Origin of the sequence: Oerskovia flava (genome assembly GCF_026163685.1) — a bacterium.
Lineage (GTDB): Bacteria > Actinomycetota > Actinomycetes > Actinomycetales > Cellulomonadaceae > Oerskovia_A > Oerskovia_A flava.
This window is the reverse complement of record NZ_JAOXSR010000002.1, coordinates 406,295-463,965: the sequence shown is the minus strand read 5'-3', so window position 1 is coordinate 463,965 and position 57,671 is coordinate 406,295. Positions and strand designations below refer to the sequence as shown.

General features: G+C 72.3%; 49 protein-coding genes (1 of these 49 cut by a window edge). 34 read left to right on the top strand and 15 right to left on the bottom strand.

The genetic code is table 11. From position 1 onward, the window contains the following. Positions 1-1,250, top strand: the 3' portion of a protein-coding gene (locus OHL10_RS06800) for an RNA polymerase sigma factor (protein ID WP_265521411.1). Its footprint begins 286 nt before the window's first position; only the last 1,250 of its 1,536 coding nucleotides appear in the window; the start codon falls outside the window, past its left edge; it ends in the stop codon at positions 1,248-1,250. A gap of 95 nt (positions 1,251-1,345) precedes the next feature. Here OHL10_RS06800 and OHL10_RS06795 read toward each other — a convergent pair whose 3' ends face one another. Continuing rightward, the gene (locus OHL10_RS06795) at positions 1,346-1,549 is read right to left on the bottom strand and encodes a DUF7455 domain-containing protein (protein ID WP_265521410.1); all 204 of its coding nucleotides are present in this window, start codon (positions 1,547-1,549) and stop codon (positions 1,346-1,348) included. A gap of 130 nt (positions 1,550-1,679) precedes the next feature. Here OHL10_RS06795 and OHL10_RS06790 point away from each other — a divergent pair, with 130 nt between their 5' ends. The 4 genes from OHL10_RS06790 to OHL10_RS06775 all read left to right on the top strand — a co-directional run bounded on the left by OHL10_RS06790 (position 1,680) and on the right by OHL10_RS06775 (position 5,289). Continuing rightward, the gene (locus OHL10_RS06790; RefSeq protein ID WP_265521409.1) at positions 1,680-3,809 is read left to right on the top strand and encodes a DNA gyrase/topoisomerase IV subunit B; all 2,130 of its coding nucleotides are present in this window, start codon (positions 1,680-1,682) and stop codon (positions 3,807-3,809) included. Positions 3,810-3,876: 67 nt separating this feature from the next. Beyond that, positions 3,877-4,341 carry a DUF4430 domain-containing protein gene (locus tag OHL10_RS06785; protein ID WP_265521408.1) on the top strand — a complete coding sequence of 155 codons (465 nt, stop codon included), beginning with the start codon at positions 3,877-3,879 and terminating at the stop codon, positions 4,339-4,341. Beyond that, the gene (locus tag OHL10_RS06780; protein ID WP_265521407.1) at positions 4,314-4,898 is read left to right on the top strand and encodes a DUF6580 family putative transport protein; all 585 of its coding nucleotides are present in this window, start codon (positions 4,314-4,316) and stop codon (positions 4,896-4,898) included. The genes OHL10_RS06785 and OHL10_RS06780 overlap by 28 nt, the downstream gene beginning before the upstream one ends. 22 nt (positions 4,899-4,920) lie before the next feature. Then, the gene (locus OHL10_RS06775) at positions 4,921-5,289 is read left to right on the top strand and encodes a DUF2200 domain-containing protein (RefSeq protein WP_265521406.1); all 369 of its coding nucleotides are present in this window, start codon (positions 4,921-4,923) and stop codon (positions 5,287-5,289) included. A 36-nt stretch (positions 5,290-5,325) separates the two neighbouring features. Here OHL10_RS06775 and OHL10_RS06770 read toward each other — a convergent pair whose 3' ends face one another. After that, on the bottom strand, positions 5,326-5,769 hold the full coding sequence (locus OHL10_RS06770; protein ID WP_265521405.1) for a VOC family protein: 444 nt from the start codon (positions 5,767-5,769) through the stop codon (positions 5,326-5,328). A gap of 12 nt (positions 5,770-5,781) precedes the next feature. Further along, complete coding sequence (locus OHL10_RS06765) at positions 5,782-6,435, bottom strand: dihydrofolate reductase family protein (RefSeq protein ID WP_265521404.1); 654 nt, start codon at positions 6,433-6,435, stop codon at positions 5,782-5,784. Positions 6,436-6,810: 375 nt separating this feature from the next. On the opposite strand from OHL10_RS06765, the gene OHL10_RS06760 reads away from it, so the two are divergent. Further along, positions 6,811-8,976 carry a DEAD/DEAH box helicase gene (locus tag OHL10_RS06760; RefSeq protein WP_265521403.1) on the top strand — a complete coding sequence of 722 codons (2,166 nt, stop codon included), beginning with the start codon at positions 6,811-6,813 and terminating at the stop codon, positions 8,974-8,976. A 33-nt stretch (positions 8,977-9,009) separates the two neighbouring features. On the opposite strand, the gene metH is transcribed toward OHL10_RS06760, so the two are convergent. Further along, a complete protein-coding gene (metH, locus tag OHL10_RS06755) occupies positions 9,010-12,594 on the bottom strand; it encodes a methionine synthase (RefSeq protein ID WP_265521402.1) in 3,585 nt (1,194 codons plus the stop codon). 102 nt (positions 12,595-12,696) lie between these two features. Here metH and OHL10_RS06750 point away from each other — a divergent pair, with 102 nt between their 5' ends. Further along, on the top strand, positions 12,697-13,872 hold the full coding sequence (locus OHL10_RS06750) for a GNAT family N-acetyltransferase (protein ID WP_265521401.1): 1,176 nt from the start codon (positions 12,697-12,699) through the stop codon (positions 13,870-13,872). A gap of 80 nt (positions 13,873-13,952) precedes the next feature. Here the strand turns inward: OHL10_RS06750 and OHL10_RS06745 are convergent, their stop codons facing one another. Beyond that, on the bottom strand, positions 13,953-16,415 hold the full coding sequence (locus tag OHL10_RS06745; protein WP_265521400.1) for a DNA gyrase/topoisomerase IV subunit A: 2,463 nt from the start codon (positions 16,413-16,415) through the stop codon (positions 13,953-13,955). A 167-nt stretch (positions 16,416-16,582) separates the two neighbouring features. On the opposite strand from OHL10_RS06745, the gene OHL10_RS06740 reads away from it, so the two are divergent. The 4 genes from OHL10_RS06740 (at position 16,583) to OHL10_RS06725 (ending at position 21,913) form a co-directional block, all read left to right on the top strand. Continuing rightward, positions 16,583-19,390, top strand: a complete 2,808-nt coding sequence (locus OHL10_RS06740) for a bifunctional acetate--CoA ligase family protein/GNAT family N-acetyltransferase (protein ID WP_265521399.1) — start codon at positions 16,583-16,585, stop codon at positions 19,388-19,390. Positions 19,391-19,451: 61 nt separating this feature from the next. Further along, positions 19,452-20,054, top strand: coding sequence for a DUF5998 family protein (locus OHL10_RS06735; protein ID WP_265521398.1), 603 nt, complete (start codon positions 19,452-19,454; stop codon positions 20,052-20,054). Continuing rightward, positions 20,054-21,229 carry an alkaline phosphatase family protein gene (locus OHL10_RS06730; RefSeq protein ID WP_265521397.1) on the top strand — a complete coding sequence of 392 codons (1,176 nt, stop codon included), beginning with the start codon at positions 20,054-20,056 and terminating at the stop codon, positions 21,227-21,229. The genes OHL10_RS06735 and OHL10_RS06730 overlap by 1 nt, the downstream gene beginning before the upstream one ends. Before the next feature lie 30 nt (positions 21,230-21,259). Continuing rightward, the gene (locus OHL10_RS06725) at positions 21,260-21,913 is read left to right on the top strand and encodes a thymidine kinase (RefSeq protein ID WP_265521396.1); all 654 of its coding nucleotides are present in this window, start codon (positions 21,260-21,262) and stop codon (positions 21,911-21,913) included. Between the two features lie 25 nt (positions 21,914-21,938). Here OHL10_RS06725 and sepH read toward each other — a convergent pair whose 3' ends face one another. After that, positions 21,939-23,192 (bottom strand): septation protein SepH, encoded by a 1,254-nt coding sequence (gene sepH, locus OHL10_RS06720; RefSeq protein ID WP_265521395.1) that lies wholly within the window; start codon positions 23,190-23,192, stop codon positions 21,939-21,941. 168 nt (positions 23,193-23,360) lie between these two features. On the opposite strand from sepH, the gene OHL10_RS06715 reads away from it, so the two are divergent. From OHL10_RS06715 to OHL10_RS06705, 3 genes are all read left to right on the top strand, one after another. Continuing rightward, positions 23,361-24,014, top strand: a complete 654-nt coding sequence (locus OHL10_RS06715; protein ID WP_265521394.1) for a trimeric intracellular cation channel family protein — start codon at positions 23,361-23,363, stop codon at positions 24,012-24,014. A 3-nt stretch (positions 24,015-24,017) separates the two neighbouring features. Next, a complete protein-coding gene (locus OHL10_RS06710) occupies positions 24,018-24,869 on the top strand; it encodes an inositol monophosphatase family protein (protein WP_265521393.1) in 852 nt (283 codons plus the stop codon). A 205-nt stretch (positions 24,870-25,074) separates the two neighbouring features. Then, complete coding sequence (locus OHL10_RS06705; protein ID WP_265521392.1) at positions 25,075-25,374, top strand: DUF4193 domain-containing protein; 300 nt, start codon at positions 25,075-25,077, stop codon at positions 25,372-25,374. 92 nt (positions 25,375-25,466) lie between these two features. Here OHL10_RS06705 and OHL10_RS06700 read toward each other — a convergent pair whose 3' ends face one another. Then, the gene (locus OHL10_RS06700; RefSeq protein ID WP_265521391.1) at positions 25,467-25,919 is read right to left on the bottom strand and encodes a DUF3093 domain-containing protein; all 453 of its coding nucleotides are present in this window, start codon (positions 25,917-25,919) and stop codon (positions 25,467-25,469) included. A 110-nt stretch (positions 25,920-26,029) separates the two neighbouring features. Between OHL10_RS06700 and dut the strand changes: the two genes are divergently transcribed. The 4 genes from dut (at position 26,030) to OHL10_RS06680 (ending at position 28,653) form a co-directional block, all read left to right on the top strand. Continuing rightward, a complete protein-coding gene (gene dut, locus OHL10_RS06695; protein ID WP_265521465.1) occupies positions 26,030-26,512 on the top strand; it encodes a dUTP diphosphatase in 483 nt (160 codons plus the stop codon). Positions 26,513-26,634: 122 nt separating this feature from the next. Further along, on the top strand, positions 26,635-27,357 hold the full coding sequence (locus OHL10_RS06690) for a DUF3710 domain-containing protein (RefSeq protein WP_265521390.1): 723 nt from the start codon (positions 26,635-26,637) through the stop codon (positions 27,355-27,357). Positions 27,358-27,359: 2 nt separating this feature from the next. Further along, positions 27,360-27,731, top strand: coding sequence for an OB-fold nucleic acid binding domain-containing protein (locus OHL10_RS06685; RefSeq protein ID WP_265521464.1), 372 nt, complete (start codon positions 27,360-27,362; stop codon positions 27,729-27,731). 67 nt (positions 27,732-27,798) lie between these two features. Next, positions 27,799-28,653, top strand: coding sequence for a DUF3159 domain-containing protein (locus OHL10_RS06680; protein WP_265521389.1), 855 nt, complete (start codon positions 27,799-27,801; stop codon positions 28,651-28,653). Positions 28,654-28,707: 54 nt separating this feature from the next. On the opposite strand, the gene OHL10_RS06675 is transcribed toward OHL10_RS06680, so the two are convergent. Both OHL10_RS06675 and OHL10_RS06670 read right to left on the bottom strand, forming a co-directional pair. Next, entirely contained in the window at positions 28,708-29,373 is a 666-nt protein-coding gene (locus OHL10_RS06675) for a potassium channel family protein (RefSeq protein ID WP_265521388.1), read from the bottom strand. Continuing rightward, a complete protein-coding gene (locus OHL10_RS06670; RefSeq protein WP_265521463.1) occupies positions 29,373-30,026 on the bottom strand; it encodes a potassium channel family protein in 654 nt (217 codons plus the stop codon). The genes OHL10_RS06675 and OHL10_RS06670 overlap by 1 nt, the downstream gene beginning before the upstream one ends. A gap of 88 nt (positions 30,027-30,114) precedes the next feature. Between OHL10_RS06670 and OHL10_RS06665 the strand changes: the two genes are divergently transcribed. Then, positions 30,115-32,118: an APC family permease gene (locus OHL10_RS06665; protein WP_265521387.1), complete on the top strand. Its 2,004-nt coding sequence runs from the start codon at positions 30,115-30,117 to the stop codon at positions 32,116-32,118. 132 nt (positions 32,119-32,250) lie between these two features. Next, positions 32,251-33,528, top strand: coding sequence for a class I SAM-dependent RNA methyltransferase (locus OHL10_RS06660; protein ID WP_265521462.1), 1,278 nt, complete (start codon positions 32,251-32,253; stop codon positions 33,526-33,528). A gap of 18 nt (positions 33,529-33,546) precedes the next feature. On the opposite strand, the gene OHL10_RS06655 is transcribed toward OHL10_RS06660, so the two are convergent. Then, positions 33,547-34,062, bottom strand: a complete 516-nt coding sequence (locus OHL10_RS06655; RefSeq protein WP_265521386.1) for a DUF6328 family protein — start codon at positions 34,060-34,062, stop codon at positions 33,547-33,549. Positions 34,063-34,210: 148 nt separating this feature from the next. Between OHL10_RS06655 and OHL10_RS06650 the strand changes: the two genes are divergently transcribed. Then, positions 34,211-34,399 carry a hypothetical protein gene (locus OHL10_RS06650; protein WP_265521385.1) on the top strand — a complete coding sequence of 63 codons (189 nt, stop codon included), beginning with the start codon at positions 34,211-34,213 and terminating at the stop codon, positions 34,397-34,399. Positions 34,400-34,637: 238 nt separating this feature from the next. Continuing rightward, positions 34,638-37,406, top strand: coding sequence for an aconitate hydratase AcnA (gene acnA / locus OHL10_RS06645; RefSeq protein ID WP_322645524.1), 2,769 nt, complete (start codon positions 34,638-34,640; stop codon positions 37,404-37,406). A 146-nt stretch (positions 37,407-37,552) separates the two neighbouring features. Here the strand turns inward: acnA and OHL10_RS06640 are convergent, their stop codons facing one another. Further along, the gene (locus OHL10_RS06640; protein WP_265521384.1) at positions 37,553-38,386 is read right to left on the bottom strand and encodes a DeoR/GlpR family DNA-binding transcription regulator; all 834 of its coding nucleotides are present in this window, start codon (positions 38,384-38,386) and stop codon (positions 37,553-37,555) included. Between the two features lie 248 nt (positions 38,387-38,634). Between OHL10_RS06640 and OHL10_RS06635 the strand changes: the two genes are divergently transcribed. The 5 genes from OHL10_RS06635 to OHL10_RS06615 all read left to right on the top strand — a co-directional run bounded on the left by OHL10_RS06635 (position 38,635) and on the right by OHL10_RS06615 (position 44,052). Then, a complete protein-coding gene (locus tag OHL10_RS06635) occupies positions 38,635-39,918 on the top strand; it encodes an ABC transporter substrate-binding protein (protein WP_265521383.1) in 1,284 nt (427 codons plus the stop codon). Between the two features lie 103 nt (positions 39,919-40,021). Then, complete coding sequence (locus OHL10_RS06630; RefSeq protein ID WP_265521382.1) at positions 40,022-40,969, top strand: carbohydrate ABC transporter permease; 948 nt, start codon at positions 40,022-40,024, stop codon at positions 40,967-40,969. 1 nt (position 40,970) lies between these two features. Next, entirely contained in the window at positions 40,971-41,834 is an 864-nt protein-coding gene (locus OHL10_RS06625) for a carbohydrate ABC transporter permease (RefSeq protein WP_265521381.1), read from the top strand. Positions 41,835-41,905: 71 nt separating this feature from the next. Further along, a complete protein-coding gene (locus OHL10_RS06620) occupies positions 41,906-42,766 on the top strand; it encodes a ketose-bisphosphate aldolase (protein ID WP_265521380.1) in 861 nt (286 codons plus the stop codon). A 59-nt stretch (positions 42,767-42,825) separates the two neighbouring features. Further along, the gene (locus OHL10_RS06615; protein ID WP_265521379.1) at positions 42,826-44,052 is read left to right on the top strand and encodes an ADP-dependent glucokinase/phosphofructokinase; all 1,227 of its coding nucleotides are present in this window, start codon (positions 42,826-42,828) and stop codon (positions 44,050-44,052) included. A 33-nt stretch (positions 44,053-44,085) separates the two neighbouring features. Here OHL10_RS06615 and OHL10_RS06610 read toward each other — a convergent pair whose 3' ends face one another. The 3 genes from OHL10_RS06610 to guaB1 are packed head-to-tail and all read right to left on the bottom strand — an operon-like array spanning position 44,086 to position 47,167. Further along, on the bottom strand, positions 44,086-44,982 hold the full coding sequence (locus tag OHL10_RS06610) for an aminoglycoside phosphotransferase family protein (RefSeq protein ID WP_265521378.1): 897 nt from the start codon (positions 44,980-44,982) through the stop codon (positions 44,086-44,088). After that, positions 44,979-45,692, bottom strand: a complete 714-nt coding sequence (locus OHL10_RS06605; protein ID WP_265521377.1) for an NUDIX hydrolase — start codon at positions 45,690-45,692, stop codon at positions 44,979-44,981. The genes OHL10_RS06610 and OHL10_RS06605 overlap by 4 nt, the downstream gene beginning before the upstream one ends. A 20-nt stretch (positions 45,693-45,712) precedes the next feature. Beyond that, complete coding sequence (gene guaB1 / locus OHL10_RS06600) at positions 45,713-47,167, bottom strand: GMP reductase (protein ID WP_265521376.1); 1,455 nt, start codon at positions 47,165-47,167, stop codon at positions 45,713-45,715. 108 nt (positions 47,168-47,275) lie between these two features. Here guaB1 and dxs point away from each other — a divergent pair, with 108 nt between their 5' ends. Then, positions 47,276-49,186, top strand: coding sequence for a 1-deoxy-D-xylulose-5-phosphate synthase (gene dxs, locus OHL10_RS06595; protein ID WP_265521375.1), 1,911 nt, complete (start codon positions 47,276-47,278; stop codon positions 49,184-49,186). Positions 49,187-49,210: 24 nt separating this feature from the next. Here dxs and OHL10_RS06590 read toward each other — a convergent pair whose 3' ends face one another. Further along, positions 49,211-50,308: a carboxylate-amine ligase gene (locus tag OHL10_RS06590; RefSeq protein WP_265521374.1), complete on the bottom strand. Its 1,098-nt coding sequence runs from the start codon at positions 50,306-50,308 to the stop codon at positions 49,211-49,213. Between the two features lie 325 nt (positions 50,309-50,633). Here OHL10_RS06590 and pflB point away from each other — a divergent pair, with 325 nt between their 5' ends. The 6 genes from pflB to OHL10_RS06560 all read left to right on the top strand — a co-directional run bounded on the left by pflB (position 50,634) and on the right by OHL10_RS06560 (position 57,590). Further along, positions 50,634-52,916 carry a formate C-acetyltransferase gene (gene pflB, locus OHL10_RS06585; RefSeq protein ID WP_265521373.1) on the top strand — a complete coding sequence of 761 codons (2,283 nt, stop codon included), beginning with the start codon at positions 50,634-50,636 and terminating at the stop codon, positions 52,914-52,916. Between the two features lie 90 nt (positions 52,917-53,006). Next, positions 53,007-53,903: a pyruvate formate-lyase-activating protein gene (gene pflA, locus OHL10_RS06580; RefSeq protein WP_265521460.1), complete on the top strand. Its 897-nt coding sequence runs from the start codon at positions 53,007-53,009 to the stop codon at positions 53,901-53,903. Between the two features lie 68 nt (positions 53,904-53,971). Next, on the top strand, positions 53,972-54,175 hold the full coding sequence (locus OHL10_RS06575; protein ID WP_265521372.1) for a ribbon-helix-helix protein, CopG family: 204 nt from the start codon (positions 53,972-53,974) through the stop codon (positions 54,173-54,175). Continuing rightward, complete coding sequence (locus tag OHL10_RS06570) at positions 54,141-54,557, top strand: type II toxin-antitoxin system death-on-curing family toxin (RefSeq protein WP_265521371.1); 417 nt, start codon at positions 54,141-54,143, stop codon at positions 54,555-54,557. Before OHL10_RS06575 ends, OHL10_RS06570 begins: the two co-directional genes overlap by 35 nt. 88 nt (positions 54,558-54,645) lie before the next feature. Beyond that, complete coding sequence (locus OHL10_RS06565; RefSeq protein ID WP_265521370.1) at positions 54,646-56,850, top strand: DEAD/DEAH box helicase; 2,205 nt, start codon at positions 54,646-54,648, stop codon at positions 56,848-56,850. Beyond that, positions 56,847-57,590 (top strand): PIG-L deacetylase family protein, encoded by a 744-nt coding sequence (locus tag OHL10_RS06560; protein WP_265521369.1) that lies wholly within the window; start codon positions 56,847-56,849, stop codon positions 57,588-57,590. The genes OHL10_RS06565 and OHL10_RS06560 overlap by 4 nt, the downstream gene beginning before the upstream one ends. Positions 57,591-57,671: the final 81 nt, after the last annotated feature.

Sequence of the window (57,671 nt, the reverse complement as noted above, 5' to 3'; positions counted from 1 at the left end):
CGAAGCCCGCCGCCGCGACCTCCACCGAGGCCCCGGCCGCGGCAGGTGACGAGGCGGACGCCGAGGCGCCCGCGGCGGCACCTGCGAAGACCGCCGCCCCCCGCAAGCGGGCGGCGGCCAAGGCCGCACCCAAGACCGCTGCCCGCACGCCGCGCAAGCGCGCCGGCGCGGCCGACGTCCCGACGGGCGATGCGGACGCTCCTGAGGCGGACGACGAGACGCCCGAGGACGGCGCCCCCGCCGTTGCCGGCAAGGGTGAGGAGCCCGACGAGAGCCGCGGCTTCGTCGTCTCCGACGCCGACGACGACGACGCACCCGTCCAGCAGGTCGTGACCGCGGGCGCCACCGCGGACCCGGTCAAGGACTACCTCAAGCAGATCGGCAAGGTCGCGCTGCTGAACGCCGAGCAGGAGGTCGAGCTCGCCAAGCGGATCGAGGCCGGCCTGTTCGCCGAGGAGCGGCTGAGCTCGGGCGAGGAGTTCGCCCCGAAGCTGCGCCGTGAGCTGCAGTGGATCGCCGGCGACGGCAAGCGGGCGAAGAACCACCTGCTCGAGGCGAACCTGCGTCTGGTCGTCTCGCTCGCCAAGCGGTACACCGGCCGCGGCATGCTGTTCCTGGACCTGATCCAGGAGGGCAACCTCGGTCTGATCCGTGCGGTCGAGAAGTTCGACTACACCAAGGGCTACAAGTTCTCGACGTACGCGACGTGGTGGATCCGGCAGGCGATCACCCGCGCGATGGCGGACCAGGCCCGCACCATCCGTATCCCGGTGCACATGGTCGAGGTCATCAACAAGCTCGCCCGCGTCCAGCGGCAGATGCTCCAGGACCTGGGCCGCGAGCCCACCCCGGAAGAGCTCGCCAAGGAGCTCGACATGACCCCCGAGAAGGTCGTCGAGGTCCAGAAGTACGGGCGTGAGCCGATCTCGCTGCACACCCCGCTCGGCGAGGACGGCGACAGCGAGTTCGGTGACCTCATCGAGGACTCCGAGGCCGTCGTCCCCGCGGACGCCGTGAGCTTCACGCTCCTGCAGGAGCAGCTGCACCAGGTCCTCGACACGCTCTCCGAGCGCGAGGCCGGTGTGGTCTCCATGCGGTTCGGCCTGTCCGACGGCCAGCCGAAGACGCTCGACGAGATCGGCAAGGTCTACGGCGTGACGCGCGAGCGCATCCGTCAGATCGAGTCCAAGACGATGTCGAAGCTGCGCCACCCGAGCCGGTCGCAGGTCCTGCGCGACTACCTGGACTGAGCGCACCGCACGGCTCCGTGCGCGTGCCGCACGACGACGAGGCCCCGCCCGGTTCTACCGGGCGGGGCCTCGTGCTGTTCGGGGGAGGGGGCGCCTCAGTTGGAGCCCGCGCCGTGCTCCGCGTGGAGACGGTCGGTCTCGTCCTGGACGTGCGTCGCCACGTCGGCGTACGCGGGCGAGTGGGCACGGGAGTGGTGGCCGCAGAAGAGCAGCTCTCCCGTGGGCAGGACCACGCGGACGTACGCCTGGGCCCCGCAACGGTCACACCTGTCGGCAGCGGTCAGCGGTTCTGTCGTCATAGCAGTCACGAGACCATGTAACCACCTCGTGCCGTTCTTCACGTGCTCCGGAGGCCCGGGTTCGCTCCGCGCGTAGAGCGACGGCGGGCCGCGCACGGTTTGTGGGCAGCCTCGTCTAGGCTGATGCACCGTGACGACCACCTCTGCCGAGTCCAGCTACACCGCCCGACACCTCTCGGTGCTCGAGGGGCTCGAGGCGGTCCGCAAGCGCCCCGGGATGTACATCGGGTCGACCGACTCCCGCGGCCTCATGCACTGCCTCTGGGAGATCATCGACAACTCGGTCGACGAGGCGCTCGCGGGCAACTGCGACCAGATCGAGATCGTGCTGCACGCCGACACCTCGGTCACGGTCAAGGACAACGGCCGCGGCATCCCCGTCGACGTGGAGCCCAAGACGGGACTGTCAGGGGTCGAGGTCGTCTTCACCAAGCTGCACGCCGGCGGCAAGTTCGGCGGTGGCTCCTACACGGCGTCGGGCGGCCTGCACGGTGTCGGTGCGTCCGTGGTCAACGCACTGTCGGCGCGCCTCGACGTCGAGGTTGACCGCGGTTCGAAGACGCACCGGATGACCTTCCACCGCGGAGAGCCCGGCCTCTTTGCCGACGGCGCGGCCGGGCCGTCGCCCGAGTCGCCCTTCACCCCCTTCGTCGACCACTCCGAGCTCACGGTCGTGGGCAAGGCTCCGCGCGGGCGCACCGGGACGCGAGTGCGTTACTGGGCGGACCGGCAGGTCTTCCCCAAGAGCGCGGTCTTCTCCTACGACGAGCTCGTGACCCGGATCCGCCAGACGACGTTCCTCGTCCCGGGTCTGGCCATCACCCTGCGCGACGAGCGCGGGCTGCCGGGCACACCCGGCCAGGACGGCCCGCACGAGGAGCGCTTCCTCGCCACGGGCGGCACCGTCGACTTCGCCGACTTCCTCGCCCCGGACACGGCCGTCACCTCGACCTGGCACCTGACCGGCACCGGGTCGTTCAAGGAGACCGTTCCCGTCCTCGACGACCGCGGCCACCTGAGCCCGCAGGAGGTCACGAGGGAGTGCGAGGTCGACGTCGCGCTGCGATGGGGCACGGGCTACGAGACCGAGGTCCGGACGTTCGTCAACATCATCGCGACACCGAAGGGCGGCTCCCACCTGCGCGGCTTCGAGGCAGGACTGCTGAAGGTCGTCAGCAAGGCCGTCGAGTCGAACGCACGCCGGCTGAAGGTCTCCACGAAGGACGGCGCGGAGAAGATCGAGAAGGACGACGTCCTGGCCGGCCTCACCGCAGTGCTCACGGTGCGCCTCGCGGAACCGCAGTTCGAGGGGCAGACCAAGGAGGTCCTCGGGACGGCGCCGGTCCGGGCGATCGTGGCGCGCGTCGTCGAGCAGCAGCTGGGCGCCGTCCTGACGTCCAGCAAGCGTGACGACAAGGCGCAGGCCTCGCTCCTGCTCGACAAGGTCGTCGCCGAGATGCGGGCGCGCATCACCGCGCGCAAGCAGAAGGAGATCTCGCGGCGCAAGAACGCCCTCGAGTCGTCCTCCCTGCCGTCGAAGCTCGCCGACTGCCGCAGCGACGACGTCGCCCGCAGCGAGCTGTTCATCGTCGAGGGCGACAGCGCGCTCGGCACGGCCAAGCTCGCCCGCAGCTCGGACTTCCAGGCCCTGCTGCCGATCCGCGGCAAGATCCTCAACGTCCAGAAGGCCTCCGTCAGCGACATGCTCCGCAACGCGGAGTGCGCGGCGATCATCCAGGTGATCGGCGCCGGCTCGGGTCGGTCCTTCGACCTCGAGGCCGCGCGCTACGGCAAGATCGTCCTCATGACCGACGCCGACGTCGACGGCGCGCACATCCGGACCCTGCTCCTCACGCTCTTCTTCCGCTACATGCGACCGCTCGTGGACGCCGGGCGAGTCTTCGCGGCCGTCCCGCCGCTGCACCGGATCGAGGTCATCGGCTCGGGCAAGCGCAAGAACGAGTACGTCTACACCTACTCCGAAGCCGAGCTCGTGTCGACGATGAAGAAGCTCGACCGCGCCGGCAAGCGCTACAAGGAGGACATCCAGCGCTACAAGGGCCTCGGTGAGATGGATGCCGACCAGCTGGCCGAGACCACCATGGACCCGCGCCACCGCACCCTGCGTCGTGTGACGGCCGAGCACGCCGAGGCCGCCGAGCGGGTGTTCGAGCTGCTCATGGGCTCGGACGTCGCCCCCCGCAAGGACTTCATCATCGCTGGGGCGGCCGAGCTGGACCGCGCCCGCATCGACGCCTGACCACGCGTCGCGTCCGCCTGTCGGTCGACCGGGACGCGACGTCGTCGGCGCTCCGTAGGCTGTGCGCGTGACTCTCCGAACCTTCCGCGAGGCGCCCGCGCGCTCGTTCACCGTCCTGACCTCCCTCCTGCTCGCCGCAGGCCTGCTCGTGGGCTGCTCCGCGTCGGGGAACGACGAGGCGTCCGCCTCCCCGACGGTCTCGGAGAGCACGGCGAGCGAGGAGACGTCCGAGGCTCCGCAGGACGACGCCGACGAGCAGGACGAGCCGACCGGGGAGGCCCCGGAGCTCTCCTACGAGGGCCGGGAGGGGAGCACCGCGCTCGAGCTTCTCCTCGAGGCCGACCCGTCGGCCGAGGTGTCGGGCGAGGGGGAGAACGCGTTCGTCACGGGGATCGACGGCGTGTCCGCCGACCCGGACGGCGAGTTCTGGGCGCTGTACGTCAACGGCGAGATGGCTACCGTGGGAGCCGGCTCGCTCGACACCGAGGACGGGGACGAGATCACGTGGAAGCTCGAGACGTTCACCTCCTGACGCGCTGGTGGCGACCTGCGCTGGTCGTCGCCTTCGCGGTGCTCGCCGTCGTGTGGCGGCTCGTGCGCGCGGACCTCGGCGCGCCGCCGAACCTCGAGCTCGTCACGGCCGCGACGTTCATCGCGACCGTCCTGCTGCGCTCGCGCTGGGCGTTCGTCGTGCCCCTGGCTGTCACGGTCGTCTCGGACGTCGTGCTGGGCAACACCGCCATCGCGCTCTTCACCTGGAGCGCGTGGCTCGTCGTCGGGCTGGGCTCGCTGCTCGTCGGTGACCGGCAGGGCTGGCGCCGGGTCGGCGCGGGCGCGGTGTTCGGCGTCGGTGCGTCGCTGTGGTTCTTCGCCTGGACGAACTTCGGGGTCTGGCTCCAGAGCCGCGGCACCTGGTACCCGGCGGGCGTCGAAGGGCTCGTCGCGAGCTATGTCGCCGGGCTGCCCTTCCTGCGGACGATGCTGATCGGTAACCTCGTGCTGCTGCCGCTCGCCGCCGGTGTGACACTGCTCGTCGAACGTCTGGAGACCGCCCACGGACTCGCTGCCGTCGCGGTCCGCCACGCCTGAGGCGGGCACGGAGGAGGCACTGATGACACGCCCGCGAATCTTCGGGATGAGCTTCGCCAGCATCTACCCGCTCTACGTGACCAAGGTGGAGCGCAAGGGCAGGTCCCGAGCCGATGTCGACACGGTCATCACCTGGCTCACCGGCTACGACGCCGCCGGGCTCGAGAAGGTGATCTCCGACGAGGTCGATCTCGAGACGTTCTTCGACCAGGCGCCGGCGATGAACCCGAACGTGTCGCTCATCACGGGCGTGATCTGCGGCCATCGTGTCGAGGACATCGACGACCCGCTCCTGCAGAAGATCCGTTTGATGGACAAGCTGGTCGACGAGGTCGCACGCGGCAAGAAGATGTCCTCGGTCCTGCGTGGCGAACCGTCCGTCGCCCCGTAGCGCGGCTCGCGGCCCCGACGACCGGAGAGGGTAGGGTCAGGGCCCGATCTGCTCGGCCAGCGCGACGATGATCCCGCCCGGGCCGCGCAGGTAGCAGAGCCGGAACGCGTCCTCGAACCGGGTGATCTCCCCGACGAGCTCGGCCCCGTGGCCGCGGAGGCGTTCGACCGTGTCGTCGATGTCGTCGACGGCGAACATCACGCGGTGCAGGCCCAGCGTGTGGGGCGGCGCGTCCCGCAGGCCGGCCTCGACCGGCGGCGGGGAGTCGTACCGGACCAGCTCGAGCCGGCCCGGACCGTCGGGCACGCGCATCATCGCGATCTCGGAGCGCATCCCGTCGAGACCGACGACGCGACCCGCCCACTCCGCCTCGATCGGTGTCCTGCCCTCGAGCTCCATCCCGAGCTCGAGGAAGAACGCCACCGCCGCGTCGAGGTCGTCGACGACGACGCCGACGTTGTCCATCCGCTGGATCGCCATGTCGTGCCCCTCTCAGGCGTCGTGCTCGGCACTCGCGACGCCCCGGGCGGGTGCGCTCATGTCACCCGTCCCGGGCGTGCCCTCCGCCAGACCGTAGCGCAGGAGCACGGTGCCCTGGGGGCTGGCCGTGGGCGGTTCGAGGAGGGTGAGGTTGGTGGGCACCGCGCCGCCGTCGAACAGCGTCTTGCCGACGCCGAGCACGATCGGGTGCACCCACAGGTCGAGACGGTCGAAGAGCTTGTCGCGCAGGAGCGTCTGCACCAGGTTCAGGCTGCCGACGACCTTTACGTGCTCGTGCCGGTCGCGGACCTCGCGCACGGCGCCCGCCAGGTCGGGCCCGAGACGGGTCGACCCTGCCCAGGGAAGGTCCGGCGTCCCGCGGGAGGCGACGTACTTGGGGACGCGGTTGAAGAGCGTCGCGATGTCGTCGTCGTCCCCACCCTCCTGGTGGGGCCAGTACGCGGCGAAGATGTCGTACGTGCGCCGGCCCAGCAGGAGCGCGTCCGTGCCCGCATACGCGGCGGCCACCTGCGCCCCGGCGACGTCGTCGAGCAAGGGTGCCTGCCAGCCGCCGAACGGGAACCCCTCAGGGTCCTCGTCCGGGCCGCCGGGCGCCTGCCCGACGAGGTCGAGGGTCGTGAACAGCTCGATCTCGATGGATCCCATGGTCCGCTCCGGTTCGCTCGTCGTCTCTGGTCCCAGGGGTAGACCCGATCGCGCCGGTGAACTCATCGGGTTGCCTCGTCAGACCCGTGCGCGGCGGTAGACTCCAGGTTCTCCGGCGATCGAGCGTCGCCACGTCCGTGGCGCGCGGTGGTCCCCGGAGACTCCCGGCTACGTGTCGCCATCGGCGCGAGCACGGGTCCGCGGGGCCGGCGCAGGCGGGGACGCTGCGCGGTGACCCGGCGGCCGATCGGAGCGCCCTGGCCCGGGCTTCCTGCCTCACGGGCCGGTGTCCGGCGTCCGACCGGTCCTGGGCGCGCGGGCGCGGCACGGCGCATCGCGCCGCGGTCGCGGGAGGGTTGCAGCGAAGGAGGAGATGTGGCACGACCAGGCCAACGCCGGTCCGGCCGCGCGCGGACGGGGTCCGGCGCCCCGGGCCGCCGCGCCCCGCGGCCCGCGGAGCAAGGGATCATCCCGGTGCTCGCGGACATCGCCCGCGAGGTCGACGGCGCCGTGCAGCGACCGCCGACGCGCCCGGTGGTCCGCACGAAGTTCCAGGTCGTCGCGCTCCTCGTGCGGGAGGAGCGGGCCCGGGTACGGGCCGACGCCGCCCTGACCGAGTCCCAGCGGGTCCAGCAGCTCAAGCGTCTCGACGGGGTGGCGACGCTGCTGGCGAAGATCGCTGCCCGGGACACCTCGCTGCTCGAGCTGCTCGCCGAGGACGCCCGGGTCTCCGAGGGGGCACGCACCTTCATGGCGACCGTGATGCGCGCCGGCGGGCTGGAGCCGCCCGAGGAGCCCCCGCCGGCCGCGCCGCCCGCGCCGGTGCCCGGTGCGGAGAAGCGGGTGGTGCCCCTCTCGGTGATCTCGCGCCAGCGGGCGAACCCGTTCCTCGCCCCCGACTTCGAGGCTGCGGCCGAGCGGCGGGCCCCGCGGGCCCGCCGACTGGCAGGCTGGGAGCTGCTCGAGCCGCTCTTCCGGTCCTTCGAGTACGCCGACCCCGGCGCACCGGCCTGCATGCCGCTTCCTGTGCCACGCTCGGTGTCCGCTCCGCAGGGCCGGACGCTGATGCCGCACCAGGCACAGGTCGTCGAGGCCGCGGCTCGCGGCCACCGCACCTTCCTGCTCGCCGACGAGCCCGGGCTCGGCAAGACCGCCCAGGCGCTGCTCGCCGCCCAGGCGGCCGACGCCTACCCGCTGCTGGTCGTGGCGCCCAACGTGGTGAAGACGAACTGGGCGCACGAGGTCGGGATGTGGTCGCCGCAGCGTCGCTCGACCGTTGTCCATGGCGACGGCGAGCGGGTCGACGGGTTCGCGGACGTCGTGATCGTGAACTACGAGCTCCTGGACCGGCACGTCGGCTGGCTCGGCGACCTCGGTTTCCGCGGCATGGTCGTCGACGAGGCGCACTACATCAAGAACAAGGGTTCTCAGCGCTCCCAGCACGTGCTCGCCGTCTCCGAGCGGATCCGGGAACGGACCGCCCGGCCGCTCCTCATGGCGCTCACCGGCACCCCGCTGATCAACGATATCGAGGACTTCCGGGCTATCTGGCAGTTCCTCGGGTGGATCGACGACAAGAAGCCGCTCGCCGCGCTGCTGACCGCGCTCGAGGAGACCGGGCTCACCCCGGCCGACATGGGGTTCTACTCCGCCGCCCGGGCCGCCGTGATCGACCTGGGCATCGTGCGGCGTCGCAAGTCCGAGGTGGTCGCCGACATCCCCGCCCGGCGGGTGGCGGACCTGCCGGTCGAGCTCGACGGCGCCGTGGGACGATCGATCCGGGCCGCCGAGACCGCGCTCGCCCGCCGACTGATCGGCCGCTACCGGTCCGCCGTGGAGGCGCGTGTCGTCGACGCCGTCGACGACCACGACGCCGCCGCCGACGGGGTCGACCTCGCCCTCGCACGCAGGGTGGCGGCGTCGGAGCTCAAGGACTCGAGCTCGCGGGCCGGTGGCGAGAACGTGTTCACGATGGTCCGCCGGATCGGTCAGGCCAAGGCCGGACTGGCGGCCGACTACGCCGCGCAGCTCGCCCGCAACGTCGGCAAGGTGGTGTTCTTCGCCAAGCATGTCGACGTGATGGACCACGCCGAGCAGGTCTTCGCGGACCGCGGCATCGGCTACGCCTCCATCCGCGGTGACCAGTCGACCACGGTGCGCGAGAAGAACATCGCCGCGTTCACGCAAGACCCCGACGTGTCGATCGTGGTGTGCTCCCTGACGGCCGCCGGAGTGGGGCTGAACCTCCAGGTGGCCTCCAACATGGTGCTCGCCGAGCTGTCGTGGACGCACGCCGAGCAGACCCAGGCCATCGACCGGATCCACCGGATCGGCCAGGCCGAGCCGGTCACCGCGTGGCGGATCATCGCGGCCCAGACCATCGACTCGACGATCGCCGAGCTCATCGACAGCAAGTCCGGGCTGGCCGCACGGGCACTGGACGGGGCGGGCGACGACGACGTCTCGTCGTCCACCGACGTCCAGCTCGACGCCCTCGTCGCGCTGCTCTCCGACGCGCTCGCCGCCGAAGGGATCGACTGAGCGACCCGTCGGTGATGCTCGCTCCCGCGAGACTCAGACGGAGAAGTACGTCGCCTCCGGGTGGTGCAGGACGAACGCGTCGGTGGACTGCTCGGGGTGGAGCTGGAGCTCGTCGGACAGCACGACGCCGACGCGGTCCGGCCGCAGGAGCTCGACGACCTTGCGGCGGTCCTCCATGTCGGGGCACGCGGGGTAGCCGAGGGAGAACCGTGCGCCGCGGTACTCGAGCTTGAACATGCCCTCGGCGGTCTCGGGGTCCTCCTCGGCGAACCCGAGCTCGGCGCGCACCCGCGCGTGCCACATCTCGGCGAGCGCCTCGGTGAGCTGGACGGACAGGCCGTGCAGCTCCATGTACTCGCGGTACTTGTTCGCGGCGAACAGCCGTGCGGTGTGCACGTCCACGGTGTCGCCCACGGTGACGAGCTGCACGGGCAGCACGTCGAACCGGCCGGTCTCCTCGACCCAGGACCGCGGCCTGACGTAGTCCGCGAGGCACAGGTGCCGGTCGCGGCGCTGCCGCGGGAACGTGAAGCGCAACCGCTCGGTGCCGGGCTCGCCGCCCGACCCGCCGTCGGGCGCGCCGAGGCCGGCCAGCCCCGCGCCGTGGTGGGCGACGACCACGTCGTCGCCCTCGGACCACACGGGGAAGTACCCGTAGACCACCGACGGGTCGACGATGCCGTCGGTGCGGATCTGCTCGAGCCACGCGTTGAGGCGGGGACGACCCTCGGTCTCCACCAGCTCCTCGTAGGACGCCCCGGCGTCGCCGCGCCCGGGCTTGAGGCCCCACTGGCCCATGAACGTCGCGCGCTCGTCGAGGTAGGCCGCGTAGTCGGCGAGCTGGATCCCCTTGACGATGCGGGTGCCCCAGAACGGCGGTGCGGGCACCGGGTTGTCGGAGGCGACGTCGGAGCGCGCCGGCAGGTCCTCCAGGGGCGTCTGCGTGACGGTCGCGACGGCGTGGCGGCGCTTCTTGAGCGGCGGCAGCCCGACGGCGTCGGGCGCCTCACCGCGCGCGATCCGCACGAGCGGCTCCATCAGGCGCAGGCCCTCGAACGCGTCGCGCGCGTACCGGACGACGCCGGGGAACTCGCCCGCGAGGTCGTCCTCGACGTAGGTACGGGTGAGAGCGGCGCCGCCGAGGAGGACGGGCCAGCGGCCCGCGAGGCCGCGAGACGTGAGCTCCTCGAGGTTCTCGCGCATGACGACCGTGGACTTCACGAGCAGCCCCGACATGCCGATGACGTCCGCGTCGTGCTCCTCGGCGGCGTCGATCATCGCGCTGATCGACTGCTTGATGCCGATGTTCACGACCGTGTAGCCGTTGTTGGTGAGGATGATGTCGACGAGGTTCTTGCCGATGTCGTGCACGTCGCCGCGCACGGTCGCGAGCACGATGGTGCCCTTCGTCGCCGTGTCGGCGTCGTCGAGGCGTTCCATGTGCGGCTCGAGGAGCGCGACGGCGCCCTTCATCACCTCGGCCGACTGCAGGACGAAGGGCAGCTGCATCTGGCCCGACCCGAAGAGCTCGCCCACGGTCTTCATGCCGGCGAGCAGGTGGTCGTTGACGATGTCGAGGGCCTTCATGCCGTCCGCGAGGGCCTCGGAGATGTCGTCCTCGAGACCCTTGCGCTCGCCGTCGACGATCCGGCGCTCGAGGCGCGGACCCACCGGCAGCGCCGCCATCTCGGCGGCCCGCGCGTCCTTGAGCGCCGCGGAGTCGACGCCGGAGAACAGGTCCAGCAGATGGGCGAGCGGGTCGTGCGTGAGGTTGCCCTCGTCGTCGTACCGGCGCCTGTCCCAGACGAGGTCGAGGGCCGCCTGGCGCTGTTCGTCGGGGATGGAGGCGAGCGGCAGGATCTTCGCCGCGTGCACGATCGCCGAGTCAAGGCCGGCCTGGACGGCCTCGTGCAGGAACACCGAGTTGAGCACCGTGCGCGCCGCCGGGTTGAGCCCGAACGAGACGTTCGAGACACCGAGCGTGGTGTGCACGCCCGGGTACCTGCGGACGAGCTCGCGGATCGCCTCGATGGTCTCGATGGCGTCGCGACGCGTCTCCTCCTGCCCCGTGGCGATGGGGAACGTCAGGGTGTCGACGATGATGTCGTCCAGCCGCACACCCCACTCGCCCGTGAGGGTGTCGATGAGGCGGGAGGCGATCGCGACCTTCGTGGCGGCGGTGCGCGCCTGGCCCTCCTCGTCGATCGTCAGGGCGATCACCGCGGCCCCGTGCTCGCGCACGAGGGGCATGATCCGGGCGAATCGGGAGGTCGGGCCGTCGCCGTCCTCGAAGTTCACCGAGTTCACGACGGCCCGCCCGCCCACGAGCTCCAGGCCCGCGCCGATGACGGCGGGCTCGGTCGAGTCGATGACGAGCGGCAGCGTCGAGGCGCTCGCGAGCCGCGAGACGACGGACCGCACGTCGGCGACGCCGTCGCGCCCCACGTAGTCGATGCAGACGTCGAGCAGGTGCGCGCCGTCACGGGTCTGGGCGCGCGCGATCTGCACGCACTCGTCCCAGTTCTCCGCGAGCATCGCCTCGCGGAACGCCTTCGAGCCGTTGGCGTTGGTGCGCTCGCCGATCGCGAGGAACGTCGCGTCCTGGCGGAAGTCGACGTGCGAGTACAGGCTGGCCACGCCGTTCTCCCGGACGGGTTCGCGGTGGGCCACCGGCCGGTCGCGCACGGCCTCCACGACCTGGCGCAGGTGCTCGGGGGTCGTGCCGCAGCACCCGCCGACGAGCCCGAGCCCGAACTCCGTGACGAACTGCGTGTGCGCCGCGGCGAGCTCTGCCGGGCTCAGGGGGTAGGAGGCGCCCTTCGGGCCGAGCACGGGCAGCCCCGCGTTCGGCATGCACGTCACGGGCACCTGCGCGTGCTTGGCGAGGTGGCGCAGGTGCTCGCTCATCTCGGCGGGGCCGGTGGCGCAGTTCAGGCCGATCGCGTCGACCCCGAGCGCCTGCAGCGTCGTCAGGGCCGCGCCGATCTCGGAGCCCATGAGCATCGTGCCCGTGGTCTCGACGGTCACCTGCACGATGACCGGGACCTCCCGGCCCTCGGCGGCCATCGCGGCACGCGACCCGTTGACCGCCGCCTTCGCCTGCAGCAGGTCCTGGCTGGTCTCCACGAGGATCGCGTCCGCACCGCCGTCGAGCAGACCCGCGGCCTGCTCCGCGAACGTGTCACGCAGGTGCGCGTAGGTCGTGTGCCCGAGGCTCGGGAGCTTGGTGCCCGGCCCCATCGACCCGAGCACCCAGCGGGGGTGCTCGGGCGTCGACCACGCGTCCGCCCGCTCGCGGGCGATCCGCGCCCCGGCCGCCGCCAGCTCCCGGATCCGGTCGTCGATGTCGTAGTCCGAGAGGTTGGACCAGTTCGCACCGAACGTGTTCGTCTCGATGCAGTCGACACCCACCTCGAGGTAGGCGTCGTGCACGGACGCGATGATGTCGGGACGCGAGACGTTGAGGATCTCGTTGCACCCCTCGAGCTGCTCGTAGTCCTCGAGGCTCGGGTCCTGGTCCTGGATCATCGTGCCCATCGCGCCGTCCGCGACGACGACACGGGTGCGCAGGGCCTCGGCGAAGGCGCGCGAGCGGGCGTTGGCGGTGCGAGTGGACATGCCCGCAGGGTAGACCGGGGGGCGCCGACGGGTGGGTGGGCGTCCGTCTGGTGTCGGGGATATTCAGATGCCCGACGCCGGTCGCGGCTCTAGCGTGGACCCATGGCCGATGCCCCCGCCGTCCCCGCGACCGCCCCCACCTCCGCCCCCGCCACCGATCCCGGCAGCGGTCCGGTAGCAGGAGAGTCACCGACGCCGCCCATCGCCGAGCGGGCCGCCGCGCCGTCGACGCTGCCCGAGATCACCGCGGGGGACCTCACCTGGCGGCCCGCTGCGGCTGCCGACGCGCCCGTGCTGCTGGCTCTGCGCAACCTCATCGCCGAGGCGGACGACGAGCCCTACCGCGAGACCCTCGGCGAGATGGAGGAGACGCTGAGCGCGCCGTGGCGCCGGTTCGAGAGCGACTCGCTCCTGGGGTTCGACGCCGACGGCGCGCTGCGGGCCTACGCGATGGTCGACTCGCCGCCCGCCGACGTGCGCACGGTGCGCGCGTTCCTGTGGGGCGGCGTGCACCCCGCCCGCCGCGGCGAGGGCATCGGCCGCGAGCTCTTCGCCTGGCAGGTCGCGCGCGGACGCCAGGTGCTGGCCGCCTCGGGCAAGGACGTGCCCGCCCGCCTCGCCGCCTACGCGGAGGACACCGGCCCCGAGGCCAAGCACCGGCTCTACCGCCGTGCCGGGTTCGTCGAGCGCCGGTTCTACGCCGACCTGCGGCGCGACCTCGCCGCCCCCGTCCCGGAGGTCACGCTCGACGGGTCGCTGCGCGTCGTGCCGTGGTCGCCCGATCTCGACGAGGCCACGCGGCTTGCCCACAACGACGCCTTCCGCGACCACTGGGGCAGCGAGCCGCGCGACCCTCAGACGTGGAACCACGGTCGCTCGGAGTTCGCCCCGCAGTGGTCCTTCTGCGTCGTCGACGACACCCCGGACGTCGAGGCGCTGCTGGCCGACCCGGACACCGACGCCGAGACCGCGACGGCGCTGCGCGAGGGCGCACCGCTCGTCGTCGGCTACGAGCTCGCGGCGCGCTTCGACGAGGACTTCCCGGTGCGGGGCTACACCTTCGGCTACACCGAGATCCTCGGGGCCCGGCGCGCCTACCGCGGCCGCAAGGTCGCCGTCGCGGCGCTCGCGGCCGGGATGCGTGCCTTCGCGGCGGACGGCATGCAGTACGCGGCGCTCGACGTCGACACGGCGAACCCCACCGGCGCCACCGGCCTCTACGCGAGCCTGGGCTACGAGAAGGTCAGTGGCTCGCGGATGTACTCCATCGAGCTCTGACCCGAGTGCTGTGGGCGGGATGGTGGTGTGAATCCGCCAGCGGATTCGCACCACCATCCCGCCCACAGCCGGGGGAGGCGTCAGCCGATGGCCGTGACGGGGCCGGGGAGGGGGACGCCCGAGCCGTCGCGGCGCTCGACGGGTGCGGGCAGGTCGACCGGCTGGCCGGCGGCGCCGACCGCACGGGCCGGGCCCTCGCCGACCCAGGCCAGGACGAGACGGTCCTCGCCCTTGAGGAAGCGCTGTGCGCGGACCCCGCCGGTCGCGCGGCCCTTACCCGGGTAGAGCTCGTACGGCGTGACCTTCGCCGCGCCGACCTGCGTCCCGGGGAGGGCGTCCGAGGAACCCGCGACCGTCACGACGGTCACCAGGTCGCGGACGTCCGCCGGGACGACACCGAAGAACGTGACCTCCTGACCGGCCGCGAGGCGGATGCCCGCCATGCCGCCGGCGGAACGACCCTGCGGGCGGACCGCCGTCGCGCGGAACGACAGCAACGAGGCATCCGAGCTGACGAAGACCAGCTCGTCGGTGTCCTCGGCCGGGGCGGCGCCGACCACGACGTCGCCGTCCTTGAGGGACACGACGTCCCAGGAGTCCCGGTTGGACGGGACCTCACCGGGCGCGAGTCGCTTGACCACCCCCTGCGCGGTGCCCAGGGCGAGCGACGGCGCGTCCGGGGCCAGCGAGACGATCGTCACGGCGGTCTCGCCCGGGTCGAGTGCGACGACCTCGCTGAGCGGGACGCCGCCCGACAGGCTCGGCGCGCCGTCGGTCGGCGGCAGGCCCGGCAGGTCGAGGACCGACACCCGCACGACGCGACCGCGGTTCGTGAGGAGGCCGACCTCGCCGCGGGCGCTCGCGAGGACCGACCCGCGCAGGACGTCGTGCGCGGCACGGGACCCGCTGCGGCCGGGAACCGAGCCGTCGGCGGTGCGGGCGAGCAGCCCGGTCGCGGAGAAGAGCACCCAGCAGGGGGTGTCCTCGACCTCGAGCGGGACCACGGTCGCGGCGGACGAGGACGGACCGGCGCCGGCGGACTCGAGCAGGATGGTGCGCCGCGGGGTGCCGTAGGTCTTGGCGACCTCGGTCATCTCGCTCGACACGACGCCGCGCAGCCGCGCCTCGTCGGCGAGGATCTCGGCGAGCTCGGCGATCTCGCGCTCGAGCGCCTCCTGCTCCTTCTCGAGCTCGATGCGGGAGAACTTCGTCAGGCGGCGCAGCTGGAGCTCGAGAATGTACTCGGCCTGGGCCTCCGACAGGTCGAAGACGTCCTGCAGCCGGGCGCGGGCGGTGCGCGCGTCGTCGCTCGAGCGGATCACCTGGATGACCTCGTCGATGTCGACGATCGCGACGAGGAGCCCGAGCACGAGGTGCAGGCGGTCCTGGCGCTTGGCGAGACGGTAGGCGCTGCGACGACGGACGACGTCGATCCGGTGCGCGACCCACACCTGCAGCAGCTCGCGCAGCCCGAGCGTGCGCGGCTGGCCCTCGACGAGGGCGACGTTGTTGATGCCGAACGAGTCCTCGAGCGGTGTGTACCGGTAGAGCTGCTCGAGCACGGCCTCCGGGTTGAAGCCCGTCTTGACCTCGACGACGAGCCGCAGGCCGTGCGACCGGTCGGTGAGGTCCGTCGCGTTGGTCACGCCCTGGATCTTCTTGGCCTTGACGCCCTCGGCGATCTTCTCGATCACCTTCTCCGGGCCGACGAGGTAGGGCAGCTCGGTGAAGACGATGCCCTTGCGCTTCGGGGTGACGTTCTCGATCCGTGCCGTCGCGCGGGTGCGGAAGGAGCCGCGACCCGTGCGGTAGGCGTCGCGGATGCCGTCGAGCCCGACGATCTTGCCTCCGGTGGGCAGGTCCGGGCCGGGCACGAACCGCATGAGGGCGTCGAGGTCCGCCTCGGGGTGCTTGATGAGGTGCTGCGCCGCGGCGACGACCTCGACGAGGTTGTGGGGCGCCATGTTCGTCGCCATGCCCACCGCGATGCCCGACGCGCCGTTGACGAGCAGGTTGGGGATCGCCGCGGGCAGGACCTCGGGCTGGGTGAGCTTGTTGTCGTAGTTCGGGACGAAGTCGACGACGTCCTCGTCCAGACCCGTCGTCATCGCGGTGGCCGACGTCGCGAGCCGCGCCTCGGTGTAGCGCGGCGCCGCGGGGCCGTCGTCGAGCGACCCGAAGTTGCCGTGGCCGTCGACGAGCGGCAGGCGCAGGGAGAACGGCTGCGCGAGGCGGACGAGCGCGTCGTAGATGGCCGTGTCACCGTGCGGGTGCAGCTTGCCCATCACCTCGCCGACGACGCGGGCCGACTTCACGTGCGCCCGGTCGGGGCGCAGCCCCATGTCGGCCATCTGGAAGAGGATCCGTCGCTGCACGGGCTTGAGCCCGTCGCGGGCGTCCGGCAGGGCGCGCGCGTAGATGACCGAGTACGCGTACTCGAGGAACGACCCCTCCATCTCGGAGGCGACGTCGATGTCGATGATCGTCTCGTTGATCTCGCTCGGGTCGAGCGGAGGTCTCGAGGAGGCGGATCTGCGCGCCATGTGTCGTCGGGCTCCTGCGGTCTCGCGTGTCGGTCGGGGGAATCGTCGTCGTGCCGGTGGCACCGTACCCGGTGCCGCCCACGTGGTCCTACACCGGTGGCTCCCATTGTCGCGGGGCGCGCGCGTGCGCACCCCGCGCCGCGCCGCGAGCACATAGCCTGGGTCGGGTGAGCACACCGACGTCAGGAGATGCCGAGGGCGCCGCGCGCTACCCCGTGGAGTGGGAGGCCGACGTCGTCCTGCGCGACGGGAGCACCACGCACCTGCGCCCGATCCGGCCCGACGACGCGCCCGCGCTCCAGCGCTTCCACGTCGGCCAGTCCGAGCGCTCCACCTACCTGCGCTTCTTCGCGGCGATGGAGCGGCTGTCCGACCGCGACCTCGTCCGGTTCACGACCGTCGACCACGACGACCGGGTCGCGCTCGTCGCCGTGCGCACGGGCGCCGAGAGCGACGAGATCCTCGGCGTCGGCCGCTTCGACCGCGTCGGCACGCACGAGGCCGAGGTGGCGTTCAACATCGCCGACGCCGAGCAGGGCCGCGGGCTCGGCTCCGTCCTGCTCGAGCACCTCGCCGCGGCCGCGCGCGAGCGGGGCGTGCGGCGGTTCACTGCCGAGGTGCTGCCGCAGAACGGCAAGATGCTCGCGGTGTTCAAGGAGGCCGGCTACGACGTCGAGCAGCACGTCGACGACGGGATCGTCACCGTGAGCATCGACCTGGACCCCACCGACCGGTCCCGCGCCGTCATGGCGGACCGCGAGCACCGGGCCGAGGCCCGCAGCATGCAGGGCCTGCTCTCCGCGCGCCGGGTCGTGCTCGTCGGCCCGCGGCCCGACGTCGTCGCGGCGGCAGCGTCCGCGGCGCCCGGCTCGGGCGTCTCGACGGACGAGCTGATCGCCCAGCGCGTCCTCGCCAACGCCCTCGGCGGCACCACCCACGAACGCGGCGGTACCGCCCACGAACCCGCCGGTACCGCCCACGCGCTCCCCGACGGCCAGGAGCTGCACGTCGTGGGCGTCACCGGGCCGCCCGCGCCGGGGGTGCGCTACTGGGCGGACCTCGACGACGTGCCCGGCCCTGCCGACCTCGCCCTGCTGGCGGTCCGCCCGCCCGAGGCGATCGACGCCGTGCGACGGCTCGCCCGGCTCGGCGTGCGGGGCGTCGTGGTCCTCTCGGGCGGGTACGCCGAGACCGGCCCCGACGGGCTCGCCCTCCAGCGCGAGCTGCTGCGCGTCGCGCACGGCGCCGGCATGCGGGTCGTCGGCCCGGCGAGCTACGGGCTGTTCACCTCCACGCCCGAGCACGTGCTGCGGGCGAGCCTCGCCGAGGACGTCCCGGCGCCCGGGTCGATCGGCTTCTTCTGCCAGTCCGCGCCGATGGCCGTCACCCTGCTCGCCACCGCCCGCCGCCGCGGGATCGGCGTCTCCTCGTTCGTCTCCGCGGGCCACCGTGCGGACGTCTCGGGCAACGACGTCATGCAGTACTGGCAGGACGACCCGAGCACGGCGGTCGCGTGCCTGTACCTCGAGTCCATCGGCAACCCGCGCAAGTTCTCCCGGATCGCCCGTCGGCTCGCGTCGGTCAAGCCCGTCGTCGTCGTCACCGCCGGACGGTCCGGCCAGGTCGTACCGCCCGGCCACGCGGTGCGCTCCACCCGCGCACCCCGGCGCACGCTCGAGGAGATGCTCCGCCAGTCCGGCGTCATCCGGGCCGACAACACCCACCACATGGTCGACATCGCCCAGCTCCTCGCCCACCAGCCCTTGCCCGCGGGACGCCGGGTCGGCATCCTCGCGAGCTCGGCGGCGCTCGCGGCCCTCGTCGCGGAGGCCGCGTCCTCGGCGGGCCTCATCGTCTCCGCGTCGTCCGACTTCCTGCCGGAGGACGCGGACGACGCGCAGGTCGTCAGCGCCGTCGAGGCGCTCTACGCGCCGGACGCGTGCGACGTCGTCGTCGTGGTGCACGTGCCGACCCTGCGGCCGGGACCGGGCCGGGTGAGCCGCGTCGTCGCGGAGGCGGCCGCGCGCACGGGGCGCCCGACCGTCGCCAGCATGCTCGGCCTGCACGGCATCACCGAGGCGCTCTCGGCGACGGCCCCCGACGGCTCGACCCGCTGCGTGCCCGCCTGCTCGACGCCCGAGGACGCCGTGGCGGCGCTCGGTGCCGTGGTGCGCTACGCGCGGTGGCGGGAGGCCGACCACGGGACCGTCGTACGGCCGGAGGGGATCGACAGCCCTCGCGCGCGTGCGCTGGTCGAGGAGCTGCTGGTGCCCGTCTCCGGCAGGCTCGCGCTGGACCCCGCCACCACCGGCCGCCTGCTCGCGTGCTACGGCATCGAGCTGTGGCCGTCGCGTCGTGTGAGCACCGCGGACGACGCCGTGGCCGCGGCCGAGGAGGTCGGCTGGCCCGTCGCGTTGAAGAGCACGGCGCCGGGGCTGCGGCACCGCGCGGACCTCGGCGGGGTACGCCTCGACATCGGGGACGCCACCGAGCTGCGGACGGACGTCGCGCAGATGCGGGCGACGCTCGGGTCGGTGCTGCCGGCCGCGGCGGAGGCCCCGCTCGAGGTCCAGCGCATGGCCGACTCGGGCGTCGCGTGCGTGATCCGGTCGACCGAGGACCAGCTGTTCGGCCCGGTCGTGTCCTTCGGTCTCGCCGGCGACGCGGTCGACCTGCTCGGCGACGTCAGCTACGGCGTGCCGCCGCTCACGCAGGTCGACGTCGGCGCCATGGTCCGCTCGGTCCGCGCCGCCCCGCGGCTGTTCGGGTACATGGGGACCGCCGTCTCGGACACCGCCGCCCTCGAGGACCTGCTCGCCCGGGTCTCGGTCATGGCCGACGACCTGCCCGAGCTGCGCAGCCTCGAGCTGTATCCGGTGGTGGTCGCGGAGCGCGGGGTGGCGGTCCTCGACGCCCAGCTCGTGCTCGCCGACGCCCAGCGCGCGGACGCCCTGCGGCGTGCCCTGCCCGGCTGACGTCCGGACGCCGGACGGGACGGGCTGGCACGCGCGCTCGCGCGGGTGGGAGAATGCGCGGGTGCCCTCAGCAACCTCCGACGCCTGGACCGACCTCACCGACCAGCTGCACCGTGCCGGCTACTACCCGGACCTCGTGCAGGACGTGCTCGACATCGCCGTCGCGGACGAGGAGATCGTCGCCCACCTCGTCCTGGCCGAGACGACCTTCGACGCCTCCGAGGTCCGTCGCCACCTGACGGTCCTGGTCCTGACGCCGACGCGTCTGGTGACCACCCACGTCGACGACCACCCCGCCGACAGCGAGAACCCGTCGGCGTCCGCGGCCGCGACCACCGAGTCCGTGCCGGTCACCGAGCTGCGCTCGGTGTCCCTCACCCACGTCGTCGCCGACCCGCAGACGCACCGCGCGGGCACCCCGCCCCTCGAGGTCACCCTCGCGATCGGCTGGGGCGCGGTCTCGCGCGTGGACCTGGAGCCCGCGCAGTGCCCCGACCCGAGCTGCGACGCCGACCACGGCCTGACCGGGCAGCTCACCCCGGACGACATCGTCGTGCGGGTCAGCGCCGAGGCCGAGGGCCGGGACGCGGTCCGTGCCGCCGTGGCATTCGCCCGCGTGCTCTCCGCCGCGACCACCGGCCGCACCGTGCGACGGGCGGGGTGATGTCGACCGACGTGTCGGCGCTTCCCCACGACCTGGTCCGGCCCCGGTACGGGACCGACAGCCTCGCCGGCGTGCTGCCCGGGGTCGCGGGCGCCCTCGGTGTCGAGCACGTCACCTCGACCGGGATCGACGCCGCGGACGCCTGCCGCGACCTGGGCCTGCCGGCGGCGGAGCGGGTCTGCGTCGTGCTCGTCGACGGGCTCGGGTACGCCAACCTCGCCGACCGGGCTGGGCACGCGCCGTTCCTGCGCTCGCTGCTGCCTGCCGCCCGGCGGCTGAGCACGAGCTTCCCGAGCACCACCGCGGCCGCGCTGGGGACGTTCGGGACGGGCACCGCCCCGGGGCGGACCGGGATGCTCGGGTACACCCAGCGCAACCCCGCCACGGGCGGCCTGGCCAACATGGTCTCGTGGGACGGCGCACCGCCTCCGGCCGAGCTCCAGCAGGAGCCGCCGGTGCTGCGGGTCGTCGCCGGCGCCGGGATCGCCGTCGCGTCGACCGGGCCGGCACGGTTCGCCGGGTCCGGCATGACGGTCGCGGCCCTGAGCGGCGGCACGTACCTGGCCGCCGAGTCGCTCGCCGACCGGGTCGACCGGACGGTCCGTGCGCTGCGCTCGCCCGGCCTGGTCTACCTCTACTGGGGAGAGGTCGACAAGGCGGGCCACCACCACGGGTCGGAGTCCTGGCAGTGGGGGGACGAGCTCGAGGCGCTCGACCGTGAGCTCGCCCGGCTCGCCCGCTCGCTGCCCACCGGGACGCTCCTGGTGATCACGGCGGACCACGGGATGGTCGACGTCGACCTCGCCGCCCGCTGGGACGTCGCAGCGACGCCCGAGCTCTCGCGCGACGTCGAGCTGGTCGGGGGAGAGCCCCGCGCCGTGCACGTCTACACGTCGCCAGGGTCCGCCGAGGCCGTCGCGTCCCGCTGGACCGACGTCCTGGGTGATGCCGCGGTCGTGGCGCTGCGCGACGACCTGGTGGACGCCGGGCGCTTCGGGCCGGGCACGAGCGATCGGGTCCGGCCCACCATCGGCGACGTGGTCGTGGCGATGCGCGGCCGGGCGACGGTCGTCGACACCCGGACGCAGACCGCGGCGTCGCTGACCCTCGTCGGGGTGCACGGCTCCTTGACCGCCCGTGAGATGCAGGTCCCGCTCCTCGTCGCGCAGGCGTGAGCGGCTCCATGACACGAAAGGCAGACCACCGTGGCTGAGCTCGTCTTCTTCTCCGGGACGATGGACTGCGGCAAGTCCACCCTCGCCCTCCAGCTCGACCACAACCACGCCGCCCGGGGCCGGCGTGGCCTGATCTTCACCCGTGACGACCGCGCCGGCAACGACCGGTTGTCCTCGCGGCTCGGTCTCGAGGTCGTGGCGCGCGAGGTCACCGACACCACCGACTTCTGGGCCGAGGTCACCGGTGAGCGTGGGCGGGGGAGCGTGGAGTACCTCGTGTGCGACGAGGCGCAGTTCTACTCGTGCGACCAGGTCGAGCAGCTCGCACGACTGGTGGACGAGATCGAGATCGACGTCTTCGCCTTCGGCATCACGACCGACTTCCGCACCCGCCTCTTCCCGGGCTCGACGCGCCTGATCGAGCTCGCGGACCGTGTCGAGGTGCTCCAGGTGCAGTCCCTGTGCTGGTGCGGTGCGCGCGCGACCCACAACGCCCGGACGGTCGATGGGCAGATGGTGGTCGAGGGCGCGCAGGTCGTCGTCGGCGACACGGACGCCGGCGAGGTGAGCTACGAGGTGCTCTGCCGCCGCCACCACATGCGGAGGATGACGTCCCGCTCCGCCCGCGTGCTCGCCGGGTCGCCCGGTTCGCTCTACCTGGACCTCGCCGACCAGGACGGCTGACCCGCGGCGATCGGCGCGAGCGCCCTCAGTGCTCGGGTCGCGCGCCGAAGACGATCTCGTCCCAGCTCGGGACCTTCGCGCGGCCCTTGCGCGCCGCTCGTCGTGCCTCCCGGTTCGGGGCGTCCGGCTCGTGCCCGTGCGATCCGGGGGACGGCTGCGGCGGGGCCTGGGGCGACGTCGGGGGTGGGGTCGCAAGTGCCGACGCGGACGGGTCGTCGCCCGGTGACGGGTGCTCGGCCCCCGGTCCGTCGGTCGCCTCCGTCCCGTGGGGGCGGGGTGCGTCGTCCGCACGGCTGACGTCGTCGGTGCTCGTCGTGCCGTCGGTCGCCGCGAGCTCGACCCGAGGCCGGGCGAGCGTGAGGACCGTCGCGCCGCGTGAGGGGTGCGACGCCAGGGCCGGGGGATCCAGGCCCTCGAGGTCGAACGTGCTCTGCGGGCCGAACTCGTCGGGCCGGTGCTCGGGCCCCGGCGGGTCGTGGTCGCCGGTCTCGTCGTCGAGGTCGTCGGTGCTCTCGGTGCTCGGGGCGCGCACCCCCCGTCGTTGGCTGAGCGCGTCGAGCAGGGTCGCGGTCTCGTCGTCGGCGGGCTCCGCCGGCGGGGGCGGTGCGTCGTCAGGCTCGGCCGCCGGCGGGGGCACCGCGGCGAGCGCGCGGCGCGGTGCCGCGTCGACGTCGAAGACGGGCGCGCCGATGCCGCGGGGGAGCGGCGCGTCGGCCGTCTCGCCCTGGGAGAGCCAGCGGGCCTCGTCGTCGAGGTCGTGCAGCGCGCGGCTCGACGGGTCGTACGTCCACCGTGCGGTGCGGGTCTTCTCGCCGATCCGGAAGGCGGCGGTGAGGACCCACGGCTTGCCGGTCTCCCGCGCGGCCGTCCACTCGACGCTCTCGGGGTCGACGTCGCGGGCGGTGAGCCGCGCGGACGCGAGGTCACCGAGGGTGGGGGAGTCGGCGTCGTGCCCGACGACGGTCGACTGCGCCCGGCGGATCACGTACTCCTGCTCCGCCTCGACGGGGCCTGCGTACCGCCGGACCTGCTCGGTGGGGATGCCCGCCGTCTCGGCGACCTCGTCCACCGACTGCCCGGCACGCAGGCGTGCCTGGATCTCACGCGGCGGCAGGCTGCTCGCGTCCTGGGCGCGCAGGTGCTCGAGCTGCGGCCGGTCCCGACGCACGGCGGCGCGCAACGACTCGGTGATGGGCAGCACGAACTGCGTGCCGTCTGCCCCGGCGAGGACCAGGTGCTCCCCGTCCTCGTGCAGCTTCACCAGCTCCAGCTCGCCCATCGATTCCTCCAACACCCAGCAGATCGGTGCACTCCGGCCGGCACCCGCTTCCTCGAGGGTGCCATCTCCCGTGCCTGTGGTGCGACAAGCGGTGCGGTGTGCCGCGGACTCGCGTCGGCGTGCCGCCTGGCCTGGGCGGGGAGACGGGAGGCTGGGATGATGCGTGGTGTGACCCCGGACCTCCCCCTGAACGACGTGCTCGAGCTGGGCGGCATCTTCTGCGTCGCGCTGTCGGGCGGCCTGTCCGCGGTGCGCAAGCGGTTCGACGTCTTCGGGGTGCTCGTGCTGGCCTGGGCAGCGGGTCTCGGGGGCGGGATGCTGCGCGACGTGCTCATCGGCGCCGTGCCGCCCGTCGGCATCTCCGACTGGCGGCTCGTGGCCACGGCGGTGCTCGCCGGCCTCGTGATCTTCTTCTTTCACCCGCGCCTGGAGCGCATGCGCCGCACGATCATCGTCCTCGATGCCGGAGCGTTGGCGCTCTTCGTCCTCGTGGGCACGGTCAAAGGGCTCGAGCTGGGTGCGGGGATGCTCGCGTCGGTGTTCGTGGGCGTCCTGACCGGCGTCGGTGGGGGCATCCTGCGCGACGTGCTCACGGGTGAGGTCCCGCTGATCCTCCAGGACCGCCAGCTCTACGCGATCCCGGCGCTGCTCGGTGCGGGGGCGACCGCGGTGCTGTGGCAGGTGGACGCGCTCACGGTGTGGACGCAGGGCGCCGTGGTGCTGCTCGTCTTCGGGCTCCGTCTGCTCTCGCTCCGGCTCGGCTGGTCCGCGCCCGGTCCGTGGATGGGTCGCCGCGGCGGATCGCCGTCCGGCAGGATGTGACGCGTGATCACCTTCAGCGACGACCCCCGCCTGCCCGACGACGTCACGATCGCCGACCTGCGCGACCTCGCCGAGCGGTTGGCCAGGGAGGCCGGCGCGCTCGTCCGTGCCGGCCGGCCGGACCGCGTCGAGGTCGCGTCGACCAAGTCGAACGACGTGGACATCGTCACCCAGATGGACGCGGACTCCGAGCAGCTCCTGCGCCGGATGATCGCGCAGGAGCGCCCCGACGACGCGATCCTCGGTGAGGAGGAGGGCGCCTCCGCAGGGACGTCGGGCCTGACGTGGGTGATCGACCCGATCGACGGCACGGTGAACTACCTCTACGGCGTGAGCTCGTACGCCATCTCCGTCGCGGTGGTCGCCGGTGACCCGGACCCCGCGAGCTGGACCGTCCTCGCGGGGGCGGTGCACTCGGTGGTGGACGACCGGACGTGGACCGCCGGGATCGGCGGGGGAGCGACCCTGGACGGCGTGCCGGTGACGGTCAACCCGGTGACCGACCTGGGTCGCGCGCTCGTCGGGACGGGCTTCGGGTACGACCCTCGCCGGCGGGCCGAGCAGGGCCGGGTCCTCGCCGAGCTCCTCCCGCGTATCCGCGACGTGCGGCGCCTGGGTGCGGCGGCGATCGACCTGTGCCTCGTGGCCAGCGGCGAGCTGGACCTGTACTACGAGCGCGGCCTGAACCCGTGGGACCTCGCGGCCGGGAGCATCGTGGCGCACGAGGCGGGAGCGCACGTCGGTGGGCTGCGCAACGGGCCTGCGGGGGAGGCGATGACGGTCGCCGGGGCACCGGAGGGGGCCCGCGCGCTCACCACGATCCTGGAGGAATTGGACGCCGACTCCGGCTGGTGACGCGCGCCACGCGCGCACAGGGTGCGCCACGTCGGGAAATGGTGCAGAATCCGTTCGCCTGCCGGGAACAATTCCGGTGCGCAACGCATTACTACCGCGTACACCAGTACGGATGTCCTCCGACATCCCACGGCGTGGAGCGGCGGACTCCGCCGACGACCACGACCCACCGATCGATACCACGTTCCGGAGTGTGACCCCCCAGATGGCAACTGACTACGACGCCCCCCGTAAGAGCGAAGAGGAGCTCAGCGAGGACTCGATCCAAGAGCTGCAGGCTCGTCGCTCCGACAAGAGCTCGGGCGTTGTGGACGAGGACGAGACCGAGGCTGCCGAAGGGTTCGAGCTCCCGGGCGCGGACCTCTCCGGCGAGGAGCTCTCCGTCCGGGTGCTGCCGCGCCAGGCGGACGAGTTCACCTGCGCGAGCTGCTTCCTCGTGCACCACCGCAGCCAGCTCGCGTACGAGAAGAACGGGCAGCAGATCTGCTCGGAGTGCGCGGCCTGACCCGACGCGTTCGCACGCGCCCGGCACGCTCGACCACGGCCGTCGCCCCCCGAGGGGCGGCGGCCGTCGCCGTCGTCAGGAGCCTGCCGTCGTCACGCCGCTCCGAGCGCGGCCGCGAGCTCGGCCGGCCGGCGCGTGGAGACGACCCAGCAGGGGGTGGGGTCGTCCGGGTCGGTCACCGTGACCGAGATCCCGGTCCGGGCCCACGAGCGCAGGCAGACGTAGGAGCGGGCGTCGAGGTCGGGCCCGAGCGCGTGCCGCATGCCCTCGGCGTCGAGCACCCGGACCTCGCCGAGCAGGTCGAGCGGGATCTCGGCGCGACCCGCACGGAACCGGTCGCCCACGACGGTGACGACCGGCGAGGTCCACCACAGCAGTGCGAGCGCCACGACCGCGGCGCCGCCGCCGACCGCGACGGCGATGGACCGGTCCGCCGGCCACAGTGCGACACCGACGGCGGCCGCGAAGGCCAGGCCGGCGACCCACCCCCCGATGCCTGGGAGGAGTCGTTCGTGGTGGCGGACGTCGAGCTCTGCGCGCTGCATCCCCCGAGTATCCCAGTCGCGGTGGCCGGGTTGCCGACACGTGGTCGCACCCACCCCGTGTCCGCACTAGGCTCTGGCGGGTGTCCACCGAAGAGACTGCGGAAGCGCCCGTGCGCGAGCACACGGTCACCCCTGAGCCGACCGACGTCGACGTCCTCCTCGTCCTCCTCGACGACGGGGTCCCGATGCCGGGCTACGCGCACCCGGGCGACGCCGGCGCGGACCTCGTGACGACCGTCGACGTGCAGATCCCGCCGGGAGGTCGGGTGACCGTCCCGACCGGTGTCGCGATCGCGCTCCCGCAGGGGTACGCGGCGTTCGTGCACCCGCGCTCGGGACTTGCCGCCCGGCACGGGCTGACGATCGTCAACGCACCGGGCACGGTCGACGCCGGGTACCGCGGCGAGATCAAGGTGATCCTGCACAACACCGATCCCACGACGCCGGTGGTGCTGCACCGCGGTGACCGCGTCGCCCAGCTCGTGGTGCAGAAGGTCGAGCGTGCGCGGTTCGTCCGCGCCGAGCGCCTTCCCGGTTCGCACCGGGGCGAGGGCGGGTTCGGTTCCAGCGGAGGGTGGACGGCGCCCCGCTGACGGGTGCTGCCCACGGTTCGACCTGCCACCAGGGCGGACTACTGTGGACGAGGGAGGGTTTCCTCACCTCAGGTGCCACGACCTGCCGTGGTCGTGGTCGAACTGTCGAAGGAGTGCGTTTCGTGGCTTTGTTCCGGCGTAGTGCGTCGCAGCCGTCCGAGGAGGTGCCTGCGCGGTCCGCCGACACGCCGTCGGACGAGACCGCGCGGTCCGAGGCGCCAACGACGGGGCCGTTCGACGCCTCGCAGGTGGACGGCCCGACGGGCCGGGTGGACCTGGGCGCGATCTGGCTGCCCGGGGTGCGTGGCATGGAGCTGCGCATGGAGATCGACAAGAAGACGCAGAAGATCACCGGCGTGGCCTGCGCGGTCGGCGGGTCCGGCTTGCAGGTGCAGGCGTTCGCCGCGCCACGCACCGAGGGCATCTGGGACGAGATCCGCGAGGAGATCGCCCAGTCGGTGACGCAGCAGGGCGGCACCGTGGACGATCTCCCGGGTCCGTTCGGCCGAGAGCTGCTCGCGCGGCTTCCCGCGACCGCCCCGGACGGCCGGACGGGCACCCGCCCGGCCCGGTTCGTCGGGTTCGACGGGCCGCGCTGGTTCTTGCGCGGCGTCCTCACGGGCAAGGCCGCTGTTGATCCCGCCGAGGCGAAGGTCCTCGAGGCGGTCTTCGCCAACATCGTCGTCGTCCGGGACCAGAGCCCGCGCCCGCCGCGCGACCTGCTCTCGCTGAACCTGCCCGGCAAGGGCGCGACGGCGCAGGTGCCGCCGGCCGGGGGCGCGACGCCGGAGGCGCCGACGTTCGACCCGCTCACGCGTGGCCCCGAGATCACGGAGATCCGTTGACCATGACGAACCTGCGCGAGGTGCTGCGCTCGGTCGTCGCGAGCCAGGAGGAGCTGACGGCGGGGGAGGAGCGCGACGAGGCCGCCCGCCAGGTCGGCTGTTCCGCGGTGTCCGGGCTCACGAACCGCTCGCGCGCCACCGTCGCGGGCGTGCTGCGCTCTGTCGTCCTGCGTCCCCGGGACGGCGTGCCGACCGTCGAGGCGGAGCTGTACGACGGCTCCGGCGCGGTCGACCTCGTGTGGCTCGGGCGGCGCCGGATCGCGGGCATCGAGCCCGGCCGGCGCGCCAAGGTCGAGGGGTTCGTCTCCGAGATCGACGGTCGTCGCACCATGTACAACCCGCGCTACGAGTTGCGCCCCCGTCCCGGCGAGTGATCGCTGCGACGGGAGCCTCCTGCTGCCCGGCCACCCTGAGCACCCCGTCACCGACGAGAGATCTACCATGACCCACGTTCCCCCTGGCCCCGAGCCGCGGCCCGAGAACTCCGCCCCCGGGCAGCACACCCCGCCCGCAGCCGGGCCCGTGGAGCCCGCCGGCGACACGGTCGACGTGGTCGGCGCGGTCGGCGCCGCTGATGACGTCGCGGCGCCGGAGGACGGCACCGCGCGCGGCGTGCGGGCGCTCACCGCTGAGCGCTTCTCGCTCGCCGAGACCATCGGTGGTGTGCGAGGACTCGTCGAGTCCGTGGCGCCCGGGCTCGTCTTCGTGGTCGTCTACACGGTGACGCGCGAGCTCTCGCCGGCCCTGTGGTCGTCGGTCGCGGTGGCGCTCGTGGCCGTCGGCGCGCGGCTGGTCCAGCGCACCCCGATGACGCAGGCGTTCGGCGGGCTGCTCGGCGTCGGTATCGGTGTGCTGTGGGCGTGGCGGTCCGGAGAGGCCCAGGACTACTTTGCCTGGGGCCTGTGGGTCAACGCGATCTACCTCGTGGCGATGCTGGTCTCGATCCTCGTGCGCTGGCCCGTCGTCGGGCTGGTCGTCGAGGCGCTGCGCAGCGGCTGGTCCGGTGGGAGCGGCGAGGTGCCCGAGGGGGGCGTCGTCGCCGCACTGCGTCGCTGGGCGGCGACGTGGCGCGAGGACCCGGTGCGGATGCGCCGCTACGCGGTGGCGACGTGGCTCTGGGTGGGGATGTTCGCGGTGCGCCTGGCCGTGCAGCTCCCGCTCTACCTGCAGGCGGAGGTCGGCTGGCTCGGCACCGCGCGCCTCGTCATGGGCATCCCGCTCTGGGCGTTCGTGCTGTGGCTGACCTGGGTGCTCGTCCGGCGCCCGCACCAGGCCACGCAGCCGCAGGCCGGGTAGCCGCAGGGCGGGAAGCCACGCGCCGGGGTCGCCCGGCGGCTCTCCGCGCCCGGCCTACTCGCCCGTCACGAGCAACCTCTGCAGCGCGTCCTCGTCGACCTCGCGGCCCGTGACGATGAGGAGCTCGTCGCCCGCCTCCAGGGTGTCGTCGATGCTCGGGGCGATGGGCAGGGGGCCACGGACGATCGCGGCGAGGACCGTGTCCGGCGGCCACCGGACCTCCCCGACGCGGCGTCCGATGAGCGGTGAGTCCGGTGGCAGCGTCAGCTCGAGGATGTCCGCCCCGGACTGGTGGAACGTGAAGATGCGCACGAGGTCGCCGACCGCGACGGCCTCCTCGACCATCGCCGTCATGATGCGCGGGGTGGACACCGCGACGTCCACGCCCCACGACGAGTCGAACATCCACTCGTTCTTCGGGTTGTTCACCCGCGCGACCGTGCGCGGGACCCCGAACTCGGTCTTCGCGAGCAGGGAGACCACGAGGTTGACCTTGTCGTCGCCCGTGGCGGCGACGATCACGTCGCACCCGTCGGTGCCTGCCTCCGAGAGCGACGAGAGCTCGCACGCGTCGGCGAGCAACCAGTCGGCGTCGGCCACCTGGGCGACCCGCATCGCGGCCGGCTGCTTGTCGATGAGCATGACCTCGTGGTCGTGGCTGAGCAGCTCACGGGCGATGGAGCGGCCGACCGACCCCGCCCCGGCGATGACGACGCGCATCAGTCCTCCTCCGCCTCAGGGGCACGCGTGAGGACCCGTTCCACCGTCGCGGCGTCCGTGCTGCGCATCAGGACGTGCAGGACGTCGTTCTCCTGCAGCACCATGTCCGGGGTCCCGAGCACGCCGTCGCCGAATCGTGAGACGAACGCCACCCGCGCGCCGGTCGCGCGCTCGATCGCCCGCGCGGAGCGACCCACCCAGTCGGGGTGGACGTCGACCTGCGCGAGGCGGACCTGGCCGGACGCGTCCCGGTACTCGTCGGTCGCCCCGAGCGGCAGCATCCGTCTCAGCACCTGGTCGGCCGTCCAGCGCACGGTCGCGACCGTCGGGATACCCAGCCGTTGGTAGATCTCCGCCCGGTGCGGGTCGTAGATGCGTGCCACGACGTTGTCGACGCCGTACGTCTCGCGCACGACCCGGGCCGAGAGGATGTTCGAGTTGTCGCCGTCGGAGACCGCGGCGAACGCGTACGCGTCCTCGATCCCCGCCTGGACGAGGGTGTCGCGGTCGAAGCCGACGCCGGTGACCTTCTTCCCGGAGAAGTCCGACGGCAGGCGCCGGAACGCATCCGGGTTCTGGTCGACGACGGCCACGGAGTGGCCGCGGTTCTCGAGCGAGCGCGCGAGGGTGGCACCCACCCTGCCGCAACCCATGATCACGAAGTGCACGAGCGAAACGCTATACCTTCCCCGGGCGTCGTGCGGGCGCCCGGCGCCCGCGTCGGGCATAGCATGGGGCTTCGTGTCGGACATCGTGGATGCTGCGAAGCGGTTGCTGCTGGGTCGCCCCGTGCGCAGCGACCGCGAGGGCCATGCGCCGCTGCCCAAGCGGGTGGCCCTGCCCGTGTTCGCCTCCGACGCCCTGTCGTCGGTCGCCTACGCCCCCGACGAGATCCTCCTGACGCTCGCCGTGGCCGGCGTGGCGGCGACGACGATCTCGCCCTGGGTCGGACTCGCGGTCGTGGTCGTGCTGCTGACCGTGGTGCTCTCCTACCGCCAGAACGTGCGTGCCTACCCGTCGGGTGGCGACTACCGCGTCGCGACCGTGAACCTCGGCCCCAAGGCCGGTGTCGGGGTCGCCTCCGCGCTGATGATCGACTACGTGCTCACGGTGGCGGTGTCGCTCTCGTCCGGCGCGCAGTACATCGCCAGCGCCGTGCCCGCCGCGCGCGGTCACGAGACCCAGGTGGCGATCGTCCTGGTCGCCGTCCTCGCCCTGATGAACCTGCGGGGGGTGCGTGAGTCGGGGCGCTTCTTCGCCGCCGGGGTGTACCTGTTCATGCTTGCCGTCGGGGTCACGGCCGTCGTCGGGTTCCTCCAGCACGTGACGGGGAACCTTGCCCAGGCGCAGAGCGCGGGGCTCGACGTCGTCCCGGCGAGCGACCTCGACCAGGGCCTGCTCGGCATCGCCGGCGCACTGCTCGTGGCGCGGGCCTTCGCCTCGGGCTGCGCCGCGCTGACGGGCGTCGAGGCCGTGAGCAACGGCGTCCAGGCGTTCCGCGAGCCCCGGGCGCGCAACGCCGCGACGACGCTCGTCATCCTCGGCGCGATCTCCGCGACGATGATGATGGTGATCCTGCTCCTCGCGCGGGCGACGGGTGTGCAGTACGTCGAGGACCCGCAGACCCAGCTCTCCTCGGGCGGGGGACCGGTCCCGGCGGACTACGTGCAGCACCCTGTGCTGGGTCAGCTCGCCGAGGTGGTCTTCCGCGGTGCACCGGTGCTCTTCGTCGCGGTGGTCGCCGTGACGGCGTTCATCCTCGTGCTCGCCGCCAACACCGCCTTCAACGGGTTCCCCGTCCTCGGGTCCATCCTCGCGAAGGACGGCTACCTGCCCCGGCAGCTCCACACGCGCGGCGACCGGCTCGCGTTCTCCAACGGGATCATCACCCTCGCCGTGGCCGCGATCGTGCTGGTCTGGGTGTTCGACGCCGAGGTCACTCGGCTCATCCAGCTCTACATCGTGGGCGTGTTCGTGTCCTTCACCCTCTCGCAGCTCGGCATGGTCCGGCACTGGACCCGTGCCCTGCGTACCGAGCCGAACCCGCGCGAGCGGTCGCGGCTGCGACGCTCGCGGGTCATCAACGCGGTCGGCCTGCTCCTGACGGCCGGGGTCCTCGTCATCGTCCTCGTCACCAAGTTCACGCACGGCGCGTGGATCGCGGTGCTCGCGATGGCGCTGATCTTCGTGCTCATGCGGGCGATCCGCAAGCACTACGACCGGGTCCGGGACGAGCTCGCGCTCGGCGACGACCCCGCGTCCACCCGGGCGCTGCCGAGCCGCGTGCACGCGATCGTCCTCGTGTCGCGGCTGCACCGCCCGACGATGCGCGCGCTGTCCTACGCGCGTGCCACACGGCCGTCCGTGCTCGAGGCCGTCACGGTGGGGGTCGACGCCGACGAGATCGCCGAGATGACCCGCGAGTGGGAGGCGCTCGAGCTGCCGGTCGCCCTGCGTGTGCTCGACTCCCCGTATCGGGAGATCACGCGCCCGATCCTGTCCTACGTCCGCTCCGTGCGGCGGGAGAGCCCGCGGGACCTGGTGGTCGTGTACGTGCCCGAGTACGTCGTCGGGCACTGGTGGGAGCGTCTGCTGCACAACCAGAGCGCGATGCGCCTCAAGAGCCGGCTGCTCTTCACGCCGGGCGTCGTGGTGGCCTCGGTGCCGTGGCAGCTGTCCTCGACCCAGGGGCAGACGGGCCTCGAGGGCGAGGGCTACACCCAGAACCTCCCGCCGCGGTACTGACGCCCGCCGGGCGGCCCCGTGGTCCGCGTCCGGGATACTGGACGGGTGCCCCGACCCGAGAACCAGCCCGAGACCGCCGCGACCCCCGAGCCGACCGCCACGAGCGGACCGGCCGACGGCTCACCGAACGATGTGCCGTCCGACGTGTCACCGACCGAGTCGTCGGAGTCTCGACCTCAGGTCGAGGTGGAGGTCGGACCGGTCGCCCACGGCGGCCACTGCGTGGCCCGGCTCGACGGCCGGGTGGTGTTCGTGCGGCACGCGCTGCCGGGCGAGCGGGCACGTGTGCAGATCACCGAGGGGGAGCAGGACGCCCCGTTCTGGCGCGGCGACGCGGTCGAGATCCTGGAGCCGTCGCCCGACCGCGTGGCCTCCGTGTGGCCCGAGGCGGGCCCGGGAGGCGTCGGTGGTGGTGAGCTCGCGCACGTCGCGCTGCCCGCCCAGCGGCGCTGGAAGGCGGGCGTCGTCGCCGAGCAGCTGCAGCGACTGGCGCACCTTGACCTTCAGGTAGAGGTCGAGGGTCTGCCGGGGGACGACGAGCGCGACGGTCTCGGCTACCGCACGCGGATCGACCTCGTCGCCGACGCCGAGGGTCGGGCGGGGATGCACAAGCACCGCTCGCACGACGTCGTGGCGCTCGACACCATGCCCCTCGCCACCCCGGAGGTGCTCGCCCTCGCCGAGCGCGAACGTGTCTTCACCCGCCGCTGGCGCCCGGGCACGCGCCTCGAGCTCGTCGCCCCGGCCGGGGGGACGCCCCCCGTGCTGCTCGTCGACGACGCGGTCTGGCGGGCCGGGCACCTCGACAAGCGGCCCAACGCGCGCCGGTCCGTCGTCGAGAATGTCAGCCTGCGTGGCGTCGAGCACACCTTCAAGGTCGCCGCCGACGGGTTCTGGCAGGTCCACCGCGCCGCTCCCCTCGTCCTCGGCGAGGCCGTGCTCGACGCCGTCGGGGACGTGCAGGGCGGCCGGGTGGTCGACCTCTACTCCGGTGCCGGCCTCTTCTCCCTCCCGCTCGCGCACGCGGTCGGCGACGGCGGGCACGTCGTCGCGATCGAGGGCGACCCCCGTGCGGTCAAGGACGCCCGGCGCAACGCGCACGGCGCCCCGCAGGTCGAGCTCCACCACGGGCCGGTCGAGCGGGTCCTCGCCCGTGGCGAGCACGCCGCGCGCGGCGGCGCGGACGTCGTCGTGCTCGACCCGCCGCGCACCGGCGCCGGTCGCGCGGTCGTCGAGCGCGTGGCGGCGCTCGGGCCCCGCAGCGTCGTCTACGTGGCGTGCGACCCCGCGGCGCTCGCCCGGGACGTCGCCTACCTCGCCGAGCACGGCTACACGCTGAGCACCCTGCGCGCGTTCGACCTCTTCCCCCACACGCACCACGTCGAGGCGCTCGCGGTCCTCACCCGCTGATGCCCGGTGGGTCGTCGCTCAGCGCGGGTCCCGCTGCCGTGCCGCGTCGCGCGAGCGCAGGACCGGCAGCACGAGCCACAGCCCGGCCAGGGCCGCCAGGACGCACGCGCCGACGACGATCCCGGCGGCTCGCCCGGCGACGACGTCGAACAGCAGGAACGTGCAGCCCGACACGAGCACCCCGAGGACGAGCAGCCCGCACCGCGCGAGGCGGTCGGCGAGGGTGACGAGCGTCAGCTTGAGCCCTCGCCGGAAGAGGAAGCGGTGCAGGCTCACCGGCGCGACGAGGAAGCCCGTGGCGAGCGCCGCGAGCACGACGAGCACGAGGTAGGTCCCTCGCTGCACGTCGTCGAGCTCGGTGAACCGCTGCTGGAACGGGACCGTGAGCAGGAACCCGGTGAGGATCTGCACGCCCGTCTGCGTGACCCGCAGCTCCTGCAGCAGCTCGTTCCAGTTCCGGTCCAGGCGCTGGTTGACGCTCTCGTGCCGCCCGTCGTCCCGCTGCTCACGGCCAGCGGCGTCGTTGGTACCCATCCGACCTCCTCGACCACGCCCGCACCCGGTGGGACCCGGACGCCCGGCGGCCCGGACCGCCACCGCTCCGGGTACTCCAGGATGTCGCATCCGGGTCGGTCCGGTGTTCCAGAGGCACTGCGGGTGGTTCGGCCCGACAATGGGCGCGATGCCTCTGCTCGTCTACGTCGGTTCCCTCCTCCTGCTCGCCGGCCTCGTGCTCGCCGGGCGGGTCCTGCGGCGCAGCCCTCAGGACGAGTCGACCGGCGCGCACGGCCTGGTGCTCGCGCTGGGTCTGAGCCTGGTCGCCTGGGGAGCGATCGCCCTCGTGGTCGCCCTCGCGACGGCCGGTCCCTGACGGCGGACCGGACGCATATATCTTGACGTCAAGATATATGCGGTATGCTGGTCGCGGTGCTGGTCGGACCGCTGCCTCGCACGGCACGGGCCGCGCACCACGCCCGGCGTAGGCTGGGCAAAGCCCCCCGAGCACCACCCGTCAGACATCAGCAACGCCATCCGACGGTCGCCACGACCCTGCCCGAGGCACGGTCGGCGGCAGGTCGTCACCGTCTCGCCACGCAGAAGGAGCCATCGTGAGCAGCGTCGACACGTTCAGGTCGAAGGGAACCCTGGAGGTCGGTGAGAACTCGTACGAGATCTACCGTCTCTCCGCCGTCGAGGGCGCCGCGCGCCTCCCGTACAGCCTCAAGATCCTGGCGGAGAACCTCCTGCGCACCGAGGACGGTGCCAACATCACGGCCGACCACGTGCGGGCGATCGCCGCGTGGGACCCGGACGCCCAGCCGGACACCGAGATCCAGTTCACGCCGGCGCGCGTGATCATGCAGGACTTCACCGGTGTGCCCTGCGTCGTCGACCTCGCCACGATGCGCGAGGCCGTCGCGGACCTCGGCGGCGACCCGTCGCGCATCAACCCGCTCGCTCCCGCCGAGATGGTCATCGACCACTCGGTGCAGATCGACGTCGCGGGCCGCCGCGACGCCTTCGAGCGCAACGTCGAGTTCGAGTACCAGCGCAACCACGAGCGCTACCAGTTCCTGCGCTGGGGCCAGACGGCGTTCGACGACTTCAAGGTCGTCCCGCCCGGCACCGGGATCGTGCACCAGGTCAACATCGAGTACCTGGCGCGCACCGTCATGACGCGCACCGTGAGCACCCCCGAGGGCGACGTCCTGCGCGCCTACCCGGACACCTGCGTCGGCACCGACTCCCACACCACGATGGTCAACGGCCTGGGTGTCCTCGGCTGGGGCGTCGGCGGCATCGAGGCCGAGGCGGCGATGCTCGGCCAGCCCGTGTCGATGCTCATCCCGCGCGTCGTCGGCTTCAAGCTGTCGGGGAACATCCCGGCGGGCGTCACCGCGACCGACGTCGTGCTGACGATCACGCAGATGCTGCGCCAGCACGGTGTGGTCGGCAAGTTCGTCGAGTTCTACGGCGAGGGTGTGGCGGCCGTGCCGCTCGCCAACCGCGCCACCATCGGCAACATGAGCCCCGAGTTCGGTTCGACCGCGGCGATCTTCCCGATCGACGAGGTCACGGTCGACTACCTGCGTCTGACCGGTCGCAGCCAGGAGCAGCTGGCGCTCGTCGAGGCGTACGCCAAGGAGCAGGGCCTGTGGCTGGACCCGTCCGACGAGAGCTACGTCGAGCCGGTCTTCTCCGAGTACCTCGAGCTCGACCTGTCGACGGTCGTGCCGTCCATCGCCGGCCCCAAGCGCCCGCAGGACCGCATCGAGCTGTCGAACGCCAAGTCCGCGTTCGAGCGTGACCTGCCGACCTACGCGCCCGAGGTCGTCGACGCCGTCGACCAGGCGGAGAAGGAGTCCTTCCCGGCGTCCGACTCGCCCGCCGTCTCCTCCCAGGTCCGTCGTACCGTCGAGGTGACGGACTCCGAGGGCCGGACGTTCGACCTGTTCCACGGTGCCGTGGCCATCGCCTCGATCACCTCGTGCACCAACACGTCGAACCCGTCGGTCATGCTCGCGGCCGCGCTGCTCGCGAAGAAGGCGGTCGAGAAGGGTCTCGAGGCCAAGCCGTGGGTCAAGACCTCCATGGCCCCGGGCTCGCAGGTCGTCACGAACTACTACGAGAAGGCCGGCATGTGGCCGTACCTCGAGAAGCTCGGCTTCCACCTCGTGGGCTACGGCTGCGCCACCTGCATTGGCAACTCGGGCCCGCTCGACGAGAAGATCTCCGAGGCCGTCAACGACCACGACCTCGCCGTGGTCTCCGTGCTGTCGGGCAACCGCAACTTCGAGGGCCGCATCAACCCCGACGTGAAGATGAACTACCTGGCGTCCCCGCCGCTGGTGATCGCGTACGCGCTCGCCGGCACGATGGAGTTCGACTTCGAGCACGACCCGCTGGGACGCAACGAGGACGGCACGCCCATCTTCCTGCGTGACATCTGGCCCACGCCCGAGGAGGTCCAGGCGACGATCGACTCCTCGATCGACCGCGCGATGTTCACCAAGGACTACGCGGACGTCTTCACCGGTGACGAGCGCTGGCGCGCGCTGTCCACGCCCGAGGGTGACACCTTCGAGTGGGACGAGCAGTCGACCTACGTCCGCAAGCCCCCGTACTTCGACGGCATGACGGCCACACCGGAGCCCGTCACCGACATCTCGGGCGCTCGGGTGCTCGCGAAGCTCGGGGACTCGGTGACGACGGACCACATCAGCCCGGCCGGTGCGATCAAGGCCGACAGCCCGGCGGGGGTCTACCTCGCCGAGCACGGCATCGCGCGCCGCGACTTCAACTCCTACGGCTCGCGCCGCGGGAACCACGAGGTCATGATCCGCGGGACGTTCGCGAACATCCGCCTGCGCAACCAGCTCCTCGACGGCGTCGAGGGCGGGTTCACGTACAACTTCGTCTCCGGCGCGCAGGACACGATCTACGACGCCGCGCAGGACTACGCCGCGCAGGGCACGCCGCTCGTCGTGCTCGGCGGCAAGGAGTACGGCTCCGGCTCGTCGCGTGACTGGGCGGCCAAGGGCACGGCGCTGCTCGGGGTGAAGGCCGTCATCACGGAGAGCTTCGAGCGGATCCACCGCTCGAACCTCATCGGCATGGGCGTCCTGCCGCTGCAGTTCCCGGCGGGGGAGAGCGCGCAGTCGCTCGGCCTGGACGGGACGGAGACGTTCGACGTCGCGGGCGTGACGGCGCTCAACGACGGCACGACGCCCGAGACGGTGCAGGTGACCGCGACGAAGGCCGACGGCACGGTCGTCGCGTTCGACGCCGTCGTGCGGATCGACACCCCGGGCGAGGCGGACTACTACCGCAACGGCGGCATCCTGCAGTACGTGCTGCGCTCGCTGGTCGCCTCCTGACGACCCGCCACCTGACGGATCGCTGAGCGGCGTCGACTAGCGCGACGCCGCCGGTCGCCGGCTCTGCACGACGGGGCGCTCACCTCCTCGAGGTGGGCGCCCCGTCGTCGTCCCGGGACGGGTCGTCCCGGGACCGTCGGGACGGCTCAGTCGCCGGCGGCCGGCGTGAGGACGGTGACGCCCGCGGCCTCGAGGGCGCGGGCGAGGTCGGCGGGCGGCGCCGAGTCCGTGACGAGGTAGTCGGCCCGCGAGAGGTCGGAGATCTGCGCGAAGAGGCGCCTGCCGAACTTGGAGTGGTCGGCGAGGACCGCCACGCGCGACGCGCGCTCCATCATCTGGGCCATCATCGCGGCCTCGCCGAGGTTGCTCGTGGAGAAGCCGCTCTCCGCGTGGACGGCGCCGACGGCGACCAGGGCGAGGTCGCACCGGATGTCGACGTCACCGGCGGCCGGGGCGAGCTGGAAGCTCACCGGCCCGACCGTCGCCTGCGCGCTGAGCCGGACCTGCCCCCCGAAGACGTAGAGGTCGCGGAAGACCTTGGGGGAGATCTCGGCCGGCAGCCGCAGGCTGTTGGTCGCGATGGTCAGCTCGCGGTGCTCGCGCAGGTGGCGGGCGAGAGCCAGGGTGGTGGTGCCCGCGTTCGTCATGATCGACGAACCGTCGGTGACGAGCCCGGCCGCGATCTCGCCGATCTTCTCCTTCGCGGCGGCCTGCAGGCGGACCCGGACGTCGAGCCCGGTGTCCGGGCGCGGGACGGCCGAGAGGCTGACGGCCCCGCCGTGCGTCCGGATGAGGATGCCGTCGGTGTCGAGCTGGTCGAGGTCGCGCCGGATGGTGTCGGGGGAGACGTCGAACCGCTCCGCGAGCTCCGCGACGGTCACCTGCCCGATCTCGGCCACGTAGGCCGCGAGCTCCGCCTTGCGGCCCGCGGGCAGTCGGCGGGCCTGACCGGTGGCGTCCGTGGCAGCAGTGCTGGTCATGACAAGAGTTCTAGCACATAAACGCACGTGCGTGCAGGAACGTGCTGACCGTCGGCATGCCCGGACGCAGGCCGAGACGGCCGTGCCGGGCGCCATCCCCCCGCCGCTCGTCGTTGCCAGGACGCCGGAACTGTTGCGAACTTGTGCCTTGACGTGCGGATGATTGCTGGCTAGCGTGAGCGGAACAAGCATCAATGCGCATGGAAGCGCATGATGTTGCACTTCTACTTCAAGGAGAGTGGAGAGAGATGAGCAACGGCGCTCTCGCACGACGGCGGTTCCTCGCACTTCTCGGTGTGTCTGCCCTGGCCCTCACGGCGGCCTGTGGCAACGGGGGCGACGACGACACCGCAGCCGGTGGTGACGTCACCCTCGAGTTCTCGCAATGGTGGGAGCCCGAGCTGCCGGAGGGCTCGCTGCGAGCGCTCATGGACGAGTTCGAGGAGCAGAACCCCGGCATCACGGTCGAGCTGCTCAGCGGACCGTACGCCTCGACCAAGGAGCAGGTCGTCGCAGGTGCGGCGGCCGGCACGATGTCCGACGTCGTCGGGCTCGACGGCGCCTGGGTCTCCGACTTCGTCAAGCAGGGCTCGATCGCGAGCCTCACCGACGTCATGGGCGAGGCCGGCTACGACGACAGCCAGCTCGCGGCGCAGATCCAGATCGACGGCGCGACCTACATGATCCCGGTCGTCAACTTCGTCTACCCCCTCCTGACGAACGACCAGCTCCTCGCGGACGCGGGCATCGACGCGCCGCCGACGAACCGTACCGAGTTCGCCGAGGCTGCCAGCGCTGTCAACGACCTGGGTGACGACGTCAGCGGCTGGGCGCTCCCGCTGTCGCTCGAGGCCCCGAACGGGGTGCAGAACGACGTGATGTCCTGGGTCTGGGCCTCCGGTGGCAGCATGCTCGCCGACGGCCAGCCGGCGGTGACGAACGCCGAGGTGACCAGCGCGACCGAGTACATCGCCGAGCTGTGGGAGGCGGGCGTGATCGCGCCGGGCTCGTTCACCATGAAGGAGCAGGACAAGGTCGAGGAGTTCACCAACGGCCGCGTCGGCATGGTGATCAGCTCGCTCGCGCACGTCAACACGCTGCGCGAGTCGAACCCCGAGCTCGAGTTCAGCGTGTCGGCGATCCCGGCCGAGGACTCCTACACCGGTGAGCGCGGCATCCCCTACGCGTCGTGGGGCATCGGCATCGCCGAGAACAGCGAGCACAAGGCCGAGGCCTGGAAGCTCGTCGAGTTCCTCATGAGCGAGAGCGTCAACTCCGAGCTCTCCTCGCTGGCGAACGCCTTCCCCGGCAACACCGAGTCCGTCCCGGACTTCGTCGAGGGCGACCCGGTGTTCGCGGACGCCTTCGAGATCTACTCCAGCGGGTACCCGGAGAACGAGTTCACGGGTCTGCCGGTCGCGGAGGAGCTCATGCGGATGTTCGGTGAGGAGCTGCAGCGGACCCTCAACGGCGACCAGAGCGTCGACGAAGGGCTCGAGGCCGCTCAGGCCCGCTGGTCCGCGGAGTTCTGAACGCGGTCCGCGCCACTCGTCCCGCTCGTCACGACCGCTCGTCGTGCCAGGCCGCCGTCACCCGACGGCTCGGCACGACGAGCCCCACCCGGAGGCGGCTGCCTTGAGCAAGATCAGTACCCTCCCGCCGGCCATGCTCAACCCCCCGGCGGGACCCCCCGTGCGGAGACGGCGGCGGGGCCTGCAGCGGCGCGCGACGCCGTACCTGTACCTCCTGCCCACGATCGCCCTGATGATCATGCTGATGGTCGTCCCGATCATCATGGTCTCGGGCTACTCGGTGATGGACAACGTCATCACCAACCAGAACCCGCAGCCGGTCGGCCTCGCGAACTACGTCGAGGTCCTCACGGATCCCGTCTTCCGCACGGCCGTCGGCAACACGATCTACTTCACGGGCGTGAGCGTCGTCGCCCACCTCGTCCTGGGGCTGGTGTTCGCCCTGCTGCTCAACAGCCCGCTGGTCGGTGGTCGGACCAAGGCCCTGTTTCGGCTGGTGTACGTGCTCCCGTGGTTGTTCACGGTCGCGATCATCGCCGTCCTGTGGCGACTGCTGCTCAACCCCAACGGTGTCGTCAACTACCTGCTGCAGGCGGCGGGGGTCATCGACGCGAACGTCGAGTGGCTCGCGAACCCCGACACGGCGCTGCACGCCGTGACGTTCATCAACATCTGGGCGGGCTACCCGTTCTTCATGATCAGCCTGCTCGCCGGCCTGCAGGGCATCCCCAAGGAGCTCTACGAGGCAGCGCGGGTCGACGGGGCGAGCATCGTGCAGCAGTTCCGGCACGTCACGCTCCCGCAGCTCAAGCCGATCATCATCTCGATGGCGCTGCTCGACTTCATCTGGACCACGCAGCAGTTCGCGCTGATCTGGATGACGACGGGCGGCGGCCCGATCAACGTCACCGAGATGCTCAGCACCTTCACCTACAAGCTCGCCTTCAGCAGGTACGAGTTCTCCCTGGCGTCGGCGAGCGCCGTCATCATCCTGCTGATGTCGATGATCCTGGCCTACTTCTACGTCAGGCACCAGAAAGCGCGGGACTGACATGACCCAGAGCACTCTCGTGACCACGAGCACCCACCAGCGTGGCGGCATGAAGAAAGCCGGTGTCCTCGTCGGCCTGGTCCTCGGAGCTCTCTTCGCGGGCTTCCCGGTGATCTGGATGGCGCTGAGCTCCTTCAAGTCCAACCGGGAGATCTTCGAGTCCCCGCCCCGGATCATCACCGACAGCTTCTCGCTCGACTCGTACATCACGATCCTCACGGATCCCGTGAAGGTGCGGTTCTTCGTCAACAGCTATGTCATCGGGCTGGCGGTCACGGTGCTGACGCTCGTGGTGGCGATCTTCGCCGCCTATGCGTTCAGCCGGTACGAGTTCCCGTTCAAGCGGGTCCTCAACGTCGTGGTGATCAGCGTCCAGGCGGTCCCGCCGATCACGCTGCTCATCCCGTACTTCGGGCTGATGGTGACGCTCGGGCTCTACAACACCTACCCGGGCCTGATCCTCACCTACATGGTCTTCACGCTGCCCTACGCGATCATCATGCTCACGGGCTACTTCAACACCCTTCCCCGCGAGCTCGACGAGGCCGTGAAGGTCGACGGCGCGGGACCGATCACGGCGTTGTGGCGCATCCTCGTGCCTCTGTCGGTGCCCGGCCTCGTCTCGGTGGGCCTGTACACCTTCATGATCGCCTGGAACGAGTTCCTGTTCGCGCTGACGCTCACGCGGACGCAGGACATGCGCACCGTTCCCATCGGCATCCAGCTCCTCATGGGACAACACTCCTACGAGTGGAACGAGATGATGGCGATGAGCGTCCTCGGGTGCATTCCCATCCTCGTTCTCTTCCTCTTCTTCCAGCGCTACTTCATCGGAGGGATGACGGCCGGTGCCGTGAAGATCTGACGCCTACTCGCCGACGTCCCCACCACCTCTCAGCCAGCCCTCAAGAATCCGACAGGAAAGAGAACAAGACGATGCTCATCAACGGACGTGACCTGCTGGCCGTGGCGAACGACAACAACTTTGCCGTTCCCGCGTTCAACATCAGCGACTACGCGATGCTCAACGGCGTCGTCGACATCAGCGAGGAGCGCCGCGCGCCGCTGATCGTCGCGATCCACCCCGACGAGCTCAGCCACCTGGGTGCGGACGTCATGGCGTCCGTCATCGCCCGGGCGCACCGCGCCACGGTGCCGGTCGCGGTGCACTTCGACCACGGTGCCTCCTACGAGCAGATCCTGCTGGCGATCCGCACGGGCTTCACGTCGGTGATGATCGACGGCTCGATGCTCCCCTTCGACGAGAACGTCGCGATGACCCGCCGGGTCGTGGAGTCCGCGCACCAGCTCGGCATCTCCGTGGAGGGCGAGCTCGGGACCATCGGCAAGACCGACGACGAGGCGGAGGACGGCGCGGCGACCATCATCTACACCGACCCCGAGGACGCGGTGACGTTCGTCCGCGAGACGGGGGTCGACTCGCTCGCCGTGGCGATCGGCACCTGCCACGGGATCTACCCGGCGAGCATGAAGCCCGAGCTCAAGCTCGACCTGCTGCGGCAGATCAAGGCGGCGGTGGACATCCCGCTCGTCCTGCACGGCGGGTCCAACAACCCCGACGCGGAGATCGGTGAGTCGGTCAAGCTCGGCGTCAACAAGATCAACATCTCCTCGGACATCAAGGTTGCCTACCACACGAAGATGCGCGAGATCCTCGCCGACGACTCCCTGCGTGAGCCGAACTCCATCCAGCCCCCGTGCGTCGAGGCGATGAAGGTCACGGCGTCGCAGAAGATCGACCTGTTCGACGCCGCCGGCAAGGCCGAGCTCTACTGACCGGGCGGGCGGACGGGCAGGTGGACGGGCACGAGATCGCGCGCGGGACAGGACAGGTGATGATGGACCGCATCATGCTGGGCCTGGGTGGCACCGTCGACTACGAGATCGTGTGGGACTCCGCCACCATCGAGGCGCTCGTCCTCGAGCACGGGATCCGGGCGGCAGAGCTGAGCACCACCGTCCCGGTGGACAGCGTGCGCAACCTGCTCGTGACGGTCCTCGCGTTCGTGCGGGACGGCGTCGGGGGGGAGCGGTTCGTCGCCTCCTCCGACGTCGTCGAGGACTTCGCGGCCCGCTTCGACTCGCGGACCACCCTCGGCGGCACCGGTGTGCGGGGCGCGCTGGCGATGGCGACGCTCGGGGTGCGCAGCACCGTGCACCTCGTGAGCATCGACGACCACGTGCGCAGGCTCCTACCACCGACGATCGCGTCGCTGTGCAGCGCGCAGGAGGACTCGTTCGACCCGCACCTCATCGTCCAGTTCCCGGCCGGGGCGCGGGTCCGGGCGGGTGACCTCGACCTGCGGGCGCCCCACCCGAACCGGCTCATCTACGCGCACGACCCGCCGAACCGTGAGCTGCGCCTCCACCCGGACCTCGGGACGTCGTTGAGCCGTGCGGAGATCTTCCTCGTCTCGGGCTTCAACTCGATCCAGGACCCGGCGCTGCTCGCCCGCCGGCTCGCCGAGCTCCGTGCCCACATGTCGCGCCTGCCGGCCGGAGCCCTGACGTTCTACGAGGACGCGGGCTTCCACGTCCCGGCGCTGCGGGAGGCGGTGATCGACGGCTTCCTCGACCTCGTCGACGTCTACTCGATGAACGAGGACGAGATGCAGTCCTCCCTCGCCCGCCGGGTCGACCTGCTCGACGCCGACGACGTCACCGAGGCGCTCGTGGAGCTGCACGCCGCGGTGCCGGCGCGGTTGCTGGTGGTGCACACGAAGTACTGGTCGGCAGCGCTCGGGCGGGACGCGCAGCGGTACCGCGCGGCGTTGCAGGGCGGGATCACGATGGCGAGCACGCGGTACGTGGTCGGCGACGGCTTCGACGCCGTGGACTATGAGGCCGTCGGGCGCTCACCGGTGCACCCGCTGGGCGCGGCCGTCGTCGACGCGGTGCGCTCCCGGCTCACGAACCGACCGGGCACGACGGACCGGTCCGCGGACCACGAGTTCTGCGGTGTCCCGGCGTTCGTCCTCACCACCCCGACGCCGACCACGATCGGGCTCGGCGACACGTTCGTCGGCGGCTTCATCGCCGCGCTCGCCGTCGCCGCCCCCTGACCCGGGCGTCCGTGCTGTGCTCCGCGTGACCGGTCAGGCGTCGTCCAGCACCCGGTGCAGCGCCTCGGCGCCGAGCCGGCGGACCCACTGCGTCTCGGGTCCGGACTCGAACATCGACGTCGCCATGGACAGTGCCCAGCCGCGTGCGCGGAGCCAGACCGGGTCGTCGTCGGCGTACCGCTCGCCGAGGCGCGCGCGGTAGACCGCCCGCCCGGCGTCGTCGAGCACCAACCACGCCGTGGCGAGGTCGGTCGCGGGGTCGCCCGACGTCATGTCGCCGAAGTCGACGACCGCCGCCAACCGGTCGTCGGGGGACATCACGAGGTTGCCCGGGTGCGGGTCGCCGTGCAGCCACAGCGGTGGGCCGCTCCACCCGGGTGTGCCGACGAGCCGCGACCACAGGTCGAGGACATGCGGGCCGTCCGGCACGATGCCGCGCTCCACACGGGCGCGCACCGCGGCGCCGCGGGCGCTGAGGGGCATTCCGCGGAACGGGTTCACCGGGGCGTCCGGCGGTGCGGGCGTGTGCAGCGCGAGGTGGAAGTCCGCGAGCGGCGCGGCGAGCGCGCGGCGCCGCCGGGCCGGGACGTCGGCCGCGCGGCGCCCGGTGATCCACGGCACGACGGACCACGCCCAGGGGTAGGCCCCGGAGCCTGCGGTGCCCCGGCTCGGTCGACCGACGCGCACCGGCGTGGGCACCACCACGGGCAGGTGCGGGGCCAGCGCGGGCAGCCACCGCTGCTCGTGCTCGACGAGGTGTGCCGCGACCTCGCGCCGGGGCATCCGGACGGCGAGGTCGTCGCCGAGGCGGAGCATGACGTTGTCCCAGCCGTTCGCGACGATCTCGAGCGGGAGGCCGGCGAGGTCGGGGTGCTGCTCGGCGAGGAGCCGCCGCACCAGGTCGACCGTGACGTCGAGGTCCGCCCTCACGGGGTGATCTCGAGCTCGCGCGACCGGTCCCACGGCTCGCTCCAGCCGAGGTGGTCGAACAGCGCGTCGAGGATCCCGGCCGTGAACCCCCACACGAGGTGGGTCGTGCCGTCGCCCGCGACCTGGAACGCCGGGCCGCGCCACGTGCGCCGCTCGTGCCGCAGTACGGTCGTGACCCGGTTGTCGGGGTCCAGCAGGTCGGCCACGGGCGTGCGGAACACGTGCGCGGACTCGCCCGGGTCGACGACGTCCACAGGCGTCTGACATGCCCACCAGCCGAGCACGGGCGTGACGACGTGGTTGCTGACCGGCATCGGGAGCGCGGACAGCGCGCCGAGGACGTCGACGCCGGCCGGGTCCAGCCCGGTCTCCTCCTCGGCCTCGCGCAGGGCGGCGGTGACCGCGTCCTCGCCGGGCTCCGCGCGCCCGCCGGGGAACGCGACCTGCCCGGCGTGGGAGCGCAGGGTCCGGGCGCGCGCGAGCAGCAGCACGTCGAGGTCGCGCGAGACGGCCAGCGACTGCGCGTCGTGGTCGGACGGCAGACCGTCGAGCACGCCGAACAGCACGAGGACCGACGCCGGTCGGGCGGCGGAGGCGTCGGCGAGCTGCCCGCGGGCGTGCGGCCACGGTCCGGGGAAGCGGGCGTCGCGCGCGAGCGCCTCGAGCTGGGAGCGGGCCGAGCTCGTCGCGAGGGGTTCGGAGGTGCTCACCGGAGGCAGGTTAGCGCCCGTCACCAGCCGGACGGCAGCGGGCGCCCCTCCTCGTACCCGGCCGCCGACTGGATGCCGACGAGGGCACGGTCGGCGAACTCGGGCAGCGTGCTCGCCCCGGCGTACGTGGCGGCGCTGCGCAGCCCCGACGTGATCTCGTCGACGAGGTCCTCGACGCCCGGGCGCGCCGGTTCGAGGTACATGCGCGAGGAGCTGATGCCCTCCTCGTACAGGCCCTTGCGCGCGCGCTCGAACGCCGACCCGCCTGCCGTCCGTGCGGCGACGGCCCGGGCGGAGGCCATGCCGAACGACTCCTTGTAGAGCCGTCCGGTGCCGTCGTCGTGCAGGTCGCCGGGGGACTCGTAGGTCCCCGCGAACCAGGACCCGATCATCACCTGGGAGGCGCCGGCGGCCAGCGCGAGCGCGACGTCGCGCGGGTGGCGCACCCCGCCGTCGGCCCACACGTGCTTGCCGAGCTCGCGGGCGGCGGCCGCGCACTCCAGCACCGCCGAGAACTGGGGCCGCCCGACGGCGGTCATCATCCGCGTCGTGCACATCGCCCCCGGGCCCACCCCGACCTTGACGATGTCCGCGCCCGCGGCGACGAGGTCCCGGACACCGCTCGCCGTGACGACGTTGCCCGCGACCACGGGGACCTGGGGTTCGAGCGAGCGCACGGCCTCCAGGGCCTGGAGCATCTTGACCTGGTGCCCGTGCGCGGTGTCGACCACGAGGACGTCGACGCCCGCGGCGAGCAGGTCGGCGGCCTTCGCGGCGACGTCGCCGTTGATCCCCACGGCGGCACCGACGCGCAGCCTGCCCGCCGCGTCGAGGGCGGGGGTGTAGACCGACGAGCGCAGCGCACCCTTGCGGGTGAGCACCCCGACGAGCGAGCCGTCGCGCGTGACCGGCGCGACCTTGCGGCGAGCGACGTGCAGACGCTCGTACGCGGCCTCGAGCCCGGCGGAGCCGTGGCCCTCGACCAGCACCGCGTCGAGCACGAGCGGGTTCGCGGACATGACCTGGTGCACCTGCGTGAAGCGGTCGACGCTCTCGCAGTCGGCGGCCGTCACGATGCCCACGGGGCGCCCGTCGTCGACGACGACCGCGGCGCCGTGCGACCGCTTCCCGATGAGCGTGAGCGCGGTGTGCACGGTGTCGTGCGGCCCGACGACCACGGGCGTCTCGATGACGGGGTGCTTGCTCTTGACGTCCGCGACGACGTCCGCGACGACGTCGGTCGGCACGTCCTGCGGGATGATCGCGATGCCGCCCCGGCGGGCGACGGTCTCCGCCATCCGTCGACCCGCGACGGCGGTCATGTTCGCCACGACGAGCGGGACGGTGGTGCCCGTGCCGTCGTCGGTCGCGAGGTCGACGTCGAACCTGCTCGTCACCTCGGACCGCGAGGGCACGAGGAACACGTCGCCGTAGGTGAGGTCGGTGGTCGGCGTCTGGCCGGGGAGGAACTGCATCCGGCCATCGTAACGATCCGTCGCCCGGTACCGGCGTCTCGGTGCGTGCGGGACGGCGCCGAGCGCCTAGAGTTGTGTGGCTGGTCGAACAGGACGAACGGAGCGGTCATGAGTCTTCTGCGCACGATCACCTCACCGGAGGACGTGCACCGGCTGACGCCACGTCAGACGGGCGAGCTCGCTGCCGAGATCCGGGAGTTCCTCGTGGAGTCCGTCTCGCGCACGGGCGGTCACCTGGGGCCGAACCTCGGTGTCGTCGAGCTGACCATCGCGATGCACCGCGTCTTCAGCTCGCCGGTCGACACGTTCGTCTTCGACACGGGCCACCAGTCGTACGTGCACAAGCTGCTGACCGGGCGCCACGACTTCTCGGCGCTGCGCAAGCGCGGCGGGATGTCCGGGTACCCGAGCCGCGCCGAGTCGGAGCACGACGTCGTGGAGAACTCCCACGCGTCGACCGCCCTGTCGTGGGGCGACGGGATCGCCAAGGCGAACGTCGTGCGCGGCCTCGACGACCGCCACGTGGTCGCCGTCATCGGTGACGGCGCCCTGACCGGCGGCATGGCCTGGGAGGCGCTCAACAACATCGCCGAGAGCCAGGACCGCCGCCTGATCCTCGTCGTGAACGACAACGGGCGCTCGTACTCGCCGACGATCGGCGGGCTCGCCCATCACCTCTCGACGCTGCGCACCACCCAGGGCTACGAGCAGTTCCTCGACTGGGGCAAGCGCACCCTGACCCGCTCGGGCGCCCCCGGCCGGTTCGCGTACGAGTGGCTGCACGGCCTGAAGAAGGGCCTCAAGGACGTCGTGGCCCCGCAGGGCATGTTCGAGGACCTGGGCATCAAGTACATCGGGCCCATCGACGGGCACGACATCGAGGCCATGGAGCACGCGCTGCGTCGGGCGCGGGCGTTCGGCGCGCCCGTCATCGTGCACGCGATCACCGAGAAGGGTCGCGGGTACACGCCCGCCGAGCAGGACGTCGCGGACCGGTTCCACGCCGTCGGGCAGATCCACCCCGAGACCGGGCTGCCCGTCGCCCCGTCGCGCTTCGGCTGGACCAAGGTCTTCGCGGACGAGATCGTGCACATCGGCCGCCGCCGCAGCGACGTCGTCGCCATCACGGCCGCGATGCTCGAGCCGGTGGGGCTCAAGCCGTTCTCGCAGGCGTTCCCCGACCGGACGTTCGACGTCGGGATCGCCGAGCAGCACGCCGCGACCTCCGCGGCCGGCATGGCGTTCGCGGGGCTGCACCCCGTGGTCGCCGTGTACGCGACCTTCCTCAACCGGGCGTTCGACCAGGTCCTGATGGACGTGGCGCTGCACAAGGCGGGCGTGACGTTCGTCCTCGACCGTGCGGGCATCACCGGCGACGACGGCGCGAGCCACAACGGCATGTGGGACATGGCGATGCTGCGCATCGTGCCCGGGCTGCGCCTGGCCGCGCCCCGCGACGAGGCGACCCTGCGCAGCGCGCTGCGCGAGGCGGTCGACGTCGACGACGCCCCCACGGTCGTGCGGTACCCCAAGGGTGCGCTCGTCGACCCGATCGAGGCCGTCGACACCGTCGACGGTGTCGACCTCCTCGCGGTCCCGGCGTCGAGCACCGCGGTACCGGGGAAGGGTTCCGCGCCCGCCGCGCCCCGCCGCGTCCTGCTCGTGGGCATCGGCTCGATGGCGCAGACCGCGATCTCCGCGGGCGAGGCGCTCACGGCGCACGGGCTCGCGGTCACGGTCGCGTCCCCGACGTGGGTCCTTCCCGTCCCGAGCCCGCTCGTCAAGCTCGTGGGCGAGCACGACCTCGTCGTCACGATCGAGGACGGTGTCGCCGACGGGGGAGTGGGTGCGCTCCTCGCGCAGCGCGCCACCGAGGCCGGGATGCGGACCCCCGTGCACACGATCGGGCTGCCGGCCGTCTTCCTCGACCACGCGTCCCGCGACCAGGTCGTCACCGAGCAGCGGATGACGGCCGCCGACGTGACCCGCGACGTCCTCTCCGCGCTCACGCGGGACTGACGCGCTCGGGCGCGCCCGACGCGCTCAGGCCAGCGTGGCCGTCGTGGCACGTTCCACGACGGCGCGCAGGTCGCCGCCCGAGTCCGCGAACCAGGCCCGCTGCTGCGCGGCTCCGCCCCCGGACGCCCAGAGACGGCCGAGCAGCTCGGTGACCGTCTCGAGGTCCCCGGCGTCGACGAGCGCGTCGCGCACCCGGGCGACGAGCTGCCCGACGACGTCGTGGGCGGGGGCCGGGCGCCACGTGAGCGGCGAGAGCAGGTCGCCCGCGAGGCCCGAACGGCCCGCGCGCCACGAGGCCGTGCGCAGGAGCTCGGTCCGCAGCTCGGGGGCGGGCCTGCCGTCGGCTGCCTCGCGCGCGGCGGTCTCGACGAGGCCCCGCGCGAGGGCGGCGACGAGGGTCGCGGTGTCGGCGTCGAGGCACACGTCGGCGATACGGATCTCGACCGTCGGGTAGCGGGCGGCGAGCCGGGCGTCGAAGTACACCATCGCCTCGTCGAGGATCGTCCCCGTCGCGACGAGGGCGTCGACGGCGTCGTGGTAGGCCTGCGCGGTCCCGAACGCCCGGGCCGGGCCGGACGTGGGCCAGCGTGCCCACACCTGGGAGCGGAAGCTCGCGTACCCGCTGTCCTCACCCTGCCAGTAGGGGGAGTTCGCGCTCAGGGCGAGCAGGGGGGCGAGCCACGGGCCGATGCGGTCGAGCACGGCCACGCCCTCGTCGTCGGACGATATTGCGACGTGCACGTGGCACCCGCTCGTGAGCTGCTCGCGCGCGGTCAGCCCGAACGCCGCCCTGGCCTCGAGGTAGCGCAGGCGTGAGACCGTCGTCCCCTCGAACGGCAGGGGCGAGGTCGACAGCGCAGCGACGCGCGCACCGACCCGGTCGGCGGCCTCCTGGGCGCGCACGCGACCGGCCCGGATCTCGTCCGAGAGCTCCTGCAGGTCGCTGCGCGGGTGCGTCGCGGTCTCGAGCTGCTCCTCCATGAACTCGGACTCGAGCGCGCCGGCCCCACCGTCCTTGTCCGAGGCGCCGGTCGCGTCGAGCGCCTCCTGCGCCTTGGCGACGGGACGTCCGTCCTCACCCACGAGCAGGAACTCTTCTTCTACTCCCACGGTCCTCGCCATGCGGAGAAGTGTCACACGTCGTCCGGGCGCATGCCGTCCACGCGCGAGGACGAGCCTGCGCCCGAGAACCGAGGTCAAGGGCGCGTCATGTGAAGGTACTCACGAGCGATGTGCGGAGCCCGTGATCCGCATGCTGCGTGGCGCCACGAGCGAGGGTCAGGGGTCTATCGCCGCAGGTCAGCGCGGGACCATGGACCCTCGCCGCAGGACCAAGGTCCTGTGATTGACGAGACAGGCGATTCATCGCTCCGTCAAGGAAGAGTGGTCGTAGCCTGGAGACGCGGAAAGGTCACGCGGAGAGCGGGCCGGAGACTCAGGAGGTCTGATGACCAGCGTTGCAGAGGTCCGAGGGAGCGGTGCTGACGCACCGGACAGCGTCCACGTGGCGGCCTGGGAAGGGTTCACGGACGGACCCTGGCGGGACCAGGTGGACGTGCGCGACTTCATCCAGCGCAACTACACCCCCTACCGCGGCGACGGCGAGTTCCTCGCCGGGCCCACCGAGCGCACGAACGGCATCTGGGGCCGCCTCACCGCGATGTTCCCGGCCGAGCGCGCCAAGGGCGTCTACGACGTCGACCCGCACACGCCGGCCACCATCACCGCGCACGCACCGGGGTACATCGACCGCGAGAACGAGCTGATCGTCGGCCTGCAGACCGACGCGCCGCTCAAGCGTGCGATCATGCCCAACGGTGGGTGGCGCATGGTCGAGGGCGCGCTGGAGACGTACGGCTACGACGTCGACCCGGACCTGCGCAAGGTCTTCACCGAGTACCGCAAGACCCACAACCAGGGTGTCTTCGACACCTACCCGCCGGCCGTGCGCGCGGCCCGCAGCTCCCACGTCATCACGGGCCTGCCCGACGCGTACGGGCGCGGCCGGATCATCGGCGACTACCGCCGGGTGGCCCTCTACGGCGTCGACGCGCTCGTCGCGGCCAAGCGCCTGGACCGAGCCGCGCTCGACATGCAGCCGGCCAGCGAGAGCGTCCTGCGCGACCGCGAGGAGAACGCAGAGCAGACGCGGGCGCTGGGCGAGCTCGCCGAGATGGCGGCGTCGTACGGCTACGACATCCGTCGCCCGGCGGCCACCGCACGCGAGGCCGTGCAGTGGCTGTACTTCGCCTATCTCGGCGCGGTCAAAGAGCAGAACGGTGCGGCGATGTCGCTCGGGCGCACCTCGACCTTCCTCGACGTCTACCTGCAGCGCGACCTCGACGCCGGGACGATCACCGAGTCCCAGGCCCAGGAGCTCGTCGACGACTTCGTCATCAAGCTCCGGATCGTGCGGTTCCTGCGCACGCCCGAGTACGACGCGCTCTTCTCGGGCGACCCCACGTGGGTCACCGAGACGATCGGCGGCCTGGGGGAGGACGGCCGGCCCCTCGTGACCCGGACGTCGTTCCGCTACCTGCAGACCCTGTACAACCTGGGCCCGGCGCCCGAGCCGAACATGACGGTGCTGTGGAGCCCCGAGCTGCCCCAGGGGTTCAAGGACTACTGCGCGCGTGTCTCGATCGACACGTCCGCGGTGCAGTACGAGTCCGACGAGCTCATCCGCTCCCGGTGGGGCGACGACGCCGCGATCGCGTGCTGCGTGTCCCCGATGCGCGTGGGCAAGCAGATGCAGTTCTTCGGCGCCCGGGTCAACCTCGCCAAGACGCTGCTCTACGCGATCAACGGCGGGCGCGACGAGATCACCGGCAAGCAGGTGTCGCCCGCGGTCGCCCCGGTCACCGGGGACGTCCTGGAGTTCGACGACGTCATGGCCCGGTTCGACGCCACCATGGACTGGTTGGCGGCCACGTACGTGGAGGCGCTCAACTGCATCCACTGGTCGCACGACCGGTACGCGTACGAGCGGCTCGAGATGGCGCTCCACGACCAGGACGTGCTGCGCACCATGGCGTGCGGCATCGCGGGCCTCTCGGTCGCGGCGGACTCGTTGTCGGCCATCCGGTACGCGACGGTCCGGCCCGTGCGCGACGAGCGTGGCATCGTCGTCGACTACGTCACCGAGGGCGAGTTCCCCACCTTCGGCAACGACGACGACCGGGTCGACGACATCGCGGTAGACCTCGTCGAGCGCTTTATGGCGAAGGTCCGCCGGCACCCCACCTACCGCGACGCGGTGCCCACGCAGTCGGTCCTGACGATCACGTCCAACGTGGTCTACGGCAAGTCGACGGGCAACACCCCGGACGGTCGACGCCTGGGAGAGCCCTTCGCACCCGGGGCGAACCCCATGAACGGGCGGGACACGCACGGACTGCTGGCCTCGGCCCTCTCGGTCGCGAAGCTCCCGTACGCCGAGTCGCAGGACGGCATCTCGCTCACGTCGACCGTGGTCCCGGCGTCGCTCGGCCGCACGGGGGAGGAGCAGACGGCGAACCTCGCCGGCCTGCTCGACGCCTACATCGGCTCGAACGGGTACCACATGAACGTCAACGTGCTGAACCGCGAGACGCTCCTGGATGCCATGGAGAACCCGGAGAACTACCCGCAGCTGACCATCCGGGTCTCCGGGTACGCCGTGAACTTCGTCCGCCTCACCCGTGAGCAGCAGCTCGACGTGCTCTCACGCACCTTCCACGGCGCGGTCTGACGGCGAGAGCCGATCATGACCGTTCCGCAGACCCCCGCAGCGGGGACCCCGGCACCTATCCCCTTCGTGCCGGGCACCCGTTGCGGGACCATGGATCCGGCGGCGGCCCACTCCGCCGCCGGGTCCGCCACGGCCGCCCCCGCCCCGAGCCGCAGGGCCGGGGCGGGGACCCACGGGCTGCCCGTCGCGGCGCCGGAGCGCGGCGATCGGCTCGCCGCCCTGCGCACCGGCGAGCTCGGCTCGGTGCACTCGTGGGAGCTCGTCACCGCGGTCGACGGCCCGGGGACCCGTCTGACGGTGTTCCTCAGCGGCTGCCCGCTGCGGTGCCTGTACTGCCACAACCCCGACACCCTCGCGATGAAGGACGGGCAACCGGTCACGGCGGACGAGCTGCTCGGGCGCGTGCGACGGTACGTGCCGGTCTTCCGGGCCACGGGTGGCGGGATCACGCTCTCCGGCGGCGAGGTGCTCATGCAGCCGGCGTTCGCCGCACGCGTCCTGCGTGGGGCGACCGAGATGGGTGTGCACACGACGCTCGACACCTCCGGGTTCCTCGGGGCGAACGCGACCGACACGATGCTCGACGACACCGACCTGGTGCTCCTCGACGTGAAGTCCGGGGACCCGGAGACGTACCGCCGGGTCACCGGTCGCGACCTGGAGCCGACGCTGCGGTTCGGGCGCCGGCTCGCCGAGCGTGGCCTCGACGGCCACGGACCCGAGGTGTGGGTCCGGTTCGTCCTCGTGCCGGGGCTGACCGACGACGCGGAGAACGTCGAGAAGATCGCCGCGTACACCGCCGAGCTCAACCGGATCCGTCCCGGCACCGTCACCCGCGTCGAGGTGCTGCCCTTCCACCAGATGGGCCGCGACAAGTGGGACGCGCTCGGACGCACCTACGAGCTCGCTGACACCCAGCCCCCGACGCCGGAGCTCACCGAGCGCGTGCGCGAGCAGTTCCGCAGCCACGGGCTGACGACGTACTGAGCGGATCGTGCGGACGGGCTGCCGTCCTGCGTCGGGTGATAGCGTGGTGATATCACCCGGAGGTGGTCATGGGCTCCAACCAGCTGGTCGTGCGATTCGACGAAGAAGAGAAGCGCGTGCTCGAGCAGGCCGCGGAGCGCGAGGGGCGCTCTCAGAACGAGATCGTGCGTGAGGCCGTTCGGCGGTACGTGGCGGACCGCACCGCGCTGCGCGACCGGCTGATCGCGGACGCGATCCGTGACTACGGGCCCGTCCTCGACCGGCTCGCCTGACGTGGAGTCGGTGGAGTACCTCGAGCTGGAGGATCTCCTGGCTGCGGCCGCCGCGCTCCTGGGTTCCGAGCCCGTCGTGAGCGACTGGGGCGGACTCGACTCCGCGGGCCATCGACCGCGCGCAGCGATGTTCGGCCAGGAGGCGTATCCCACGCTCGACCTCAAGGCTGCGGCTCTGATGCTCTCGGTGGTGCAGAACCACGCGCTGGTCGACGGGAACAAGCGCCTCGGCCTGGTCGCCGTCATCGTGTTCTACGGGCTGAACGGGTCCCGGTTCGTCGCGCCTCACGACGATGTCTTCGAGCTGACGATGTCGATCGCCGACGGGACCGAGACCCGGGTGTCGGTCGTTGCGGAACGGTTTGCCGCGTGGCGACGATGACGAACGCCGCACGGACGAGAGGCGGCACGATGGCTCGCGGGGACTCGGCGCGACCGGCGCGGCACGCCGTGCCGGCAGGGTGAGCGCCGTGGAGTCCCCGCGCGCGGGTAGCCGACAGGAGGCCCGTCAGGTCGTCGCGACGGCGGACGATGCAGCAGTCCCGGTCGACGCACTCGTCGGGGCGCCGGCGCGTCTCCGGCAGGGGGTGCTGGACGCGTTCGGCGACGCCCGCGAGGCCGAGGTGCGGGCCGAGCTCGCCGGGGTCGCGGTCGACCGGCTGCGCACCGTCAGCCGCGAGCGGCTGCGGACCGGCCTCCTCGCCGAGGGCGGGGTCGAGTCGGTCGCGGGTGTCCTGGCCGCAGGCCCCGTCGGCCTCGAACGCCTCCCCGGCATCGGACCGCAGACCGCGACGCACCTCCTCGCGGCCGCCGAGCAGATCGCCCGGGCCGTGCGCGAGACGCTGCCCGTGAGGATCGACGTCGCCCCGGGCGACCCCGACGCGACGCACCTCGTCCAGACGCTGCACACGCTCGACGCCGCCCGCCGGCTGGTCGCCCCCCGGACCGCCGAGGCCACCGCCTGGCTCACCGAGCACGCCGCACTGCGGGAGGCCGCGCTCCCGGCGACCACCGCGCTCGGGAGGGTCTTCACCACGCCCTCGGGCCGCCGTCGGGCACGGGACGCCGTCACGGAGCTCGCCGCGCTCACCGCCCGCGCCGAGGCGAGCGGACTCCTGCCCGACGCACGCCGCGTCGCCGCGCTCGAGACGACCCCCGGCGACCCGCTCGAGGTCTGGACCGACTTCCGCCGCCGCTCCGCGGCGTACTACGCCCTGCTCGACGACGTCGCCGACACCGGTCGCGACGTCCACGCCGCCGAGGGGCACCTGCCCGCCGGGCTCGTCGAACGGGTCGAGGCCCAACGCCTGGACACGTCCCTGCTGCGGGCGTCCCTGCGCGGGTACCAGTCGTTCGGTGCGCGGTACGCCCTCGCGCAACGGCGGGTGATCCTCGGCGACGAGATGGGTCTCGGCAAGACGATGCAGGCGCTCGCGGTCCTCGCGCACCTCGCCGCGGGCGGGGCGGACCGCGCGCTCGTCGTGTGCCCCGCGAGCGTCCTCGCCGGGTGGCTGCGCGAGCTCGCCACCCACACGGACCTGCCCGTGCACGCCCTGCACGGCCCCGAGCGCGACGCCGCCCACGCCGCGTGGCGCGAGGGCGGCGGCGTCGCGGTCACGACGTTCGCCCAGCTCAGCCGGCTGACGGACCAGCCGGTGGACGCCCTCGTCGTCGACGAGGCCCACTTCGTGAAGAACCCCGAGACGCTGCGTGCCCGCAGCGTCGTCGCCTGGGTCGAGCACGCCGAGCGTGTGCTGTTCCTCACCGGCACCGTCATGGAGAACCACGTCGAGGAGTTCCGTACCCTCGTCGGCTACCTGCAGCCCGACGTCGCCCGGGCCGTCGACGCGGCCCGCGGCGTCGTCGGCACCGACGCGTTCCGGCACGCCGTGTCCCCGGTCTACCTGCGGCGCAACGCCGAGGACGTCCTCGCCGAGCTGCCCGAGCTCGTCCAGGTCGAGGAATGGGAGGAGCTCGGGGTACCCGACGGTGCGGCGTACCGCGAGGCGGTGCGGGCCGGGTCGTTCATGGCCATGCGCCGGGCCGCGTACGCCGTCGACCACCCGGAGGACTCTGCCAAGGTGCTGCGCCTCGTCGAGCTCGTCGCCGAGGCCGCCGACAACGGGCGCAAGGTCGTCGTCTTCTCCTACTTCCGCGACGTCGTCGACCTCGTCGTCCGGGCGCTCGGCGACCTCGCGGTCGGCCCGCTCACCGGGTCGGTGCCCCCCGCCCGGCGTGCGGTGATCGTCGACGACTTCACCACGTCCGAGCGTCCGCTGGCCCTCGTGAGCCAGATCGACGTCGGGGGAGTGGGGCTCAACCTCCAGGCCGCGTCCGTGGTGATCCTCTGCGAGCCGCAGACGAAGCCCACGACCGAGGCCCAGGCGATCGCTCGCGCGCACCGCATGGGGCAGGTCAGCAGCGTCCAGGTGCACAGGCTGCTCACGGTCGACAGCGTCGACGAGCACCTGATGACGATCCTCGGCACCAAGGCGCGGCTCTTCGACGCCTACGCACGACGCAGCGCGCTCGCGGAAGCGGTCGGGGACGCCGTCGACGTCTCCGAGGCCGACCTCGCCCGGACGATCGTCGCGGCCGAGCAGGCCCGCTGGGGCACGCCCCAGCCGGTGCCGGTGCGGCGCGACGTCGAGGACGCACCTACCGTGGAGCGATGAGCACCCCTGACGCCCTGACCCCGTTGCCCGAGGACTTCTCGCGCGCGCTCGCGATCGTCGCGCACCCCGACGACCTGGAGTTCGGGGCGGCCGCGGCCGTCGCCCGGTGGACCGGGCAGGGCAAGCACGTCGTCTACTGCATGGTGACCAGCGGCGAGGCCGGGATCGACGGCCTGCACCCCGACGAGGCCCGCGGCGTCCGGGAGGCCGAGCAGGTCGCCTCCGCCCGGGTCGTCGGCGTCGACGAGGTCGAGTTCCTCGGCCTGCCCGACGGCGTCCTCGAGTACGGCGTGCCGCTGCGGCGCGAGATCGCCGCGGTGATCCGCCGGCACCGGCCCGAGGTCGTCGTGACGATGAACCACCACGAGACGTTCCCCGGCGGGCCGCTCAACCAGGCCGACCACATCGCTGCGGGCCGTGCGGTGATCGACGCGGTCCGCGACGCCGGCAACCGGTGGGTGTTCCGCGAGCAGGTCGAGGCGGGCGGCCTCGAACCGTGGGACGGGGTGCGTCAGGTGTGGGTGGCTGCGTCACCGGACGCGTCGCACGGCGTCGACGTGAGCGAGACGTTCGCCGCCGGCGTCGAGTCCCTGCGCGCGCACGCCGCGTACATCGACGGCCTCGGCTGGGCCGACTTCGACCCGGCGGAGTTCCTCGGCCAGATGACGAAGGCCGACGGCGCCCGGCTCGGCGTCGAGCACGCGGTCGCCTTCGAGGTGCTGCGGATGGGCTGGGAGTAGCCACCCGTACGCGTCGAGCATGCGGTGGGGGGGGGGGGGGCGCGGGCGCCGGGGGCCCCCCCCCCGCGACCGGCGGGGGGG

Excerpts from the sequence above, each read along its gene's own strand:
- OHL10_RS06775 (WP_265521406.1), top strand. The coding sequence starts at position 4,921 with ATGACACGCCCGCGAATCTTCGGGATGAGCTTCGCCAGCATCTACCCG.
- OHL10_RS06705 (WP_265521392.1), top strand. The coding sequence starts at position 25,075 with ATGGCAACTGACTACGACGCCCCCCGTAAGAGCGAAGAGGAGCTCAGC.
- OHL10_RS06625 (WP_265521381.1), top strand. The coding sequence starts at position 40,971 with ATGACCCAGAGCACTCTCGTGACCACGAGCACCCACCAGCGTGGCGGC.
- OHL10_RS06795 (WP_265521410.1), bottom strand. The coding sequence starts at position 1,549 with ATGACGACAGAACCGCTGACCGCTGCCGACAGGTGTGACCGTTGCGGG.
- OHL10_RS06685 (WP_265521464.1), top strand. The coding sequence starts at position 27,360 with ATGACGAACCTGCGCGAGGTGCTGCGCTCGGTCGTCGCGAGCCAGGAG.
- OHL10_RS06615 (WP_265521379.1), top strand. The coding sequence starts at position 42,826 with ATGATGGACCGCATCATGCTGGGCCTGGGTGGCACCGTCGACTACGAG.
- OHL10_RS06655 (WP_265521386.1), bottom strand. The coding sequence starts at position 34,062 with ATGGGTACCAACGACGCCGCTGGCCGTGAGCAGCGGGACGACGGGCGG.
- OHL10_RS06575 (WP_265521372.1), top strand. The coding sequence starts at position 53,972 with ATGGGCTCCAACCAGCTGGTCGTGCGATTCGACGAAGAAGAGAAGCGC.
- OHL10_RS06765 (WP_265521404.1), bottom strand. The coding sequence starts at position 6,435 with ATGGGATCCATCGAGATCGAGCTGTTCACGACCCTCGACCTCGTCGGG.
- OHL10_RS06670 (WP_265521463.1), bottom strand. The coding sequence starts at position 30,026 with ATGGGTTGCGGCAGGGTGGGTGCCACCCTCGCGCGCTCGCTCGAGAAC.
- OHL10_RS06745 (WP_265521400.1), bottom strand. The coding sequence starts at position 16,415 with ATGGCGCGCAGATCCGCCTCCTCGAGACCTCCGCTCGACCCGAGCGAG.
- OHL10_RS06620 (WP_265521380.1), top strand. The coding sequence starts at position 41,906 with ATGCTCATCAACGGACGTGACCTGCTGGCCGTGGCGAACGACAACAAC.
- OHL10_RS06750 (WP_265521401.1), top strand. The coding sequence starts at position 12,697 with ATGGCCGATGCCCCCGCCGTCCCCGCGACCGCCCCCACCTCCGCCCCC.
- OHL10_RS06770 (WP_265521405.1), bottom strand. The coding sequence starts at position 5,769 with ATGGCGATCCAGCGGATGGACAACGTCGGCGTCGTCGTCGACGACCTC.
- OHL10_RS06635 (WP_265521383.1), top strand. The coding sequence starts at position 38,635 with ATGAGCAACGGCGCTCTCGCACGACGGCGGTTCCTCGCACTTCTCGGT.
- dxs (WP_265521375.1), top strand. The coding sequence starts at position 47,276 with ATGAGTCTTCTGCGCACGATCACCTCACCGGAGGACGTGCACCGGCTG.
- metH (WP_265521402.1), bottom strand. The coding sequence starts at position 12,594 with ATGTCCACTCGCACCGCCAACGCCCGCTCGCGCGCCTTCGCCGAGGCC.
- guaB1 (WP_265521376.1), bottom strand. The coding sequence starts at position 47,167 with ATGCAGTTCCTCCCCGGCCAGACGCCGACCACCGACCTCACCTACGGC.
- pflB (WP_265521373.1), top strand. The coding sequence starts at position 50,634 with ATGACCAGCGTTGCAGAGGTCCGAGGGAGCGGTGCTGACGCACCGGAC.
- sepH (WP_265521395.1), bottom strand. The coding sequence starts at position 23,192 with ATGGGCGAGCTGGAGCTGGTGAAGCTGCACGAGGACGGGGAGCACCTG.
- OHL10_RS06675 (WP_265521388.1), bottom strand. The coding sequence starts at position 29,373 with ATGCGCGTCGTCATCGCCGGGGCGGGGTCGGTCGGCCGCTCCATCGCC.
- OHL10_RS06640 (WP_265521384.1), bottom strand. The coding sequence starts at position 38,386 with ATGACCAGCACTGCTGCCACGGACGCCACCGGTCAGGCCCGCCGACTG.
- OHL10_RS06680 (WP_265521389.1), top strand. The coding sequence starts at position 27,799 with ATGACCCACGTTCCCCCTGGCCCCGAGCCGCGGCCCGAGAACTCCGCC.
- OHL10_RS06560 (WP_265521369.1), top strand. The coding sequence starts at position 56,847 with ATGAGCACCCCTGACGCCCTGACCCCGTTGCCCGAGGACTTCTCGCGC.
- OHL10_RS06590 (WP_265521374.1), bottom strand. The coding sequence starts at position 50,308 with ATGGCGAGGACCGTGGGAGTAGAAGAAGAGTTCCTGCTCGTGGGTGAG.
- OHL10_RS06700 (WP_265521391.1), bottom strand. The coding sequence starts at position 25,919 with ATGCAGCGCGCAGAGCTCGACGTCCGCCACCACGAACGACTCCTCCCA.
- OHL10_RS06730 (WP_265521397.1), top strand. The coding sequence starts at position 20,054 with ATGTCGACCGACGTGTCGGCGCTTCCCCACGACCTGGTCCGGCCCCGG.
- pflA (WP_265521460.1), top strand. The coding sequence starts at position 53,007 with ATGGATCCGGCGGCGGCCCACTCCGCCGCCGGGTCCGCCACGGCCGCC.
- OHL10_RS06650 (WP_265521385.1), top strand. The coding sequence starts at position 34,211 with ATGCCTCTGCTCGTCTACGTCGGTTCCCTCCTCCTGCTCGCCGGCCTC.